Here is a 57,671-nt window from a genome sequence, read left to right as displayed (position 1 = left end):
CTAGGAGTTGCTCTTTGCATTGTTCAATACAATCGTAGTTATCTGTATACATTAATCATATAATATATTGATTTATAATGATAGTTTAGCGTTATTCATATTGAATAAAAACCCTGAATACCGTAAGATTCTCTCATCCAAATCTTTTTCATGTTGAATCTATCAAAACCATTTGATTGCATGTTACAAGTGGGGAGAGGCGTATAAACAAAAAACACTGAAAAAAGACTAAAAATGCCTCTTATAAACCGTCTTAAGTGCCAAGGGACACACAAATATTGGGAGCTGGCAAATTGTGTGATGGTAGCGGCTTGTTACTCCATAAGCGTAAAGATGGAAGTGCTCAACGAATTTTATATCATATTTCGGGGCTTTATTGTTATACCACTCATAAGCGCCGCCGTGAAGTGGGCTTGGGGGCTGGTTTCTTTAAAAAAAAGCACATGAATTAGCGATACAAATATATTCCGTTTAAGGCGTTCTGTTTTACATGAAGAACGTAAATCCATTAAAAACGTGAGAAACAAAAGCGTGAGGCAATGCGTAATCTCTATTATTTAACAGACATTGCTTTAGATACTTTTGAAAGTCGTAAAGCAGAATTAAAAATGATGGTAAAAATGAGATTTTGTTTTTATATTTACGCCTTCATATTCTCCCCCAATTAGGCTGTATACTGGTTTCAGAGATTTAAGTCTTCCAACCTACCATATGTTTCCAAACTCTCCTCAAAATTTCTTTTTTCAAATAAAAGCTGTTACAAAAATAAAAAATATGAATTCGCAAAAATACTTTGATTACCTAAACTTCAAATGAAATAGCACTTAAGAATTTATTATAACTCTTATCAGAAAAGAGGAGAGGATAAAATGCCCATAATGTACAAGCATTTTGTCCTCTCACATCAATAATTAACTCCTTTTAAAAACCAATTTTAAAGTTAGCTATGCGCAAAAATATCCACTTCCGCCCATCCTAAAAGGTCAAGCTTAGCTCTCATAGGCAAAAATTGAAAACACGCCTTGGCAACACTTTCCCGCTCTTCACGTCTTAAACGTTCTTCAAATATAACTTTTAAACGATGCAAATATAACACATCCGACGCAGCATATTCAATTTGTGCCTGTGATAACGTTTCTGCCGCCCAATCCGAAGATTGTTGCTGTTTAGAAATATTCACATTCAGCAATTCATTACAAATTTCTTTCAAGCCATGACGATCCGTATAAGTACGCGTGAGTTTCGAAGCAATCTTTGTACAAAAAATAGCCTCTGGCATAACACCAAATGTATGCGCTAAAATCGCAAGATCAAAACGCCCAAAATGGAATATTTTGATGACTGCGTTATCTCCAAGAAGCTTGACCAAATTAGGTGCACTCTTTTGTCCTTTAGAAATCTGTATAACGTCAGCAGTACCATCTCCAGAAGAAAGCTGAACAACACATAAACGATCACGATGTGGTTGTAACCCTAAAGTTTCGGTATCAATCGCAATGGCATCAGTTTTATAATTGTCTAAGTTTGGTAAATCACCTTGATGAACACGAATCTCAGCCATTTACCCTCCTACTTGCTAAAGCTGCAAGAATACGCGCCCAAGACCGCTGCCCCTTATGAAACGATTTTAAATTATACTTTTCATTAGGAGAATGAATACGGTCATCAGCCAGTCCAAAACCAACCAAAAGAGTCTCCATACCAAGAATTGACCGAAAATCTGCTACAATTGGGATCGAGCCCCCCATGGCTGTCAAGACAGCAGGCACTTCCCACTCTTGTGATAAGGCATCCTTCGCCTCCTTGATAAAAGATGAATCATCAGAAATCTGAAGTGCCGGAGAAGAACCATGATTCTTAAATTCAACCTTACAATCAGCAGGAATTGAGCTACGTACATAATCACGCAACGCTTGGCGTATTTTCTCTGGATCTTGCTTATGCACCAAACGACACGATACTTTTGCACTCGCTTGAGAAGCAATAACCGTTTTCATCCCTTCCCCTTCATAGCCGCCACTAATACCATTAATTTCCATGGTAGGACGTGCCCATACAAGCTCTAAAATGCTCCGCCCTTTTTCACCAACAGGAGTAGAAAGACCTATAGGACCAAGAAAATTTTCAGCAGTACAATTAAGCGCATTCCATGATTTTAAAATATGGGGAGGTGTTTCTTCTACGCCATCATAAAAACCAGGAAGCGTCACCTTATTATTTTCATCGTGAAGTCCTGCTAAAATTTTCGTTAAAATACGAATGGGATTAGCTGCTACTCCTCCAAAATAACCAGAATGCAAATCACGATTCGCTGCTGTAATAATCATCTCTTCTGCCATAATTCCCCGAAGAGAAAGAGCAATAGATGGTGTATCCGCATCCCACATTGACGTGTCACAAACCAATGCATAATCTGCCTTAAGTTCATCTTTATTTTCTTTTAAAAAAGGAATAAGGGAAGGAGAAGCACATTCTTCCTCACCTTCACATAAAACAGTAACTTTAACAGGAAGATGCCCTGTTTCTTTCTTAAATGCACGACATGCTTCAATAAAAGTCATCAACTGACCTTTGTCATCTGAAGCTCCACGAGCACAAATAACTTTCTCTCCATCTCTCTCTTTTAAAGAAGGTGTAAATGGATCATCCTCCCATAAACTCAAAGGATCAACAGGTTGAACATCATAATGTCCGTAAAACAACACATGCAAACAATCATCCGAAGGTCCTGGATGATGCCCAACAACCATTGGATGACCCGGTGTATCACGGCGTGAAGCCTCAAAACCGATGCTTTTTAAATCCTCTACTAACCAATCAGCTGCTTTACGACATGCATCCTTGTAAGCCGAGTCTGTAGAAATCGATTGAAAACGTAAAAGAGAAAAAAGGCGTTCAAGGCTCTTTTCTATATTTCCATCAAGATGTGTTAGTACTTTATTCAGCATAAAAAAACCTCTCAAGCCTTGTGTAATTATATTATAGATACGACGACTTTAAGCCTCTTGTAAGATTTTGCAAGACACCTTATTCATTTTTGGCATTGTGAGCAGTAAAAACTTGAACGTCCAGCCTGTAAAATACGCACAATAGGCGTTCCACATTCCAAACATTGCTTACCTTCTCGTCCATAAACTGAAAAAGCATGTTGAAAATAACCAAGTGAACCATCTATATGCATATAATCACGTAAAGAAGAGCCACCAGACAAAATGGCTTCAGAAATCACATTGCGTATATTTTGTGCTAAAGAATCTGCAAATTCACATGCACGTGCCGTTTTTGATGCCAATGTAAATGCACCACGTTGTGGCGACAAACGACTCCGCCAAAGTGCTTCACAAACATAAATATTCCCAAGACCTGCAACAATAGACTGATCAAGTAAAACGCTCTTGAGAGACATTTTTTTATTAACAAAAGCCTTTTGTAAATAACGACCAGAAAACGAATTACTCATAGGTTCAAGCCCTAGCTTATTTAAAAGTGGATGTTCATAAAGCTTGTCCGTATTGACTAAAAGCATAAATCCAAAGCGACGCACATCATTATAAATAAGATGATAAACTTCACCATCCCTTGTTTGAATATCCATGACAAAATGATCATGCTTAATCAATTTACTTGTCGTTGAAAAAACTGTTCTTAAAAGATCATTCTCTATACGCCATGAACCAGACATTCCTAAATGGCTTAAAATCGTTTCATCCTGAGAAAGATGAAATAATAAATATTTCGCACGCCGACCAAGTTCTATAATTGTTCTGCCAATAAGGCGCTCAGAAAAAGCCTCAGGAAAAGGAAAGCGCAAATCTCTACGATTAAGTCTGACAGATACTATCTTTGCATCAGTTACAACAGGCTCAAGTCCACGACGAACTGTCTCTACTTCAGGAAGTTCAGGCATCTCTCTTCTTTAATAATTATACACGTTCCAATTGTATCACCAATAAATTGACTCCTTTTCCCCCCTCAAAGAACGAAGGTTTCCTCTACATCTGCTCTATAAGAAACAAATTTTTGATGAGTGGATTTCTCTTGGCGTCCTACTCATATGAGTCACTTAACTAAAGGCTTTATAGCCAAGCCCTGCCTTGAATATTCACCAGACACTCTAAAATACTTAACGTATCAATGAGGCTTACATCCCACTCCACATCGAATGCGGCATAACAGGATTAAGCCCATTCACCCTTACGAAACACAGGAACTCTTACACCATCTTGGGTAATGCCATCTATATCAATTTCGCCAGAACCAATCATCCAGTCAATATGAATGACACTTTTATTACCACCACGTGCTGCAATCTCTTCTGACGTCAAAGATGCCCCATCTAAAAAGCATTTGGAGTAACATTGCCCTAAAGCAATATGACATGCAGCATTTTCATCAAATAAGGTATTATAAAAAAGGAGGTCACTCTTAGAAATTGGTGAAGAATGGGGCACAAGAGCAACTTCGCCCAATCGGCTTGCACCCTCATCACTTTGCAAAACCTGTTGCAAAACTTCCTGACCCGTTGATGCACGAGACTCAACAATACGCCCTGCTTCAAAACGTACTTCAATATTATCAACCAGTGTTCCTTGATAGGAAAGTGGTTTCGTCGAACGAACAAAACCTTCAACCTTATGAGCATGAGGAGTCGTGAAAACTTCTTCTGTCGGAATATTCGGATTGCAAATAACACCATTTTGAGCAACGGATGCACCACCATGCCATTCATGATCATCTGCCAAACCAACAGTTAAATCAGTCCCTGGACCTGTAAAGTGTAAGGCAAAGAAACGCTGCTCATTAAGCCAAGATGATCGTTTCTTTAAATTCTCGTTATGGACAACCCACGCATGTACTGGATCTTCTTCTGTAACACGTGAAGCAGAAAAAATTGCATCGGCTAATTTTTTAATCGCCTCATTCAGTGGTAAAGAAGGAAACATTGCCTCAGCCCATCCTGCTGTTGGATAAGCAACAATTGACCAATTTATAGAAAAATTCGATATTTTTTTGAGAGCAGGCTGGTAAGCTAGTGAAGTCGCCTTATTCAAACGCGCAACCTTATCAAAATCTTGATTGGAAAGGAGCAAAGGATTATCACCAACAATTGCTAAACGCGCTGCCCCATTTTCAAAAGCCTTCGCCATTCCCTCATAAAGCCAAGAAGGGGCACAATCAAAACTAGCTGTATGGGCATTTTCAAAACGTGTAAGCGATAACATATCATCACTAAAAATTGGTGTAATGACACTAGCACCAACCTTATAAGCATGATATGCAATACGCCGAACAAAAGGTAATGCTGAAACTGGAGCAGTCAAAACAAGATCCTGCCCCTCTTGTAAATTCAACCCCACTTTTACTGTAATTTCTGCAAGACGATTAAGCATTTCAGGCGAAATTGTCTCATGAATATCAAAGTACATTACCAATACCCTTCTTTAAATAAAATGCGTTCTTTACGTCGTCATATTATAAATCGTTTTTTAGATCCTTTGAGTTTACTTTCTCTACGTATATTGATGCGTGTCATTATCGCTAAAGGATCACTTAATTTATAAACCGCAATGGGGGTATAACCCTTCTTTTGTCGTGAAAACTTACCAGTTTCTGTGTCGTTTTTCTAACATTGCAACAATTGCATTTAACTGATCTGATGAAGGCAAAGTCATAATCGTTTTATTTTCCTCTTTCCTAGCTAGATGTTGAGGTGCGTAGGCAGGAATAGGAACTTTATCAAGCTGTACCATAGCAAAATGCGCAGGATGTGCCGTTTTGGACTGTGCTACTTCTATCGAAGGAGATGCACTTTTCTCTACCTTTACTCCCCTACTTTCTGTGCCTTCATCTATAAAGCTTGGCGCATGACCAGAACGTTCTTGAGCAAAAGCATAAGCAACATCATAAGGGCGATTATTTGTAGGAACTTGAAGTTCCCCATTACGTGATCGTTTTTCATAAAAAGCATTTCCCCCTGCAACCTGAACATAATGCATGTTTTTATACGGAAAAGACAAACCAGCGGTATGAAAAAACTTAGCGTGTTTAACTTTCTTATCTCGTTCACCCCGTAAAACAGCATCAGCCGCCTCTCTTACACGAGCAACAGATGCTTTCTCCGTCATAGGACGCGTTAAAACACCAGGAGCAAACTGCTTATATTGACCAACAACACCACAAATCGTCTTAGGATAGGCGGTTGAATTAACACGATTCATAACAACCGTCCCAACGGCAATCATTCCTTCACGGCTTGTGCGATTTGATTCAAAATACATCGCTCGCATAAGACATTGACGCTCTGTCAATGGATAAGTAACTGTTTTTGTCTTATTGTTATTTACTTTTCCAGTATCTAAACGATTTGAAGCACACCCCACAACAACTAACGGCGCTACACAACAGGTAACAAAAACATTCCAACGATTTTTTTTCATCTTATGCAACACATTCCTATAATCTCTGAGCTATTCAAATTTTGAAATGAGCTTTAAATGTATCTCTTAATAAAGTACATAGCCGATTGTTACCACTCAGTAAAATTTTAATACAAGAGGTAATAAAAAAATATCTATGCAAAATAAAAAATAAAAAACTCTTAATTTACAGATCAATATTGTTATTCTTCATGGTCCAATATAGGCCATAATAACCCACACGTTTCAATTACAATAAAGCAACACTATCACTTCTTCTACATCCGAAAAAATTTGGATACCAAAACTCTTTGCATCGATATTGAAAAAAATAATACAGATATCCCCTTTAATATAAAAACATAAAATTTTAACAAAATGATCTGGAAGAAAATTCCCCTAGAAAACTCCCCTCCGGCCATAATACGAGTGATGATATCATCCAATATACAAATATGTCAAACCAAGAGTTAGCAATCTGCCATGCTTCTCTGAAAAAACTCTTTGTTGCTTCTTTGTACTTTTCCATAATATGGCTATCTTATTCTTTCTATAGCCGCACTGTAAGAAAATACTCATAGTATCTACAAACTTATCTTATACATATAAGAAAAATTTTAATCTATTTTCTTCTCACCTACCCCAACTTTATAAGTAAGGTCATCGCGAGGACGATCAGAAGACATATGGTAACCCGTTATGATATAATGCAGCATTTCAGCAATATTCGTAACATGATCACCAATTCGTTCAATATTCTTTAAACAAAACAGCAAGTGTGTACAAACCGTAATATTGCGCATATCTTCCATCATATATGTCAAAAGTTCACGAAAAAGAGAAGTATACAAAGCATCAATCTTCTCATCACGCTCACGCACAGCGTCAACACGCTCTAATAGGCGACTCGTATAAGCATTTAAGACTTCTTTTAATTGATTGAGTGCTAAAGCTGTAATTGTTTCAAGCCCATGATAAACAGAAGCAGATTGACGTATTTCTGAAAGTGCAACTGTCCTTTTAGCAATGTTTTTAGCCATATCCCCAATCCGCTCAAGATCAGAAGAAATACGAATGGCTCCAATAATTTCACGCAAATCAACAGCCATCGGTTGGCGTTTGCAAATAATAGCAACCGCTTTTTCATCAATGTCACGTTCTGCTTCATCTAAAAACACATCATCGGCAATCACTGTCGTTGCAAGTTGAAGATCACTACACACAACCGATGCGACAGAACGTTCAATCATCCTTTCTGCATGGCTCCCCATTTCTGTAATCCTTGCTTTTAAATATTTTAGTTCTGCATCATAAGAACGGACAGTATGGTTCATAGACATATCTTACACTCCTCAATTCACCTATCCAAAACGCCCCGTAATATAATCTTGCGTCCGTTGCTCTTTTGGTGAGGTAAAGATCATTTCAGTCGCACCAACTTCTACCAAATGCCCTAAATGAAACATAGCCGTATATTGAGAAACACGTGCAGCCTGTTGCATAGAATGCGTTACGATAACAATTGTATAATTTTGCCGTAATGCATCGATAAGCTCTTCAATCCGTGCCGTCGCAATGGGATCAAGAGCTGAACAGGGCTCATCCATCAAAATAACTTCAGGACTAACCGCAATAGCACGTGCAATACACAAACGCTGTTGTTGTCCCCCTGATAAACTTGTTCCAAGATCATGAAGACGGTCTTTTACTTCTTCAAATAAACCTGCCTGCCTCAAACTCTTTTCAACTATATCATGCAATTCAGAGCGCGTTTTAACTAAACCATGAATGCGTGGACCATACGCAACATTTTCAAATATAGATTTTGGAAAAGGACTAGGCTTTTGAAAAACCATTCCAACACGAGCGCGCAATTCTACAACATCAATCCTCTGGTCATAAATATTTTCCCCATCTAAAGTAATAAGACCGGTTGTTCTAGCGCCTTCAATCGTATCATTCATACGGTTAAAACAACGCAAAAAAGTCGACTTTCCGCATCCTGATGGACCAATCAAAGCTGTTACTTGATGTTCAGGAATATCAAGTGTAATACCGTGGAGTGCTTCTTTGTCTCCATAAGAAACCTTCACATCCTGACCTCGCATTTTAATCTTCATTACAAAAATTCACCTTACAAAAATCTTATCAAAACTGTTATTTTATTAAAATTACTGGCGGCGTTCAAATCGTCGACGTAAAAAAACCGCAGAAATATTCATGATTGCAAGAAAAATCATTAATACAATAATAGCACCTGACGTCTTTTCAACAAAAGCGCGCTCTGCTTCACCCGCCCACATAAAAATTTGAACAGGCAAAGCCGTTGCTGGATCCATGGGGGTTGTAGGAATATTAACAACAAAAGCAACCATTCCAATCAGAAGCAAAGGCGCTGTTTCACCCAAAGCCTGTGCGACTCCAATAATTGTGCCTGTCAAAATACCAGGCGCAGCTAAAGGAACAACATGATGAAAAATCATTTGTGTTTTTGATGCTCCCAGTCCTAAAGCTGCTGCACGAATAGAGAGAGGAACAGCACGCAGAGCAGAACGTGTTGCAATAATAATCGTGGGAAGAGTCATGAGCGCTAAAACAAGACCACCAACAAAAGAGGCTGAACGTGGTAATCCTAAAAAATTAACAAAAAAAGAGAGTCCTAAAAGACCAAACACAATTGAAGGAACAGCTGCAAGATTATTGATATTAACCTCTATAAAATCTGTAAATTTATTTTTGCGTGCATATTCTTCCAAATAAAGAGCCGTTGCTATGCCTATCGGAAGTGAAACTAATAAAACGATGCCTATCATATAAAGAGAACCAATAATCGCAACACCTAATCCCGCAGTCTCAGGACGACTTGAAGCGCCAAATGTAAAAAAACCAATATTAAATGTTTTATAAAGCGTACCATCATGCGCTAAACGCTTTATCCATTCTACTTGTCGATTAGAAACTTTACGGTTTTTTTCTGCTACACGCAGATCAATCTGTCCCTTATAAGCAGAATCAATATCCGCAGATGCCAAAACCTTAACTTTTTGCATTGTGCCAATCAGTTTTGGATTCTTTGTTACCATTTCACGCAGCTGAACGCGGACACCATTTGAAAACATACGGTTAACTTCTCGAAGAGAGGCGCGGTCATTTTGATCTATATTAAGTTTCTTTGCTAAAGCATTGCGTACAAGAAGTGGATAATTCGCCGTCATGAGCACTCGCGGTTTTGTTTTATGTTGACCACTTGGATCAATGATCTTTTCATCCAAATAAATCAATAATGTCATTTCACTTTGAAAAAAAGCTGTATAACCCTGACTAATGATAGACCATAAAAGCGTAAATAAAAAAAACAAACCAATAAAAATAGCAATCAAACCATAGGCACGAAAACGACGTTCAGCCCAATACCGACGCTTGAGGCTAATATTGCGACGAGGAAAAAAATCTTCATTCATTCATATTGTTCCCGATATTTACGCACAATATAAAGAGCCAGAATATTCATCAAAAGTGTCATAACAAAGAGCGTCATCCCTAAGGCAAAAGCCACCAGAGTTTGTGGAGAATTAAACTCAAAATCACCGGTCAATTGATTAACAATCTTAACAGTCATCGTAGTCATTGCTTCGAAAGGATTGAGTGTTAAGTTTGCTGCAACACCTGCCGCCAAAACCACAATCATTGTTTCTCCAATTGCACGCGATGCCGTTAACAAAATGGCCCCCATAATCCCTGGAAGCGCTGCTGGTATAACAACTTTTTTAATTGTTTCAGATTGCGTTGCGCCTAAACCATAAGAACCTTCACGTAAAATGCGTGGAACAGCCGTAATAACATCATCCGATAAAGAGGAAACAAAAGGTATCAACATAATTCCCATCACAACTCCAGCGGTCAAAACACTTTGTGCCATAATAAACCCAACCCCATCTGAGAGAGAAACAGAGAGATCACGTAAAAATGGTCCTACAACCTTCAAAGCAAAAAAACCATAAACAATGGTTGGAATGCCAGCAAGAACTTCTAATAATGGTTTTACAATTGCTCGCAATCGCGCAGAAGCATACTCAGCCATATAAAGAGCTGAAAATAGCCCTATAGGTACAGCAAAAAGCATGGCGACAAATGCAATATAAAGCGTACCAGCAAGAAGCGGTATTAAACCAAATTGTCCTACTTCATCGCTTGAGCCGCTCGCGGAAAAACGCGGATCCCAAACTGTTCCTAAAAAGAAATTTGAAAATGATACAGACTGAAAAAAGCTTACTGTCTGAAAAAGCATAGAAAGCGCAATGGCTATTGTTGTCAAGACTGCAACAATAGATGCACAAATTAATCCAATAATAATAAAAGATTCAACCTTATTGCGCGCACGCTGATGAGGCGCAATTTGCACCATTCCACAGATAAAACCCAAAGACGCAATAACAAAAAGGAAACCATAACCTATAAACTTAAGCTTTTCAGAAAAGAATACCCACGACTGTGCTATTTTGAACACATCATCCGATGCTTCACTAGGTAAAATCAATCCCTTCGCGAATAACTGTGCCTGCACTTCCTTATAGGAAGCGGTAGAAAGATTCCCCTCAAAGCGATGAATCATTTTGACGAGACTTCGAAGTATCTCCCAAAGTAGATCATGATTTACAGACTTTGTTCCATGCGCACTATACGCCCCAAGCTCTCGAGAGGCATTATATTCTAAATAAATTGTACTCCCAGCATCCCAAACAATTAAAAAAATAAAAGCTGGAATAACAGTAATCAAAAATGTCCCCCAGCCATAATAATACGCACGAGAATGCATCTTATGTTGTTTGTATTCAAGAATGCGTGCTCGCATATAAGAAATACAAAAGCCACAAAATCCAAAAATCAATAATAACAAAATAATGAAGGAAATGCGCATTTTATCTTTCAGTTTTTATAAAAAATAGCACCTAAATTTCCTATCCCAGAAATCCAACCAATTATTCCCTGCAAATTATTTCAATGTCATTACTCGACCAGTAGAAAAATCAGAACGCTGTGCTTGACGCTCCTTTTCAGGAGAAACAATCAAACCATATTCAGCCAAAGGACCATCTGGACCAATCATTTGATCAGAAAGAAAAAAGTCAACATACTCTCGCAAACCTGAAACAATATCTAAATGTGCTTTCTTAATATAGAAAAAAAGCGGTCGAGAAACTGGATATTGTCCACTAGAAATCGTCTCAACTGTTGGCGCAAAACCGTTAATATCGGCAACCTTTAGCCTATCAGCATTATTTTGATAAAAAGACAAACCAAAAATACCAACCCCTGTTTTATTAGAAGTTAGACGCGCAAATGTTTCAGAATAATCACCATCAATATCAACCGCTTTTCCATCCTTACGTACTGCAATACAAGCAGTGTGTATCTCCTTATCATCCATTCCTAAAGACTTCATCACCTCAACTGCCCCACTCTCTTTACACCCCTCAGTAAGTAATTTTTCCTCAAAAACTTCACGCGTCCCATGCTTCTCTCCAGGAATATACGCTGCTATCGTCCAATCAGGAAGAGCACTATTAACTGCACTCCATTTCAAAACATTATTCGGTTGCAACTTTCCGTCTATAATAATTCGAGCAGCAAGAGCTTTATAAACATCTACTGGCTTTAATTTCCAATCAGGACCCTTAACATCTGTTGCAAAAACAATACCATCATACCCAATACGTATTTCCTCAACATCTTTTACACCAGCATCAAAACAAGACTGTAATTCACTCGGTTTCATTGCTCGCGAAGCATTGACAATATCAACGGTGTTCTCCCCAATCCCACGGCAGAATTCCTTAATACCAGCTCCTGTTCCACCCGATTCGATAACAGGAACCTTAAAATGGGGATAAATTTCTCCAAATGTCTCAGCAACAATCTTTTGATAAGGTAAAACTGTAGATGAACCAGTAATCTGTATTTGATCGCGCGCATTGCCTCCATTTGCTGACAGCAGTAGCGCAAAAATCAATCCCACTCCAATTGATAATACTCTGCTCATCTATAAACTCCCTAAAAATTGAGGACAAAGCCTCTTAATTTATATCATACGGTCATTCTAGTTCACATTTGCAACATAACAAATATAAAAAACAACATGGATCATTTTTTTAAAACCATGTTTTTGTCCTCTGTCAAATAAATTAATTTGAACGCTTGAACTCAATAACATCCCAAAACAAATGAGCAACATCTGTACCGCAGAAGCGTTTAATTTCACGAATTCCTGTAGGAGACGTCACATTAATTTCTGTTATATAATCTCCGATCACATCAATCCCCACAAAAAGAAGACCACGTTCCTTTAAGGCTGGAGCAATGCGTTCACAAATCTCATAATCACGTTTTGTTAACTCAACATTTTCCGCGCGACCTCCAACATGCATATTAGAGCGCACATCTGTTTTTGTCGGAATTCGATTAATAGCTCCAACGGGTGTACCATCAAGCAAAATAATCCTTTTATCTCCTTTTCGTACTGCCTCTAAATAGCGCTGAACAATAAAAGGTTCATGATAAATTTCTGCAAACATTTCCAACAATGATGCTAAATTGCGATCATCTTGTTTTAAATAAAAAACACCAGCGCCCCCATTTCCATAAAGTGGTTTAACAATAATATCGCCAAATGTCTCTCTAAAAGCTGTTATTTCTTCAATATCTTTGGTAATTAATGTTTCTGGCATCAGATCAGAAAATTCAGTAACAAAAATTTTTTCTGGGCTATTGCGTACCCATGCTGGATCATTCACAACGAGTGTTTTAGGATGAATACGTTCTAACAAATGAGTCGTCGTGATATAATTGAGATCAAAAGGTGGATCTTGGCGTAAAAGAACCACATCCATATCTGTTAATTCCGTGCGAACAGGCTTTTCTAATTGATAGTGGCTTCCCTCTTTATCATGCACAATCAATGGCTCTAGTCGTGTAATCACACAACCATCACACAGAGATAAACGATCTGGTGTATAATGGAAGAGAGAATGTCCACGTTCTTGTGCTGCTAAAGCGAGTGCAAATGTCGTATCTCCTTGAATCCGAACTGTTGAAATATGATCCATCTGAATGGCAATTTTCATAAATAAATCCTCCCTATCCTAAAAGCAGACTGGTCTATGCACCATAAACTTAGTAAACAATAAAAGAACTATGACAAGAGAAAATTTATGACACAAGAAACAGATACAAAATTAAACAACAAAGAAATCGAACGCTATGCACGCCACATCATTTTGCCTGAGATTGGTGGTGCAGGGCAACAAAAGCTAAAAAAAGCACGTGTTCTTGTTGTGGGCGCTGGTGGTCTTGGTGCTCCTGTCTTAACCTATTTGGCTGCCGCAGGTGTTGGAACCCTTGGAATTGTCGATAACGACATCGTTTCACTTTCCAATTTACAACGCCAAGTTATTCATAAAACAAATGCAATAAACAAAAGAAAAACAGACAGTGCTGAAACCACTATAAAAGCAATAAATCCCCATGTTGTAGTTGAAAAACACACCCTACGCTTAGATAAAAGTAATGTGGATAAACTGCTCAATGCTTACCACATCATTGTTGATGGAAGTGATAATTTTACGACACGCTATCTTCTTGCTGATCACGCTGCCCAATGCAAAAAACCTTTAATAAGTGGTGCTGTAGAACGTTTTAATGGCTCATTAACCGTCCTTATGCCGTATAAAGACAATAATCCTCACTATCGCGATTTATTTCCCACGCCTCCGGCTCACGGAACTATCCCAACATGCGCTGAAACTGGAATCATCGGTGTTTTACCTGGCGTTATTGGAACCCTACAAGCAATGGAAGTTATTAAAATGATCACAAATATTGGTGAACCCTTAGTGGGAAAAATTCTTCTCTACAATGGATTATTAGCGCAATTTAATATTATTACTTATAAACGCTCAAATTATAAGGAAAATGCCATAGTTATTAAGAAGCTTGGGGAATCATGATTATGTCTCCTCCCGCATTAATTTTTAGCACTCTCGCAATATGTATTGAAATACTGATGTTTTATCGTAAGTCATCGAAACACTGTAACCAATGGAAACTATTAAATTTATCACAAATATGGAAGACCTTTTGTGAAAACAATAATTCTCTATAATAGCTTATCAGCATAATTTCATGTCATCGTCTATAAATGAACAAAGACTCGTGCAAACTTAGCTGCCATCAGTATTCTTGTGTAAAAAATTTTCGAAGTAGATAAAAATATAATCAGCAGAACTCTATTTTACTATTTACACATAAAAATTGCTTCACATGAAAGTGCTTACTTCAAACCATAACCTGTAAATAAATAATCTAAATCATAGTTTAGTTATCGATACTATAAAAGATCAATGATCTGTCCCTACACCTCTAACCTCAAGAGAAAACGTCTATTCATCAAGCATCATAAAACGCAGCTTAGGATTATTGCACGTATAAGAATAATCAATTGTCTCTGTCCATAAGAAAAATACATGGGTATTGATGTGTACAGAAAGATTAAGATAAACCTCATGGAGAGCTTTAATTACATAATTATTGCATTCAGAAGAAGAAAGCTGCGGCTCATGAATTTATAATCCTTCAGCAATAATTTCACAGACAAGCATATGTAGAAAAAGTGAAGAAAACGAATCTTGAAAATCAATCTGCAGATGACAGCGTAAAGAGTGCATTTTTATAAAAGATCTCTTTAAAACAAGCGAGTAAATATATAACATTAAATGTGTTCTGTTTTGAATGAGGGACGTTCCCCCTAACAAAACATCGATAAGAGCTCCTTTGATAAAACCGTGAAACTAAAATTACAAAAAATCAGACTTCTTTCTAAAATTAACATCTATGGTATAAGTTAATTTGGCTCGTTCGCTTTATTATTATCCATTGGTAAAGGAACAGGATGATCGGATAAACTGCGTAAATAAAGCAAAAGATCGGCACGATCTTGATCATTTTTAATTCCACGAAAAGACATAATAGTCCCAGGAAAAGCTTCACGTGGAGAATGTAAATAACGATCCAAAGTGATAAAATCCCATTTTTGATCAGAATGAGAACGCAATGCCCGTGAATAAGCAAAACCTGCTGCTGATGCCAAAGGGCGATTAACAATCTCCCAGAGAACTGGACCAACACGCCCTGCTTCATTGCGTCCAGAAGTATGGCATATGGCACATTGGCGAAAAAGTTTACGGCCATTTTCAAAATTGCCTTGTCGAAGACGGCTATTTAGTGATAGAGAAACATCAGGTGCTTTTTGTTTTTCTTGAAATGTATCATTCTTGGCAACTGTATGATAATATTGGACTGATGTAGGATGATCGTAAACTATATTGCTGAGTGTAGAAATCCCCACAATAATGACCAGCACACATAAACAAGCACAAATAAAATAAATAAATCTCGGGCGATTCATAAAAACTCAAATGTTCACGGTTTCATTACCATTTTTAGTTTAAGCTTTTTCTTTATAACACACAACATCATAAATGCATCACAGATGACATTTGGAATCTTACAATGGCTCTTGAACCAATTATTCTTATTCCTGCTCGTATAGGCTCAACCCGTCTTCCTCAAAAAGCTCTCGCTGAAATTGGCGGAAAGCCGATGATTGTACATGTCGCAGAACAAGCCAAAAAAGCTGCAATAGGGCGTACGATCGTTGCAACAGATCATAATGATATTGCTAAAGCTGTTGCAGATTATGGGCATGAATGTATCATAACACAAGGTGATCATAAGTCTGGATCTGATCGTATTTATGAAGCTTTAATGCGTATTGATCCTGAACAACGTTACAATACCATTTTAAATATACAAGGTGACTTACCAACAATAATGCCTCGTGAAATCATTCATGCGCTACGCCCTTTAGAAAATAGCTTTACTGACATTGCAACCTTGGGTGCTCGAATCATTGAAGAAAATGAAAAAAGAGATCCCAATGTGGTCAAAATCATTGGTACACCTCTTTCTCAAAATCGCCTTCGTGCTCTTTATTTTACGCGCACCACAGCACCTTATGGAGATGGTCCTCTTTATCATCATATTGGAATATACGCTTATCGGCGCGAAGCACTTGAGAAATTTATATCATTCAAACCCTCTACACTCGAGCAACGCGAAAAACTTGAACAATTACGTGCATTAGAACATAATATGCGCATCGATGTGGAGATAGTTGATACAATTCCCTTAGGCGTAGACACACAACGTGATCTCGATAGAGTTCGTAAGATTTTAGCATGAAAATACTTAAAAAAACCAATAAAATTTCTTTCCAAGGAGAATACGGCGCTAATTCCCATATTGCTTGCTCCAATATGTTCCCCAATATGGATGCTGTTCCCTCTGCTACTTTTGAAGACGCCCTTAATTTAGTGGAAAGTGGGAAAGTTGATCTTGCTATGATCCCTATTGAAAATACTCTTGCAGGACGTGTTGCAGATATTCATCATCTTTTACCGCAATCATCTCTTTATATTATTGATGAATATTTTTTACCTATCCATTTTCAATTAATGGTTTTGCCCGGCGTTACATATGACGAAATTAAAACCGTTCACAGCCATACGCATGCCCTTGCACAATGTCGAAAAATCATACGAAACAACGGTTGGAAACCTGTTGTTTCTACAGACACTGCTGGAGCTGCAAAATTTATTAAAAAAAATGCTAAACGTTCACAGGCTGCCTTAGCTCCTCTGATCGCAGCAGAACTCTATGGACTTGATATTCTTGAAAGGGATGTTGAAGATAACCCTCATAATATTACCCGTTTTGTCATCCTTTCACGCTCCAAACGACATGTTCTCAAGCCTAAAAATGGCGAAAAAATCATCACCAGTCTTCTTTTTCGAGTGCGTAATGTCCCGGCTGCTCTCTATAAAGCTATGGGAGGATTTGCAACGAATGGTATCAATATGACAAAATTAGAAAGCTATCAAATTGGTGGAAATTTCAATGCAACACAATTCTTTGTTGATATTGAAGGACATCCTGAAGATCCGATGATGAAACTTGCCTTAGAAGAATTATCTTTCTTTTCTGCAGAATTGCGTATTATAGGTACTTATCCCGCACAAAACGATCGAACATCGTATATATATAAAAGCAATTAAGCTGCCATCATTTTTTGCTGATATCAAAGAGCATCGTAAAAATTTCATGATGCAACACATCTCGGAAGAGCTTGTTTTTTCTACTCAACACCCTTCATAAACACTGAAGAAGAAAATTTAGCTCTCAAAACAATTCAAATTATTATACATAATAGAGCATTCAAATCTCTTAGACTGATATCATTCTGAACATGGTTTAAAGCTAGAAAATGCACCTTAGCCCTGCTTTTAGCATTAAGTTTGAAATTTCATTTTTATAAAACTGATTTATGATTCATCTCACTTTAGAAAAAAGGAAAGGATAATGAAAAAAATCTTCGCGCAAGGATTATTAGCCGCAAATATTCTCGCCTACTCTAGTGTTGCATTTGCTGGCTTTGGTGAGAGAAAATGGAATTTTGCGCTGGATGAAAGTGTTGTGATCACCCCATCCGATATTGTCCATCAAGGAGTTGAATACTCTTGTAGTATCTTTAAACCTAATAAAGTATCCTTCACTTTATTGTACTCTACCCCTTCTGATCTAAACAAATTGAGAATTGTTGTTGATGATGAAAAGAAAATAACCCATGATAAAGAAAAGAAGATCTTTACACTAAAAAATATAAAATCTCTTCATATAATTTTTCCTTCGTCAGGACATTATATTTTTAAAAATATTACGAAGAAAAAAGTTGTTGGAACAAATTGTGATACAGGAGATTATGATTAATAATATTTCTATAACATCTAAATTTGAGTAAAGTTATTCTTTTTTTCAGGTATTTTTTTTCAAAATACGGCATGATAAGCTGTTAAAACTGATCACTGAAGAGGTATTTTTATACTAATATGGAAAACCTTAAGCTGCTTAGAACATTAGATATTGAAGGACTTTTGCAAAAGCTAAAAGACTAAACTTAAATTGTTCTGGATTTTCTACTATCAGAGCTATTTTTTTAATAAGAATATGACTTCTATCTCCGTAACCGCTTCATTTTAAGTGCTATGAAGCACATCGTACCCAAATCACTTAGATAAACAGAAAAGAAAAATTTGCTCTATAGATGCATTCCTCGCTGCATTTTAAATCATACTCATTCAGCTCTTTGTAAAAATTCATCTCGCTTTTCCCTCCTTGTTAAAGAATATAATTATTTGGAACTATAAAATGTCGCTTATATCGAATAAGAATCATTTTTATGCTTATAAAACCAGTACCTCCCCCTTATTTCTATAGCGTTGAATGTTGCATCTTCTCTTGTATGAGCACAGTCACTTAAAAATATATGAAATCTTTTCTCAAATGATGAAAATTCATATATTGATCCATCTTGTGATAAACATCGATGTTTTTTAATTAAAAGAACAAGCACGCAAAGAGCGATAACATCTACTCAGTATTTATATTCGTATATGTTAAAAGAAAAAATATTACGTATTTGATATTCTCATTCACTATAGAAATCAGGTGGTGGTCTTATAAGATATTTAAGATATTGACTTATCATTATAAGACTTTGATTTTTTTATACTGAATTACAACCACGAATAAAGTAAGATCCTCCCATCTTAAATCTTCATATTGAATCAATTAAAATCGTTTCCTTGAAAGTTACAAATGGGAGTGGTGTGTGAGTAAAAACGATTAAAAAAGGAATAAAAATGCTTCTTATAAAGCCTCTCAAGTGTAAGGGATCGCAACATTTAGAATTGTTAATAGTATGAGGGCTCAAATTTATACTTTTATTAAGCATAAAGAGGGTAGTGCACAATGGATTTATACCTCAAGGGAAGTATGTATACTATTTACGAGTGGAGTTTGAAATATAGTTAAGAGTACTGAGAAATAGCTCTTTAAAAAGCATGTGAATGGACAACTTTAAGTTATTCTGTTTGGGATGTTCTGTTTTGTGTGAGAGGAGCAACACCATTAAAGCAATATTTGCTAATTATTTAAATAGCACTCTTCCCCCTAACTTTCGAATGTTAGCCAATTACATGCTCTATCTACTTTATTTGCTTCTTTGACTGTTGTAAATTTTTGATGATTCAATTTCGTAGTTTTAGAACAGACATATCTATCCTAAAACTCTTACATGTTTCAGCGAATGAGAATAATTATACATTCAGATTATCTTAAGCGAAAAATATTTTCATACCAAATAAATATGAAGAGCTACTGCTATGAAAACTGATAAATCCATAATCTCTTTGTTGTTTATATGTCAATAAATTAAACGCAAAGGAAAATTCTTCATCGTTCTTAGGATATTTTTCGTTTCTGAGCTTGATTTTTCATTCCAAATCGACAATATGAACTTGGGAGGTTGGTGGTGGACGAACAGCTCGCCAACTGGGTCAGGTCTGGAAAGAAGCAGCCCCAACGAGTTCTGGTACGGGTCATCGTGCCAACCTCCTATTTTTCTGAAGAAATTATTTTTTATGCTGTCTTTTAGCGAGGTACTTTTAATCTTCAGAGCGGCATTTGTATGCAGCAAATAAAGGGGTTTTGTTATTTTTTAACAAATTGTCCCATAAATAATTTGATTAAGAAAAAATCCTTTTATATGAGACTACAGTATTGATCTATGCTTTTGTATTATCAAAATGTACGCATAAAGAACTTCGAAGTTGGAAATATTCATGGAAAATGTACCGGTAGAAACAGCCTATCGTGTTCTTGCTCGTAAATATCGACCCCAAAACTTCTCTGACCTTATTGGTCAGGAAGCTATGGTGCGTACTCTCACCAACGCCTTTGAAAAAGGTCGTATTGCACAAGCGTGGATGTTAACAGGGATTCGTGGCGTAGGTAAAACCACAACAGCACGTATTTTGGCACGTGCGCTTAATTATAAAACAAAAGATATTGACCAACCGACAACCGTATTGGACTCTCTTGGTGAACATTGCACACAAATTATCGAAGGACGCCATATTGATGTTATAGAAATGGATGCCGCTTCTCATACGGGCATTGATGATATTCGTGAAATTATTGAACAAATACGCTATCGTCCTGTTTCTGCACGTTATAAGGTTTATATTATCGATGAAGTACATATGCTCTCAACACAAGCCTTTAATGGTTTATTGAAAACTCTTGAAGAACCACCGTCCCATGTGAAATTTATTTTTGCCACAACAGAAATTCGCAAAGTTCCTATTACAATCCTTTCGCGTTGCCAACGTTTTGATTTGCGGCGTATTGAATCAAAAGCTTTGAGTGCACATTTGCGCCAAATTGCGAAATATGAAAAGGTAGAAGTAGAAGATCAAGCACTCTCTATGATTGCCCGTGCTGCAGAAGGATCTGCACGTGATGCATTATCCATTTTTGATCAAGCGATTGCCCATAGCAATGGCAATGTTAATGCCATTGCGGTGCGTACAATGTTAGGATTAGCGGATCAAGCACGTATTATTGATCTTTTTGAATTTATCATGAAGGGCGATGTTGTTAATGCATTACATGAATTACGCAGTCAATATGAGGCAGGTGCTGATCCTCTTACTATATTGACAGAACTAGCCGACTTTAATCATTTGGTCACACGTTTACGTTTTACACCAGAAATAGTGGAAGATTTCTCACTGACTGAAGAACAACGTTTAAGAAGTTTAGACTTTTCAAAAAAACTTTCCGTTCCTATTTTATCCCGAAACTGGCAAATGTTACTCAAAGGTTTACAGGAAGTTAATCAAACTGCACGTCCGCTTCAAGCTGCTGAAATGCTTTTAATTCGTCTTGCTCACACGGCTGACTTACCAACTCTTGATGAAGCTTTAAAAAAGCTTACGCAAGAAAAAACACCTCTCACACTGGTTAAAAACTCTTCTCATCAAGAATCTACAAATGCAAATAATATAACAAAAGAAACAATGGTCGAAGCCCATGCTTCCTCGAGCGTTTCAAATACATTACCAGATCAATCAGATTTAAAAACATCCTTGAAAAATCAATTAGATCATTCCTTACAACCGGAAAATTTGGTTAAAAATCAAACCCCTGACAAAATCAACGTCCAAGAAGTAACAGAAACTCTTGAAAATTCTCAATCTATTGATCTTTCTGAAAAGAGTGCAAATTTATCGCGTTCTGTCACGCAAACAACAGAAAAGATTACTCAACCTAAAACTCTAGTGATTAATTCTTTGCACGATATTGTTCAATTAGCCGAACAGCATAATGATGCCCCTTTCAAACTTCTTATTAAAGAATTTGTTCATCCTGTTTCTTTTGAAGCTGGGCATATTACCTTAAGACTTTCTGAAAATACCCCACAATTTCTTGCTCATGATATAGAAAAAAAGATATCTCAATGGACTGAAAAACGCTGGACAATAACTTTTGTTAATGAAGGAGGTGGCCCAACCTTACAGGAGGAAAGTATAGCGATTCAAAAGACTCTTTTTTCCAATGCAGAAACAGATCCTGATATCGCGAAAATCCTCAACCATTTCCCAGAAGCAAAAATTGTCGATATTCGACTCAATAAAGAAGAAAATGATCTTGATTTACTCCCCAATACCTTTAAAAATGCTGATATTTTTAAAAATAAAAATGATATCAATGATGAATAAGGATACCTATTCCTATGCGTGAAATGATGAGTATGATGAAAAAAGCCAAAGAAATGCAAGAAAAAATGCAGAAGATTCAGGAAGAAATAGCTAATCTGCAAGCTACCGGCACTGCAGGTGGAGGTCTCGTCAATATCACTTTAAATGGCAAAAATATTATAACAGCAATTCAAATTGATCCTTCATTACTCAAACCTGAGGAAGCTGAAATTCTCGAAGATCTCATTATGGCAGCTTATAATGAAGCAAGAACAAAAATCGAAATCGCAATAGAAGAAAAAACCAAAAGTATAACGGCAGGGATACCGCTCCCTTCAGGTTTCAAGCTTCCATTTTAATGAAACGGATTTTTTCCGTGGGACAAAAATATGTCTAAATACATTGCAGGACCTGAGATTGAACGTCTCATTCAGATTTTATCACGTATACCAGGTCTTGGTCCACGTTCAGCGCGTCGTGCTGCGCTTCATCTTATCAAAAAAAAGGAAACATTGCTGGAGCCTTTAGGAGCAGCTATACAAGCAGCTATAGAAAAAGTCGGCATTTGTTCTGTTTGTGGAAATGTCGATACCATTGATCCTTGTTCAATTTGTACAGATTTGCGCCGCGATGATACAACAATCATCGTTGTTGAGGATATTGCTGATCTGTGGGCTCTTGAACGCGCAAAAACTTTAGCCGCACGTTACCATGTATTAGGTGGACGACTCTCCCCCTTAGATGGAATAGGTCCTGACGAACTCAACATTGCCACCTTAATACAACGTGTTGTACAAAATCCTATTACGGAAATTATTCTTGCTGTCAATGCGACTGTCGAAGGTCAAACAACTGCTCACTATATCACCGATCAGCTCTCTAACTTCTCCGTTAAAATTACGCGACTTGCTCATGGTGTTCCTGTAGGAGGCGAGCTTGATTATCTTGATGATGGAACTTTAGCAGCAGCTGTACAAGCACGAACCAATCTTTAAAACTTTTTCCTCTTCACCTTTAGCTCTTTAATGACGGGGGAATATTAAAATGTCAAAGAAAAAACTCTCATTTTTGAACGACCTTGGTCCAGGTATTCTATTATGCCTGCTCATATCTGCCTTAGCTTATGGTTTAGAAGTAATAGAAAAACAGTTTTTCGCAGAAGCGTGGCTTGAAAACCTTTTTTTGGCAATTCTTTTAGGATCAATTACTCGTAGCTGTTTTAATCTGCCCAAATATTTCCAAAAAGGTATAGTCTTTTGTGCAAAAACGCTTCTTGAAATTGCTATTGTTCTTTTAGGGGCAAGCATTAGCATCCATGCTGTTCTTTCAGCCGGTTGGAATTTGCTTGCAAGCATCGTATTCGTTATATTTATAACGATCCTCATTAGTTTTGTTATAGGCAGACTTTTTGGACTTTCTGCAAATTTAGCAATGCTGGTCGCTTGTGGTAATGCCATTTGTGGCAATTCAGCTATCGTTGCAACTGCCCCGGTCATCCATGCTAAACATGAAGATGTAGCGGCAGCAATTGCTTTTACCGCTCTTTTAGGGGTTCTTATTATTTTATTTCTCCCTTTTTCACACCCACTTTTGAATTTATCATTTAACCAATACGGTGTGCTTGCTGGCATGGTTGTTTATGCTGTACCACAGGTCTTAGCAGCAACAGCGCCAATATCTTTCGTGAGCGTTCAAATTGCAACAATTGTCAAATTGGTGCGGGTTTTAATGTTGGGCCCTGTTATTTTTATCCTAGCCATCATCTATCGTCGATCAGCACAAACACATTTTCGTCTACACACTCTCGTCCCATGGTTTATCATCGGTTTTATTATCATGATGCTTATTCGTTCAAGCGGACTTATTCCTGAAACGGCTATAAACCCGATCAGACTTATTGCTCAACTGTTCACGGTCATTTCAATGGCAGCTTTAGGATTAGGTGTTGATATCCGCTCATTAAAAAAAGCAGGATGGCGCGTTATTTTAGCTTCAACTTTCTCCATACTCCTTCTTGGCGCTTGTAGCCTTATCATGATAGGATTGATTGATCTGAACCATATAACATTTTGAAATATGCATTTATTATTATTTTTCAATGGAGCATGCAATCAATCCAAAGGTTCACTAATATTAAAATCAGTTCTTTCATACAACCAGAAAAAGTTCTAAAAAACTGCTCATTATTCTATACAAAAAAATTGAAAGAGCTGATATTTAAGTGAAAACTGTCAAATTTGCTTTTTCAATTAGCTTTTCAGTCCATAATGATTTGCAACGGCGTAGTATTAAAATACGCAACTCATGCAAAACAATGCCATTTCTTTCATCTGCTCTCATTACGCTGAAGTTTTTATATAAAGACTGATAGAATATGCTCTTATTGGGAAAAAATGTGGGGTCATGGCTTTCCCCCTTTTAACTTACTTTTACTTACTATGGAATACAAATGGCATCATCATACTATTTGATAGCTCAAAATGTTTGTGACAATCCTTACATTTAAAAGATTCGTGAAAGGAGTTTTTATTCTTTTCTTCAACAGTTTTGATTCTCACCCTAATTCCGCTTGTAATATACAAGCTAATAACTTTAATTGTCTCACCATAAGTAGATTTGAAATAAGAGAATCTTACAATATTCAAGGTACTCATTCAAAAAGTGACAACAAATAGGGATTAAATCAACATCTCGTTCTATCCCATAAAAAGATATTGTTGCTTATTGGCACTAGTAACTTTCTTACAAATGAAATATACGACAATAAAAAGATTAAAAATACAGCAGGACTTTTGTTTATCGTTTTATTCAACTAAAATATTTTTATGCTTATCCTTGCTATAGATACTGCTTCAATTTATTGCGCTGTTGCGCTCATTCGTCATAAATCTGTTATTGCGCGTATCAATGAGCGCATGAACAAAGGACATGCTGAAAAACTTATTGAGCAGATTACACAAATAATGACACAAGCCAATATGACGCTTGATCAAGTTGAGCGTATTGCTGTCAATATTGGACCTGGATCATTTACTGGTGTACGTGTCGGTGTTGCAACAGCACGCGCTTTGGCATTAGCACTTGAAATACCTGCTGTTGGAGTGAGTGCTCTTGAAGCGTTAGCAGCACAAGTAATAAACAGTAAAAGTACAGCATCAGCAATTACTGTTGTCATTGAAGCAGGAAGAGAGATGTTCTACCATCAAAATTTTCATAATGATCTCACACCTTTGGGAGCGCCGGGATTAAAAACAATTGAAAATATCCTCGAAGATTTGCCCAAAAAAACCCGACTGACTGGCCCAGCGGCTGATGTCGTTGTGGAGCATATTAAAAGCCATAAAATAAACGAAAAAATTGTCCTAGAAAAAATCCCCTGCGAAGCGGCTGATATTGTAAACTATGCTTATCTTGCCGCAAACAAACAATCAAAAAATTCGCCTCGCCCACTCTATCTACGCAGCGCTGATGCAAAACAACAAACCAATTTTGCTTTACCACAAAAAAAATAATGCTCAAATTTTCATTGACAAAAAAGAATTTTGGAATTGCTCCGCTACAAGTTAATGATAGTGTTCCTCTTCATCAAATTCATCAACATTGTTTTACTCCGTCTTGGGGAAAACAAGCTTTTGATAATTTCTTAACAGATCACTCTATCTTCGGATACAAAGTTTTTCTCATTGATCGCTCTGATCAAATTTTAGGCTTTTGCCTATGCCGCCTCATCCTTGATGAAGCAGAAATCATCACAATTGCTGTTCACCCTCATTATCGTCAACAAGGAATTGGTACCTTTCTTATCGAAAGCACAGTGCACCATCTTCACGACAAAGGCGCTATAAAATTATTCTTGGAAGTAGAAGCCACAAACCTTTCTGCTTTGAACCTTTATCAACGCTTTGAATTTCAAAAAATTTCTGAACGTCTTGCCTACTACCCGTCAAAAGATGGTCGTGGTGATGCAATTATCATGCAAAAAACTTTTAAGTAAATAGATTGAGATTTGTGTAAAAAACATTTACACATGCACCATGAATAAAGAAAATCCTAAAAATACGCCTCCTGTTGCTCCGAAAAAGGTTTTTATCAAAACCTATGGATGTCAAATGAATGTTTATGATAGCCAACGGATGACTGATAGTCTCAGTTCGCAAGGCTATGTGACAACACAAATTCCCAATGATGCCGATCTTATTCTTGTTAATACCTGTCATATTCGTGAAAAAGCAGCAGAAAAACTTTATTCTGATCTCGGTCGTTTGCGCGTTATGCGTCAAGAGCGCACACCTGATAAACCCCTGATGGTTGGTGTAACGGGTTGTGTTGCACAAGCTGAGGGAAGTGAAATCTTGCGCCGTGCTCCAACAGTGGATCTTGTTATTGGTCCGCAAATGTATCATCGCTTGCCAGAATTGTTAGAGAAAGCCAAACAAGGAAAAAAAATTATCGAAACAGACTATGCTGTTGAAGATAAATTTGCTCATTTGCCGCCCCATAATAAACATGCAGTAAGAAAACGAGGTGTTAGCGCATTTTTAACAGTACAGGAAGGTTGCGATAAATTTTGCACTTTTTGTGTTGTGCCCTATACACGCGGTGCCGAAATATCACGATCCGTTGAGCAAATTACTGAAGAAGCCCTTCAACTCATCGAAGCGGGTGTCAAAGAAATTACGCTGCTTGGACAAAATGTCAATGGTTGGCATGGGCAAAGTGCTGATGGCAAAACTTGGCGTCTTGGCGATCTTCTTTATCATCTTGCAAAACTCGATGGTTTAAAGCGTTTGCGTTACACAACCAGTCACCCACGTGATATGGATGATAGCCTTATTGCCGCGCATCGAGATCTTGATATGTTAATGCCTTACCTCCATCTTCCTGTTCAATCAGGTTCAGATCGCATCTTAAAAGCTATGAACCGCCAACACAAAAGCTCTCATTATCTTCATCTTATTGAAAAAATTCGGACCGCACGGCCAGATATTGCCTTTTCAGGCGATTTCATTGTAGGGTTTCCAGGAGAAACAGATGAAGACTTTGAAGAAACCATTAAACTTATTCAACAAGTACAGTACAGTTCAGCTTATTCTTTTAAATATTCCCCCCGTCCTGGAACAGTGGGAGCCACAATGAAAAATCATGTTGATGAATCTGTAAAAGATGCCCGCCTTCAACATTTACAAGTCCTTCTCCTTGAGCAACAAAATGCGTTTTTGCGTTCTAAAATTGGTCAAAAAACTAACGTTCTCATCGAAAAACCTGGACGTCACTCAGGGCAAATGGTAGGACGTTCCCCTTGGCTTTTACCTGTTGTCGTAGATACAGAAGCCTCTATAGGTAGCGTAATAGAAATTCATATTAAAAATGCAAGCTCAAACAGTTTTGTTGGTGAAGTGACAAATAGATAAACATACTTCTAAAACCTTGTTCACAATAAATATTTTGGAAAACTCTTTTATTTTAAAAGAAAATGATTACATCTAAAACGTGCACTTTTTTAAAAAAATGTCTTTTATAGAATTTACTTAACAAAACGTGCAATATTTATGTAGATATGGAGAATAGGCTGAAAGCTTCAACCGAAAAAATAAAGCGTATTAAAGAAAAAGTAAATATGTCCCTTGAAAAGGCTGATACCTTGAAACAAACAAGCGCTTCAGATCCGAGCCAAGTTGTTTTGATTTTCGAAAATAATAAATATGCAAAAGCAGTTTTTGGTAAATTTGACGAAAATCTCGCTTATATCGAAAAAAAACTTGAACTTAGTATTCATCCGCGTGGTAATGAAGTCTTAATCCGTGGAAATATTTCTGTTATAAAACGTGCGCAATATGTATTACAGCAACTTTATGAACGTACCAAAACACACCAAGAGCTCACTTTATCAGATATAAAAGGAGCGCTTGCTATGGCAAATATACCAAAGAAGCAGAAAGAAGACACAATAACACACAAATCTGCAACGAAACGTATACCAGCACGGTTGAGTACCCATAAAAAAATAATTCATGCAAGAACTCCAATACAAGATGCTTACATACGCGCTATGGAGCATACTGAACTTGTGTTTGGTGTAGGACCAGCAGGAACAGGCAAAACGTATCTTGCTGTTGCTCATGCTGCAATGCTTCTAGAACGTGGTATCATTGAGCGAATTATTCTCTCACGTCCGGCTGTTGAAGCTGGAGAACATCTTGGTTTTCTTCCCGGTGATCTCAAAGAAAAAGTCGACCCATATTTACGACCACTTTATGATGCTCTTTATGATATGATGCCCGCTGAAAAAATAGAACGCATTTTAGCTTCTGGTGTCATAGAAATTGCTCCTCTTGCCTTTATGCGCGGACGAACACTTGCCCATGCTGCTGTTATTCTTGATGAGGCACAAAATACTACGCCCATGCAAATGAAAATGTTCCTCACACGTCTTGGAGAAGGAACACGTATGATTGTTACCGGTGACGTAAGCCAAATTGATTTGCCTACAGGGCAAAAATCAGGTCTCATTGAAGCAATTCGCATTCTTTCAAATGTAGAAAATATTGCAATTGTACATTTTGATGAAAAAGATGTTATACGCCATCCACTTGTTGCTGCTATCGTTCGTGCTTATGATCGCGATTCCGAAATACAAAATAAAAAAAAATCATTCGCATGCGGTGCATTAAAAAATGAATTTGATTCATCATGATTATTATTGATATAATGGTTAAAAGCGGAGGGTGGAATGATGAGAAAATGCTTTATAATATCACTGAAAAAGCATTAATGACGACTATGCATCATGTTTCATTGGCAAATGTTGTAAGCGAGATTAGCCTGCTTTTTACGGATGATAAACATATGGCACAAATCAATGCACAATGGCGCAACAAAAACAAATCTACTAATGTATTATCCTTTCCTGCTTTTCCACTTAAAGCTGGAAATCCTCCTGGTCCCATGCTCGGTGATATTATTATTGCGCGAGAGACTGTTGTTCTCGAAGCAGAAAAACAAGGAAAAACATTTCAAGACCATTTAACGCATATGATTGTTCATGGTATCTTGCATCTGCTTGGCTATGACCATGAAACTGATAATGAAGCATATCAAATGGAAAAGCTCGAAAGAGAAATTCTGCAAAAGCTTTCCATAAAAGATCCTTACGCTGAATTGTCTGTAAATGATAAAATTTAACTTTTAAAATCAATATTACGAGCATACCATTTAAAGCCTCTCATTCACCTAATTATAAAAAGAAAGTTTAGAAGATTTCAAAACCATGACAAACAAAACAAATGCACAAAATAATAGTCAAACATCTTCTAATAATGAAAAAAAAACCTCTCAACAGACGAATCATACAGAAAAATATTCTCTGATGAATCATTTGTTTTCATTCTTACGGGGTCGTAATTGTGTGTCTACATCACTGCGCGATGATCTTACCGTTGCACTCACGACTGACAATGAAAAAGACACTGCCCTCTTCTCACCTGAAGAACGTACTATGTTGCATAATATTTTACGCTTACGTGAAGCACGCGTGGATGATGTTATGATACCACGTTCTGAAATCGAAGCACTGGAAATAAACACTTCACTTGGAGAAACCCTTAAATGTTTCGCAAAAATTGGTCATTCTCGCTTACCTGTTTATGCTGAAACTTTAGATGATCCGCGCGGCATGATTCACATCCGCGATATTCTTAACTATATGACACGCTTTATTGTCAACCCAACAAAAACCGAACAGAAATCCGATTTGCTTCAATTAAACCATACAGACTTACATACCCCAATCGGTGAATTGGATCTGATCCGAACTGTTCTCTTTGTTCCAAGTTCCATGCTTGCAAGCAAATTATTAACACGAATGCAAACTACACGAACTCAAATGGCTTTAGTTATTGATGAACATGGGGGAACAGATGGTCTCGTTTCAATGGAGGATATTGTTGAATTGGTCGTTGGTGATATCGAAGATGAACATGATAATGTCGACAATGCTATCGTACGTGAACCAAACAATAAATGGCTCGTTGATGCAAGAACTGAACTAGAAGATGTGGAGAAAGCTCTTGGTCCTGATTTTATCGTAGGGGAATATGGTGATGATGTTGATACGATTGGTGGTTTGATCGTCTCCATTCTTGATCGCATTCCTGCCAAAGGTGAAATTGTCGAAGCTGTACCTGGTTATAGATTTCGTATTTTAGAAGCTGATAAACGCCGGATTAAGCGATTGCGTATTTTTCGCATTCCAAAAAATGAGAATCTTGAGAATAATGTCATCCCTAAAGAATAGTCCAGCGTTTTTAAACAATTTCATCGTTTTTTTGTCCTCTGTTACCGGTTGGAAGCGCCAAGCATGGATATTTCTGTGTGGTGCTCTTACTTCTTTTGCACTTCCACCCTTTTATTTGACACCTCTTTGCTTTTTAACTTTCCCTCTCTTTATTGTTTTACTTGACTCAATACGGGCCGCAAAAAACAATAAAAAACATTTTTTTATTTACGCTTTAAGCTGTGGAACCTTTGGTTTTAGTTATTTTATTTGCGGACTTTGGTGGCTATGCAATGCTTTGTTAACAGATCCAGATTCTTTTGGTTGGGCAGTCCCATTAGCCATTTTAGTTCCTCCACTCTACCTTTCTCTTTATTGGTTTTTTTCTGGTTTCATTGTTGGTTTATTATGGACAAAAGGAATAGCACGCTTTTTTGTTTTAGCCTTTGCATTAGGATTGTCCGAGTGGTTGCGTGCGTTTTTATTCACAGGATTTCCATGGAATGCTCTTGGCTATACAGCCATGCCAACCCCAATGTTCATGCAATCTGATGCAATCGTGGGACTTTATGGAATGAATATTCTTGCTGTCTTAGCCTACAGTTTGCCAACTGTTTTATTAACAGATGAAAAAAAGAAAGTGGCACTTTCTCTTTGCTTATCACTTATATTCATTCACAGTGGTTTTGGGTTTTATCGTCTTCATACTATAGAAAACACAGCTGAAAATCAAAAAAGTTCTTATTGGGTGCGCATTGTTCAACCTTCCATCCAACAAAATATAAAATTGCGTGATAATACACGAGAAGCTATGTTGGAAGCGCATATGAATCTAAGTGCAATGCCAACAACCGACCAAAATTCAGAACCCGATTTTATCGTATGGCCCGAAGCTTCCGTTCCTTACCTTCTCTATGATAACTCATCTATCACAATGCGCATTGCCTCTCTTTTAAAACCTAAACAATGGGCTATTATCGGAGCAATACGAGCCAGCAATGATCTACCTCATTCCCAAACACAATATTTTAATACAATTGCAGTCATTAATGCTCAAGGTAATATTTTAAATACTTCCGATAAACTTCATTTGGTTCCTTTTGGTGAATATCTTCCTTATCAGGATTTATTGAAAAAAATTGGATTGCGTACCCTTGCCGATAATATTGGTGGATATAGTGCTGCAAGTGTGCGCAAAATTGTTACAATGCCAAACGGATTTTCTTATCTACCCTTGATTTGTTATGAAGCAATATTTCCCCATGAAATAACTTTTAAAGGCTCCTCGCCTCAAGCAATTATTAATATTACAAATGATGCATGGTTTGGTGTAACACCTGGACCCTATCAACATCTTCAACAAGCACAACTTCGTGCCGTTGAACTGGGAATCCCCCTCATACGAGCAGCCAATAATGGAATATCAGCTGTTATTGATTCTTATGGACGAATCGTTGTAGCTCTTCAACAAAATGCTGTGGGCATTATTGATTCACAAGTTCCATCATCCATTACCCCTATAGGAAGCAATGAATACAGAACTTTCTCTACTTTTATCTTATTCATCCTTATGCTATTGTGTCGTGTTGGTTTTGGTTCTACAAAACAGCTTAAATGATTCAAGTGCCCTTTGTACGGTATTATGTTGCGTTTACCAGTAATATTGGGAAAAAATATTACATATTATTTTAATTATATGATAAATCAGCTGCGCATAAATATGATGTTGGTTTAGAAGAAAAGTGCTGGAAATAAAGAGTTGCATTATGACCGAAACTAGAAAAAAACCTGACCCTATAGATATCTATGTTGGAACTCGTATCCGTTTACGTCGTAATATTTTAGGACTCACTCAAGAGAAACTAGGTGAAAAATTAGGAATTACTTTTCAGCAAATCCAAAAATATGAAAAAGGAACAAACCGTATTGGTGCCAGTCGTCTTCAAGCGATAGCGGAAATTATGGATGTTCCTGTTTCTTATTTTTTTGATAAAGGTATTACCTCCCAACAAGTAGAGGGTTTTGCTGAAAGTGATCACAATTTTATAGACTTTTGTTCTAGCAGCGAAGGGATTCAGCTCATGCGCGCTTTTACAAATATATCTGATGCTAAAGTGCGTCGAAAAATTATTGATTTGGCAAAAGCACTTTCTGAGGAAGATTTGACAAATAAGCTATAAATTAAAATTATATCTTTTCTCTTTTATTCATATAAATTTTCATTGACGATTTGCTGTAGAATTAGCAAATCGTGACAACTTTAGTAAGAAATTAATTAAATCGTTGATTTTCTTTTTTGAAGGAGTTCCTATGCCGCATCAAGATTATCTTTTTACGAGCGAATCGGTATCGGAAGGACATCCTGATAAAATTTGTGATCGTATTTCCGATGAAATCGTTGATATGATCTATAAAGAAGCTGAAAAGACTGGTACTGATCCATGGTTAATACGCGTTGCCTGTGAAACTCTCGTCAGTGTCAACCGTGTTGTTATCGCTGGTGAAGTGCGTGTTCCCGATACGCTATTAAAAAAAGATAAAAATAAAGAATTTATCTATGATGAAACTGGCTTTCCACTCATTAATCCTACGCGTTTTCGTACAGCAGCGCGCCGTGCTATTCGTACCATTGGCTATGAACAAACAGGATTCCATTGGAAAACTGTTAAAATTGATGTTCTTTTGCGCCCTCAATCAGCTGACATAGCAAGAGGGGTTGATAATGCTACGGATCGGCATGGTGAAGAAGGAGCAGGTGATCAAGGCATCATGTTTGGATATGCTTGCCGTGAAACACCTGATTTCATGCCTGCGCCAATTTATTATGCGCATAAAATTCTCAAACTTCTTGCCGCAGCCCGTCATAAAGGAGAGGGAGAAGCTGGAAAATTAGGACCAGATGCTAAAAGCCAAATAACCATACGCTATAAAAATGGAAAACCGATAGAGGTCACATCCATTGTTCTTTCAACGCAGCACCTCGATGAAAGCTGGGATTCCAACAAGGTACGTACAGTGGTTGAACCTTACATTCGTCAAGCTTTACATGACATTCCCATTGCAGATCAATGCAGTTGGTATATTAATCCAACAGGAAAATTTGTCATTGGTGGTCCTCAAAGCGATGCCGGATTAACAGGACGCAAAATTATTGTGGATACTTATGGAGGTGCAGCACCCCATGGAGGCGGTGCTTTTTCAGGAAAAGATACAACAAAAGTTGATCGTTCTGCAGCTTATGCGGCACGCTATCTGGCTAAAAATATTGTTGCTGCTCATTTAGCAGAGCGATGCACCATTCAACTCTCTTATGCAATTGGTATTGCACAACCTTTATCTATTTATCTCAATCTTCACGGAACAGGAAAAGTCGATGAAAAAGTTATTGAAGCAGCCATTCGCAAAATAATGGACCTTTCACCTACCGGTATTCGAAAACATCTTGACCTCAATAAACCTATTTATGCGAAAACAGCTGCCTATGGTCATTTTGGGCGAAAACCAAAACACGATGGTTCGTTTTCATGGGAAAAAACTGATCTCGTGAAAACGCTTCAAACAATGATCCAAATCCCATGATTAAATATAATACACGCAAGAGTGAAGCATTTTTTGGACGCCGACAAGGAAAACAACTTCGAAACAGTCAGCTTACACGTATAAAAATGCTTCTCCCCAATTTAAATATTGATTTAAATGTCCCTCCTCCCTCAAACCTTACATCCTTATTTTCAAGCAAAGTAAGAGAAATTCGACTTGAAATCGGCTTTGGTGGAGGTGAACATTTACTTCATGAAATGGAATATTTTCCAAAAACCGGTTTTATCGGCGTCGAGCCCTTTATCAATGGCATGGCAAAAATATTGTTGTCCCTTGAACAGCATCAAAACTATCAAAATCATCTTCGCCTCTATAATGATGATGCTACACGCCTCCTTGATTGGCTCCCTGATAACTCGCTTGATGGAATAGACCTCTTTTATCCTGATCCTTGGCCGAAAAAGAAACACTGGAAACGACGTTTCATCAACATAAAAAATCTTAACCGTTTTGCTCGTGTTCTTAAAATAGGGAAAATTTTTCGCTTTGCTAGCGATATAGACAGTTATGTAAACTGGACTTTGTACCATTGTGCACAACATGATCACTTTGAATGGAAAGCAGAAAGCCCTCAAGACTGGAAACTCCCTTATCCACTATGGAAAGGAACCCGCTATGAAGCAAAAGCTTTACGCGAAGGACGGACGCCAGCTTATCTTACCTTTATCAAGAAATAAATGATCAAGCGCTTTTCTCATAAACAACTTGAAAAATTTTGAATTTAAGAGTATCAATAGCTAAATTCTTGGTCTTATGATGAAGGGTGGGCCGTTGGACCCGCTCTTTTTTAATATCATAAAACTGATGAAAATAACTTGGATAAAATGTATGAACGAAGCTGAAAAAATAAGCAATCTTGACGAACCACGCCTGTTTGAAGAAGATGGTATCGAAGCACAGGTTGCTGCTCTTGTCATACCACTACTTAAACCTTTAGGTTTTCGTTTGGTTCGTGTGAAACTTCTTGGTCAAAATGGTTTAACACTTCAAATTATGGTTGAACGTGCCGATGGTTCTATGACCGTAGAAGATTGTGAAACTGTTAGTCGAACTGTTTCCCCCCTTCTTGATGTACAAAATGTTATTGAACGCAAATATCATTTAGAAATCTCATCACCTGGAATTGATCGTCCATTGGTAAGGAAATCTGACTTTTTTCATTGGCAAGGGCATCTTGCAAAAATTGAAACCAAAATAACAATTGATGGGCGCCGAAAATTTCGCGGGACACTTACAAATATCACGCAAGATGGATTTATTTTAAACACTGATAAAGCTGCTTATGGAGAAGCCATGTATACCCCTATTTCCTTTTGTGATATCATAAATGCGCATTTAGTGCTTACCGATGAGCTTATTCGCGATGCATTGAAAAAAAATAAAGAGTTAAGTCAACAATTCATTGCTGAAGAGAAAGCTAACGACTCTATACAGACGCTCAATTTCAAAAAATAATATCACTGGGAAATACCCATCGTGTGGCACAAAGAAGGAGAAAATTGATGGCTACAAGCGCTAACAGGCTTGAGATTCTGCAAATTGCAGATGCTGTTGCACGTGAAAAGTCAATCGACCGTGAAATTGTCATTTCTGCGATGGCTGATGCTATTCAAAAAGCAGCACGTTCTCGTTATGGTCAAGAAACAAATATCCGTGCTGAAATCAATTCTAAAACAGGTGAAATTAAATTACAGCGCCTGCTTAAAATCGTTGATGTCGTTGAAGACTATACAACGGAAATTACTTTGTCTGATGCTCTTAAACATCAAGCAGAAGCAAAAATTGGTGATTTTTTTGCTGATCTTTTACCTCCTATGGATTTTGGACGTATCGCAGCACAATCTGCTAAACAGGTTATTGTACAAAAAGTACGCGACGCAGAACGTGAACAGCAATATGAAGAATTCAAAAATAAAGTTGGTGAAATTATTTCTGGTACAGTTAAGCGGGTGGAATACGGTAATGTTATCGTTGATCTCGGGCGTGGTGAAGCTATTGTGCGCCGTGATGAATTAATTCCTCGTGAATCATTCCGCTATGGAGATCGTATTCGTGCTTTTGTCAATGATGTACACCGTGAAACGCGTGGTCCGCAAATTTTCCTTTCACGCACACATCCCCAATTTATGGTAAAACTTTTCACTATGGAAGTGCCAGAAATTTATGATGGTATTATAGAAATCAAATCTGTTGCTCGTGATCCAGGTTCACGGGCTAAAATCGCCGTTGTTTCACGCGATGGTTCCATTGATCCTGTTGGAGCATGCGTTGGAATGCGAGGAAGTCGTGTACAAGCTGTTGTTGCTGAATTACAAGGCGAAAAAATTGATATTATTCCTTGGTCACCTGATGCGGCAACATTTGTCGTTAATGCACTGCAACCTGCTGAAGTTTCTAAAATCATCCTTGATGAAGATGCTGAACGGATTGAAGTTATTGTGCCAGATGATCAACTTAGCCTTGCTATTGGACGACGTGGACAAAATGTTCGCTTGGCTTCGCAACTAACAGGATGGAACATTGATATTTTAACGGAAAAGGAAGAATCTGAAAATCGTCAAAAAGAATTTACTGAACGGAGTAAATTGTTTATGGAAGCCTTAGAGGTTGACGAAATGATCGGGCAAGTTATGGCATCGGAGGGTTTTTCTTCTATTGAAGAAATCGCCTATATTGATCTTGAAGAAATCGCTTCTATTGATGGTTTTGACCATGATACCGCCGCTGAAATCCAAAGTCGTGCCCGCGAATATCTTGATCATCAAGAAAAAGAACTTGATGAAAAACGTAAAAAACTCGGAGTTTCTGACGAATTGCGAACACTTCCTGGAATGACAAGTGCTATGTTGGTTGCTGTAGGTGAGGATGGTGTAAAAACAATAGAAGACTTTGCTGGCTATGCCGTTGATGATTTAGCTGGTTGGAGAGAACGCAAAGAAGGTCAAACACAGAATTTTTCTGGTATTTTAACCCCTTTTGACATTACACGCGCGGATGCAGAAGCTATGGTTTTAGCCGCACGTGTACAAGCAGGCTGGATAGACCAAGTTGATCTTGTTACAGAAAATCCTGTAGAAGATGAAAATTCTGCAGAAAATGAAAAAACAGATGATTTGGATGTGGATACACTTTAAATGAATGAACGGACTTGCATTGTGACCAGAAAAAATGCTTCAGCACAAACGCTGATCCGTTTTGTTATTGGTCCCAATAATCAAATTGTTCCTGATCTTAAAGCGAATTTACCAGGGCGTGGCGTTTGGATTTCTGCCCATCATGCTGTTATTGAGAAAGCAATCAAACAGAAAGCTTTTCATAGAAATTTTAAAACAGATGTTGAGGTTGCACCAAATCTTGTGCATGTTGTTGATACGCTTTTACTAAAAGCCGCTCTTTCAAGCCTTTCCATGGCACGAAAAGCGGGAGCAATTGTTATGGGAGCAACAAAGGTTGATGCTGCTATCCGCTCTGGTAAAGTTATTCTTGTACTTCATGCTAAAGAAACAACAGAAGATGGGAAACGAAAAATTGCACAGGCCATCCATTCAATACAACAACAAACAAATCGGACTATAAAAACCATATCTTTATTTACAAGTGATGAAATGCGAGTGGCTTTTGGCTCTAATCCTGTAATGCATGCGGCCTTACTGGACACAAAAGCTGCTGAGGGATTTCTCAAAACGACATATAAATTGATCAGCTATCGTGACGACAAGCATAGTAAGCCTAGTGAGATGACGGCACAAGCCGTGAAGGAAATACAATGAGTGAAAATAACAACGACAAAACAACAGTCAAGAAGACACTAACTCTCAAGCGGTCTGTCTTGGAAACGAGCACGGTCAAACAAAATTTTAGCCATGGCCGTACGAAGGCTGTCGTTGTCGAAACCAAACGGCGTAAAATTACGCGACCTGATGAAAAAGCTGAAACCCCACAGCCCATTACAAAGCCACATGTGGCCCCCCAGCGCTCTAAGCCGCGTTTTGAGGGAAAAAAGCCTCAAGAATCTGTGACCAAAAGCAATCTTTCATCGACTGAAATGGAAGCGAGACTTCGCGCATTAGAAGAAGCACATATCCAAGAAAGAATAACGCGAGAACAAGCCGAAGAAGACGCAAGACGCGCTAAAGAGCGTGAAGAAATTTTACAGCAAGAAATTAAAGAAAAAGAAATACATCTCCAACAAGAAGAAGAAATATCGCCAGTACAGGCTCCCCCTGTTCCTCCTCTCATTGAACAGACAGATATTCCTATTGCGCCTAAAAACACAACTGTGGTTGAAAAACGCAAAATAGATGAAAATAAAGAGGAAGAACGGCATAGTCGACGTGCTAATCCTGCTAAATCAGAAATACGTGTACCAAAAGTTGTCAAAGGAGCTGATGAGCGGCGACGCGGAAAGCTAACTCTGAATAGTGCACTGGATGAAGAAGGAAGCGCACGTGGACGCTCAATGGCTGCAATGCGGCGTAGACAGGAAAAGTTTAAGCGTGCACAAAATCAAGAACCAAGAGAAAAAATTTCTCGCGAAGTTGTTCTTCCTGAAACGATTACCATTCAAGAGCTCGCACAACGTATGACTGAGCGTTCTGTTGATGTGATTAAATTCTTGATGAAACAAGGACAAATGATGAAACCTGGCGATGTTATTGATGCAGATGTTGCCGAACTCATCGCTGTTGAATTTGGCCATACTGTTAAACGTGTTTTAGAATCTGACGTAGAGGAAGGTATCTTTAATATAACAGATAATCCTCAAAACATGCAGCAGCGCCCTCCTGTTGTAACCATTATGGGCCATGTTGACCACGGAAAAACTTCTCTTTTGGATGCTATTCGTAAAGCAAATGTTGTTTCTGGCGAAGCGGGAGGTATTACGCAGCATATTGGTGCCTATCAAGTAGAACAAAACGGTCAAAAAATTACCTTTATTGATACACCAGGACATGCTGCATTTACGGCTATGCGCGCACGTGGAGCTCGTGTTACCGATATTGCTGTTCTCGTTGTAGCCGCTGATGATAGTGTTATGCCCCAAACGATTGAATCAATCAATCATGCGAAAGCCGCTGGTGTACCTATCATTGTTGCTATCAACAAAATTGATAAACCAGCTGCGAATGCACAAAAAGTTCGTACAGAACTTTTACAACATGAAGTGTTTGTTGAAACTATGGGCGGAGAAACTTTGGACGTTGAAGTTTCTGCTAAAACTGGTCAAAATCTTGATAAACTTCTCGAAGCTATCCTTCTTCAAGCTGAAATGCTTGATCTGAAAGCAGATTCTCAACGAACTGCAGAGGGCGTTATCATTGAAGCCAAATTGGATCGCGGACGTGGATCTGTTGCAACAGTTCTTGTTCAAAAAGGTACATTACACCCTTCTGATATTATAGTTGCCGGAAATGAATGGGGTCGTGTACGTGCTTTGATTGATGACCATGGCCGCCATGTCAAAGAAGCCGTTCCCTCTACACCGATTGAAATTTTAGGCATGCAAGGAACGCCACAAGCCGGAGACCGTTTTGCTGTTGTCACACATGAAGCAAAAGCACGTGAAATTTCTGAATACCGTCAACGATTAGCACGTGATAAAGCTGTTGCGCGGCAAACTGGTTCGCGTGGTTCTCTTGAGCAGATGATGACAAAATTGCAAACGACTGGTGTTAAGGAATTTTCTCTTATTATAAAAGGGGATGTGCAAGGATCAATTGAAGCAATCGCTTCAGCATTGGAAAAACTCGGAAACGATGAGGTTCGTGCGCGTATTGTACATTCTGGTGCTGGAGGGATCACCGAAAGTGATATTTCTCTTGCGGAAGCTTCTAACTCTGCTGTAATTGGCTTTAATGTTCGAGCCAATAAGCAAGCACGTGATTTTGCTAAAACACAAGGAATTGAAATTCGTTATTACAACATCATTTATGATCTTGTTGACGATATCAAGGCTGCCATGTCTGGATTACTCTCACCAGAACAGCGTGAAACTTTCCTTGGTAATGCTGAAATTCTAGAAGTCTTTAACATTACAAAAATTGGAAAAGTTGCAGGATGTCGTGTTACAGAAGGTAAAATAGAACGAGGAGCCGGTGTTCGCCTTATCCGCGATAATATCGTTATTCACGAAGGAAAGCTGAAAACACTCAAGCGCTTTAAGGATGAAGTCAATGAAGTGCAAAGTGGTCAAGAATGTGGAATCGCCTTTGAAAATTATGAAGACATGCGCGCAGGAGACATCATTGAGATCTTCCGTATCGAACATATTAATCGCACATTATAAAATAATTCAATAACTTTACTCTGTTGTAAAATGAAGAAGGTTATTAGGTTTTATACACAATATCTTTTTTTCCTTATCTAAATGGTCAAAAAAAGAGATCTTGTAGCAAGGATAAAACTTTGATGAAAAATGCAAAGCCATCACAACGGCAACTTAGAGTAGCAGAGCAAGTACGTCATGCAATAGCGCATATATTACAGCGTGATATTTTGCTTGATGATATCTTGAAAGATATTGTTATTTCTGTCTCTGAAGTACGCATGTCACCAGATTTAAAAATTGCTACTTGCTTTGTATCACCTCTCAGCACTCTTAAAAATGTTTCTCATACCGATGTTGTTGATACCCTCAATAAACATAGTCGTTTTCTCCGTGGAGAAATCAGTCATGCGTTGCGACAAATGAAATATATGCCTGAACTGCGTTTCCGACTTGATAATAGTTTTGATAATTTTTCAAAAATTGATGCCCTCCTTCGCTCGCCTGAAGTTGCTCGCGATCTTCACCATAGTGATAAAGATGAGGATTAAAGATATGGCACGGCAACACAAAAAAAAAGGGCGTCCTGTTTCTGGCTGGGTCATATTTGATAAACCAAAAGGAATGAAATCAACAGAAGCTGTCTCACAAATCAAATGGCTCTTTCATGCACAAAAAGCAGGACATGCAGGAACACTTGATCCTCTTGCTTCTGGTCTCCTTCCCATTGCATTGGGCGAAGCAACCAAAACCGTCCCTTACGTGATGCAAGGCAAAAAAACTTACCGTTTTCATATCGCTTGGGGAGAAGAGCGTTCAACAGATGATCTAGAGGGCGAAATAACGAAAACTTCTCTCAAACGTCCAACACAAGAAGAAATACTTGCTCTTCTTCCTCAATATACAGGTGTTATTTTGCAAACGCCTCCGCAATTTTCAGCAATAAAAATTGCTGGAAATCGTGCCTATGATTTAGCGCGTGAAGGGGAAGTTGTTGAAATTCCGCCCCGTGAAGTGGAAATAGAAACTTTCAAATTATTAGAAATGCCTACCAAAGAGCACTCTGTCTTTGAAATAACCTGCGGAAAAGGAACTTATGTGCGCTCTTTAGCACGCGATATGGGACGTGATCTAGGTTGCTATGGGCATATTGCTGATTTAAGGCGTATTTCTGTCGCACCTTTTGATGAAGAAGATCTCATTACATGGGACGAACTAAAAGCGGCCGTTCCGCCAAATAAAAACACTACAGATAAAAATAATCGTTCTTTTGAAAAAAACTTCACAACACTCGATGAGCTCTTAATTGAAACAAGCGCTGCATTGGATTGCCTCCCTCACTATATCCTTAATGAAACTCAAGCACAGAGAATTATAAAGGGTCATTCTATCCTCTTAAGTCATCACAAAGTACCTCTTGACGAAGATGAGATTTTTGTCCTCTATAAAGAACAACTTCTTGCCATTGGCACCCTCGACAAAAGTTTATTTAAACCGAAGCGGATTTTCACAATTTAATCGATTCTTTTCCGCACCTACCTTTTGCGGAAAGATATTTTTCTCTATCAATTAAGAAAAATATGGTGCTTTTCATTGTCTATATTTACCGTATTCATATCAAAATTTAAGTCAGTGCTATAAGCTAACACCACCACACACTTTTTCCTCTTAATGTCGCAACAATCCTTGCGTTTGAAAGGATTCATAAGAGGCTTTTTATTTCTTATTCAATCGTTTTCTACTCACACTTTAACCCTCATTTGTAATGTGCAAGCGAAGATTTGGGCTGATTTACTCTAAATAGATTTGAAACGAGAAAAGCTTAAGATTTTTAGGACTATCACTCAACATGAAAAACGACAAATAATCATTATAAATCAATTTATTAATCATTTAAACAGCAATTTTTTGTTATGATTATGCTAACAAATCGATCGAAATAATATTAACGTATTTAATATTTTACAAAAACTGTTTTAACCCTAAGGGAGATGATCAGAGGAGGCTTTTAAAAGCATCTCATTGGCTTGGGGTATTGTTTGGCGTTCAATCATACGATGCACTCTTATGCCGTTAGGAGCACAATTTAAATGACGCAAACGCTTATTGACTTCTGCATCCGCTTTTGTACGACGATGATTATGGCGTAAATAATCTACCCATGTTGGCATATGATAAGCCTCTGTCCAATACTCAGGTCTTTCAAGATCTCGTAAAAGAACCCACTGACGCGCACCATCACGTAACCGAATATGGCGTCGACGCGTCATCACTTTGAGAAACTCTTCGAGATCATTTTCATGAATTTGATAATCAATCATTATCATGATCGGGCCACTCCTTGCTTTGAGGTCGAGTAATAGTTCCGGCTCTCTAAAATGATCAAGAGGATTTAAATCTATCTGAGGAATTTCTTGAATTCTAAATTTTACCCCCACAAGAGCACCAAAAATCAAGAATAGAGAACAAATACTCAAAGCAATTGTTGGAGAATAACCATCAGCTAAACCTCCCCAGATTGCACTTCCAATAGCCATCCCCCCATAAGACGCCGTTTGATAAAGTGCTAAAGAACGTGCAACAACCCAGCGTGGTGTAGAGAGTTGTACAGATGTATTAAACAATGATAATGCCAAAACCCAACATAAACCTGCAGGAAATAAAGCAATATGGCTTATAATTAGTGAACGGCTGATTCCCAATAAAAAGCAAGAAAAGGCGAAACCAATAAATGCACTTGCAATAATTGTTTCTGAACGAAAATGATGCCGTACAACTGCATTAATAATACCTGCGGTCATGGCTCCTAACCCAAAACAACCGAGCAATGTACCATAAAGAAGGGCACTTCCTCCAAGAACTTTATGCGCAACAATTGGCAAAAGTGCTAAAATAGAAATTGCTCCTATACCAAACAGGAACGCTCGGACCATAATACTCAGGAGATTAGGTGACATCGCAACATAACGCAAACCATCTGAGACAGCTCCTAACAGCCTTTCTCGTGGCAATGAGTTTTTTTTATAATTCGACTTCCAGAAAAATAACGCACCGATAAGAGGAATATAGCTTATAGCATTAAACAAAAAGGCAGCAGATGCCCCCAAAGTTGCAATGATGGCACCGCCAATAGCAGGACCAACACTCCGCATCAAATTAAAGCCTACACTATTCAAACTAACAGCAGCAGGAATATTTTCCCTGCTCACAATATCTCCTATCGTTGCTTGCCAAGAAGGATTATAAAAAGCTGTGCCACATCCAATCAAAAACGTAAAACATAACAAAAGCCAAGGTGTTAGAAATCCCATATAGGCTAGAACAGATAAACTCATGGATATGACCATCATCATAATCTGCGCACACAACATAATTTGACGCCGATTAAAATTATCCGCTAATGCCCCTGCCATCAAAGAAAACATAACAAGTGGTAATGTTGTGGCACTTTGAACAAGCCCAACCATGGAATGGGAAGAACTGATCAACGCCATTAACCACCCTGCTCCAACAGCCTGTATCAGCCCCCCTAAATTAGAAATAAGAGTAGATGACCATAGATTTCGAAATACCGAATTACGAAAAAGTTTTAATGTTGAAATGCTCTGCATCTTTTTCCTCCAAATCGGTATTTATCATCTTTGTTAGCACACACACGCTCATAATCTTTGTATCAAAAGGATGCATAATTCTTTAAAAAACTTCTCATAAAACTCTATTTAAATCAATATTTCAAAACAAAAGCTTTTATTTAAAGAAAGACTTCAAAATGCTGTAAAGGACTAGTATTTTAACCTTCTTTCCTATATAAGGACGAAAATGGGTAAGAGTCTTTGACTCTTCTTGTTTCCTCACAGACCCCTGCTGAACGACATCTCGGCTATGGGTGACTTTATGTTTCTTCGTTTTTGGAAAGGATAATACGATGTCGATTACAGCTGAACGTAAACAAGCTCTTGTCGCAGAATACGCAAATAAAGTTGGTGATACAGGATCACCAGAAGTACAGATTGCTGTACTTTCTGAACGTATTTCTAATTTAACAAACCACTTTAAATCTCACAAAAAGGATAATCATTCTCGTCGTGGTCTTTTGAAGATGGTGTCTCAACGCCGGCGCCTTCTTGATTATCTTAAAGGAGTTGACCAAAATCGTTATCAGACACTTATCAAGAAGTTAGGTTTGCGTCGCTAAAAGAAAAATGGTGGTGGTGTTTAAAAAAACCACCCATTTTTTCAACGTGTTGCTTTTAATTAAAAAATTTAAAAACTGACAAGTTATTATGGGATAGGACTGCTCATCATTTCGCATTTAAGGCAGTTTACTTCTCTCTTCTCGCAACAAAGATAAAAAGTATGTTGTCCACCCCAGAGCTTGGAAATATGCTACGCAAAACCAGAATGTGAGCAATCAAAGATTTAAACACTGGTCATTAAGGATAAAAAATGTTCAAAACGCACAAGATAGAAATTGAATGGGCTGGGCGTCCTCTCACCCTTGAAACAGGGAAAATAGCACGTCAAGCTGATGGTGCAGTGATTGCTACCTATGGAGAAACTATTGTCTTAGCAACCGTTGTATCAGCCAAAAGTCCAAAACCAGACCAGGATTTTTTTCCACTCACTGTTAATTATCAAGAAAAATCCTATGCTGTTGGTAGAATACCTGGGGGCTATTTAAAACGTGAAAGTCGACCAAGTGAAAATGAAACTTTGGTTTCACGTTTGATTGATCGCCCAATTCGTCCCCTTTTCGTTGAGGGATATAAAAATGATACGCAAGTGATTGTTTCCGTTATACAGCATGATCTCGAAAATAATCCCGATATCCTTGCGATGATTGCATCTTCTGCTGCATTGACCCTGTCAGGTGTTCCTTTCATGGGGCCTATAGCTGGTGCCCGCGTTGGCTATTGTAATGGACAATATGTTCTCAATCCTCATATCGATGAAATGCCTGAATCAAAACTTGATCTTGTTGTTGCTGGAACAGAAAGTGCTGTTTTGATGGTTGAATCAGAAGCACAAGAATTACCGGAAGATATCATGTTGGGTGCTGTGATGTTTGGTCACAAAGGCCTTCAACCTGTCCTTGATGCCATTATAAAGCTTGCTGAAGTTGCTGCAAAAGATCCTCGTGATTTTGTTCCTGAAGATCTTTCTGAACTTGAAAAAGCAATGCAGAAAATGGCAGAACAGGATATACGAAAGGCTTACACAATTACTGATAAGCAAGAACGTTATGCTGCAATTGATGCACTAAAGACAGAAATCCTCAATAAATTTATGCCCGAAACAGAAGAAGACTGTAAGTTTAGTGCAGATCAAATTGCAACCGTATTTAAACAGTTGCAAGCAAAAATTGTTCGCGGGAATATTCTTGATACCCAAAAGCGGATTGATGGACGCAATCTTTCTACCGTGCGCCCTATCCAATCAGAAGTAAGTATTTTACCTCGCACACATGGATCAGCACTCTTTACCCGCGGAGAAACACAAGCTATTGTCGTTGCAACACTAGGAACTGGTGAAGATGAACAATATGTTGATTCCTTAACGGGAATGTATAAGGAAACATTCCTTCTCCATTACAATTTCCCACCATTTTCAGTGGGTGAAACGGGACGCCTTGGTTCTCCTGGTCGTCGTGAAATTGGACATGGCAAATTGGCATGGCGAGCAATTCACCCCATGTTGCCAACGAAAGAATCTTTTCCTTATACTATTCGTGCTGTCTCAGAAATCACTGAATCCAATGGATCTTCTTCTATGGCAACGGTTTGTGGGACCTCACTTGCTCTCATGGATGCCGGCGTTCCTTTAGCACGCCCTGTTGCTGGTATTGCTATGGGCTTGATTAAAGAAGGAGAACGCTTTGCTGTTCTATCTGATATTTTAGGGGATGAAGATCATCTTGGAGATATGGACTTTAAAGTCGCAGGAACAGAAAATGGTATTACTGCCTTGCAAATGGATATCAAAATTGATGGTATTACCGAAGAGATTATGAAAATCGCGCTTGAACAAGCCAAAGGTGGACGAATCCATATCCTCAATGAGATGGCGAAAGCTTTAACCAGTGCACGTGCTGAGCTGAGTGAATTTTCTCCACGAATCGAAGTTATGAATATTTCTGTCGATAAAATTCGTGATGTTATCGGCTCTGGTGGTAAAGTTATTCGGGAAATCGTGGAACAAACTGGAGCAAAAATTAATATTGAAGATGATGGTACCATTAAAATTGCTTCTGCTGATGCTAAAGCCATTGAAGCAGCAAAACGTTGGATCCATTCTATTGTCGATGAGCCTGAAGTTGGTGCTATCTACCAAGGAACAGTTGTAAAAACTGCAGAATTTGGTGCATTTATAAACTTCTTTGGTTCTCGTGATGGACTCGTTCATATCTCTCAGCTTGCATCAGAACGCGTCACCAAAACAACCGATATTGTGAAGGAAGGTGACAAAGTTTGGGTTAAATTAATGGGCTTTGATGAGCGTGGAAAAGTTCGGTTATCAATGAAGGTTGTTGATCAAAAAACCGGAAAGGAAATCACCGGTGATAAAGTGATGAATGAAGAAAAGTGCGTGGATGAAAAAAAACAACCTGAAAATAAGCGCCGCCGCAAGAAAAAAGAAGAGTAAGTTTTTCCTCTTATCGTATCATGAAATGCCATCCCAACATTGGAGTGGCATTTTTCTTTGAAAGAGTCATATGTGTTATTATTTTTGCCTTTTGAAAATCATGAACTCCCGTATCCTGATCTAAACCAATGTTGGTTAAGTTTCGGTTTAACAGAAATCCCAGCTCCAGAATGGGCACAGAATTTAAAAGTTATTACGCCTTGGCGACCAGATTTTTTAAAATTTGTCGATACTCAATTTCACTGCTCTCCTCAAATAGATAAAACCTTCAGCTATGATGGTGCATTTTTACATTTGAGCAAATATCGTGGTTTTAACCAAAATTGTTTTCTTGATTTATTAGAATGCGTTAAACCCAATGGATGGATTGTAATCAGTGGGAATAAAACTGCTGGTGCTGCTTCAATGATGAAGTGGATCAAAACAATTGTTCCCATCACCAACAAATTGTCTAAAAATCACGGTCTTGTATTTTGGTTGCAAGTTCCTCAACAAATTGAGAGATATAACATTGCACAATTGCGCTCACCACCGCTCACTTTTGGTACATTTCAAACCACTTCTGGTATGTTCTCACACGGACGTATTGATCCAGGATCCGCTGCACTTGCTTCTTATATGCCCAAAGTTATTTCTGGAAAAACGGCTGATTTTGGTGCTGGATGGGGCTATCTTTCTCACGTTGCGCTTGAAAGAAGTGAAAAACTCACCGCTCTCGACCTTTATGAAGCAGACTACAACGCTTTGATCACGGCAAAACAGCACCTTAAATCCATAACAGCTCCTTTTTCAATTCATTTTTATTGGCACGACCTTGTGCATGAACCTATCACAAATCTGTATGACACAATCATTTCAAACCCACCGTTTCACACGCAACAAACGACAGATATTTCATTAGGAAAAAATTTTATTATAAATGCTGCAAAGTGCCTAAAACCAAGCGGCAGCCTGCTTTTTGTTGCAAACCGCCACCTGCCTTATGAAACATTATTAAAAAATATTTTCCGCACAGTGTTGATACATGAACAAGCCCATGGTTTCAAAATTATCGAAGCGCGCAGATAAAGAAAAAAAGCGATAACTCTAAAGAATAAAACGTGAAAGATCGATATCAGCAGCAAGCTCGCCAATAGATTTTCTCACATAAGCGGCATCAATTGTAAAGGATGTTCCAGCTTTATCAGGTGCCGTGAAAGAAATTTCATCCAAAACGCGCTCCATCACTGTTTGCAAACGACGTGCCCCTATATTTTCAATCCTTGCATTTAAATCTACAGCAATATCTGCTAAAGCATCAATTGCATCATCGGTAATTTCCAAATGAACCTCTTCTGTTGCCATAAGAGCAATATATTGTTTAATCAAACTAGCTTCTGGTTCCGTTAGAATACGCCGTAAATCTTCTCTTGTTAAAGGGTTTAGCTCCACACGGATGGGCAAACGTCCTTGAAGTTCCGGTAATAAATCAGATGGCTTAGAAACATGAAATGCACCTGAGGCAATAAAAAGAATATGATCTGTTTTGATTTGCCCATATTTTGTACTAACCGTTGTTCCTTCAACCAAAGGCAAAAGATCACGTTGAACGCCCTCACGCGAAACGGCAGCACTGGCTCCACCATCCCTAGTTGCAATTTTATCAATCTCGTCAATAAAAACAATCCCGTCATTTTCAGCAACACGAAGCGCTTCTTGAATAATTTGATCCTGATCAAGGAGTTTTTCAGATTCATCATCAATAAGCGGCTTAAAAGCATCCCTTACTGTCGTCTTACGAACTTTTGTACGACTACCCATTTTGCCCAAAATATCTGATAAATTCATAATACCCATTTGTGCCCCAGGCATACCAGGAATATCAAAGGTTGAAGCACTATTGCTATTATTATCGGCGACTTCAATTTCAATCTCTTTCTCATCCAATTCACCTTCACGCAATTTTTTGCGAAAACTATCACGGGTAGCGGGACTGGCTGTTTTACCAACAAGGGCGTCTAAAACGCGCTCTTCAGCATTCACGTGAGCCTTTTCTTTTATTTCATCCCGTTTCTTTTCACGCACAAGAGAAATGGCAATTTCAACAAGATCTCGAATAATTTGCTCAACATCACGTCCCACATAACCAACTTCAGTAAATTTAGTCGCTTCTACTTTAACAAAGGGTGCTCCAGAAAGTTTTGCTAATCGACGTGCAATACCAGTTTTACCAACACCTGTTGGCCCTATCATTAAAATATTTTTTGGCATAACTTCTTCACGCATCGGCTCATCAAGCTGTTGTCTACGCCACCGATTGCGCAGTGCGATAGCTACAGAGCGTTTAGCATCATTTTGGCCAATAATAAAGCGATCAAGTTCAGAAACAGTTTCACGAGGGGAAAATACAACACACATTTAAATAGCTTTCTCTAAAGAAGATAATTCTGCATCCAATGTTTCAATCGTAAAATGATCATTGGTGTAAACACAAATTTTAGCGGCAATAGCCATAGCTTTACGAGCAATAGTTTCTGCATCCAAATCCAAGTCCATGAGTGCACGCGCTGCTGAAAGAGCAAAATTTCCTCCAGAGCCAATTGCCATAACCCCATCTTCTGGTTCTAAAACATCACCAAGCCCTGTTAGAGCCAAAGTTACTTTCTTATCAGCCACGAGCATCATTGCTTCGAGACGACGCAAATAGCGGTCTGTTCGCCAATCTTTTGCAAGTTCTACACATGCACGCATAAGCTGATCAGGGTATTGCTCAAGCTTTGTTTCCAATCTTTCCAGTAATGTGAAAGCATCTGCCGTAGCACCTGCAAAACCAGCAATAACCACTCCGTTCTTTCCAAGACGACGCACTTTACGTGCATTACCTTTCATAATTGTCTGCCCAAGAGAGACCTGACCATCACCGGCCATCACGACTTTTCCACCTTTTCGTACCGTAATAATTGTTGTACCATACATTATGTCTGGCTTATGTTCTGTCATAAGGAGACTCCTTAATATTAACTTTACTTTTTAATATTGGTTTCTTTTCATACAATGTAAAACTCAACTACTATTGTCCTATTTAAGAACATATACAGCAAAACACAATGATTCAGCATAACTCAATTTGTTGAAAATGGAAAAATGATATCATTGTTGTCAATGTAAATTACTGCTAAATAGCTTTATATAAACAGTTTGTGCCTTTTAGAGGAAAATTATGAAAAAAATAGCCATAGGGACCTTAGGTGGAACAATTGCAATGACTGCTGATCGTTTTGGTCACATGCAACCGACTTTAACTTCAGATAACCTCATAAAAAGTGTTCCTGATTTAAATAACGTTGCTGATATTCATGCACAAACATTAATGCAAATACCAAGTGGATCTTTATCGTTTCAAATTCTTTTTGAAATAATCGAGTGGGCAAAACAACAAATAAATGCTGGTGCAGAAGGTATTGTTTTAACACAAGGGACTGATACTCTGGAAGAAACAGCTTTTTTTCTTTCTCTTTATTGGAAGGAAGCTGAACCACTCATCATAACCGGCGCTATGCGCATGCCTCATGAAGCAGGCGCAGACGGCCCCGCCAATATTTTAGCAGCCACTCGTGTCGCAGCAGCCCCACAAAGTCGTAACAGGGGCGTTCTTGTTGTCATAAATGATACAATTCATTCACCTTATTGGCTCTATAAAAGCCATACCGTCAAAGTCGAAACATTTCAATCAGGTCTTGCAGGTATTTTAGGAACTATTTTAGAGGGAAAACTTATTTATTTCAATGATCAAAAGCTTTTTCCGACAACGTTTGATCTTCCCCAAAACCACGATCATCAAATTGCACTCCTCTATTCCTCTTTATCATCTGATGCACAATTAATGAAACTATGCCTTGAAAGTGGGTATTATGCTGGAGTTGTTATTGCTGGTTTTGGTGCAGGACACTGTAGTTTTCAAGAAGCAGACCTTGTACAACAATATGCACAAAAAATACCAATCATTATTGCTAGTCGTTGTTGTAATGGCTCAACAACTCGTATAACTTATGGCTATAAAGGCTCAGAAATCGATATGATTGCTTCTGGTGCTCTCATGTCTGGTTATTTATCAGCCGTAAAAGCGCGTCTACTTTTATGGGCTTTTTTAGCGCAAGGGCACTCATTAGCACAAATTCGTGCAAACTGGAATGACTGGACTATAAGTTAATGAAAAATGATCTATTATCTTAAAGAAGAGAGCATGCAAAACAAAATTTATTTGAAAATCAAGCCGCTCATCTTGTCCACTTTTAATCGATTGCTGCGGCAAAAAATTCTCGACCAATACAAATGATTGATACGATTATACAAAAAATTAATCAGGAAGATAATCTGGTCAAATGCGTTTCTGACCGATATTCACCCTATCGTGTTTTTACTGCACAAGAATGGTCAGAGTTTCGTGCAGACACACCTCTTACTTTGACTTTTGATGAAATTAAGCGTTTGCGCTCTATTGATGATCCTATCGATCTTAAAGAAGTCCAACGCATTTATCTTTCTTTATCGCGTCTGTTATCATGCCATGTTGAAGCAGTACAGGAACTTTTTCACAAACGTCAGCAGTTTCTCCATCAAGAAGAGAGTAGAAAAACGCCCTTTATTATTGGAATTGCTGGTTCTGTAGCAGTAGGAAAATCAACCACGGCTCGCATTCTTCAAGAACTGTTGAAACGATGGACATCTAGTCTTAAAGTTGATCTGATCACAACGGATGGTTTTCTCTATCCTAATGCAATCTTACAGCAAAAAAATCGTATGAATCGTAAAGGATTTCCTGATTCCTATGACATTAAAAAATTGCTGTGCTTTCTTTCGGCTATAAAAGCAGGTATCGGAAATGTCCGTGCCCCGCTTTACTCACATATGACCTATGATGTTCTAGAAAATCAGACAATTACCATTGACCGTCCTGATATTTTAATTGTTGAAGGTATTAATGTATTACAGGTCAGTGATCTTCCTAAAGACGGGAAAGCTATTCCTTTCGTATCAGATTTTTTTGATTTTTCAATCTATGTCGATGCCGAAACAGAAGTCATTCGTCACTGGTATTTAGAGCGCTTTAAACGTTTGCGTAAAACAGCTTTTCAAAATCCTGAATCCTATTTTCATCGTTATGCCCTGCTCAGTGAAAAAGAAGCCTCAAAAATCGCTGAGGATCTTTGGCAAACAATTAATTTAAAAAATTTACAAGAAAATATATTGCCAACACGACCACGATCCAATCTCATTCTACGAAAAGGAAAAAATCATTTGGTCGAGTATGTCGCACTTAGACGACTATAAGGATCTCATAACTATGCAGCATTATCACATTCATTTTACCTCAACGCGTATCGATAACAGTTGCCCTATCATCTTGGTAAACCAAAGAACTCTTGCCAACTTATCACTTGATGCGTCAACAACAGCATGGATAAAAGTTAATGACTTTACTGGTAAAGCAGGACAAATACTCTTTGTTCCTCACGAAACGGGGCATTTAAAAAAAGTTTTATTTGGAATTGGAAATGGGAACGATCCCTTTATCACAGGACTGCTTGCTCAAAAACTTCCTGCTGGTCAATGGCATTTAGAAGGTACAACCTCTGATGAAATAAATGCCTATCTTGGATTAGCATTCGGTAGCTATCAATTTAATCGCTATCGTCAAAATTCTTCTTTCAAATCATTGTCTATCCATGTCAATGAGGACGTTGATCTTAATGAACTCCAACGAATTTATGAGGCTGTCTTTTTTGTCCGTGATCTCATCAATATTCCAGCCAGTGATATGACCCCTGATGCTCTCGAAAAAGAAGCACGAAAACTGGGAAAAACCTACGGTGCTCATGTCCAAAGTATTTGTGGAGATGATCTCTTAACCCATAACTTTCCGATGATTCATGCCGTAGGACGAGCAGGCAGTACTGCACCGCGACTGATTGAGTTACACTGGGGGCAAGAACATCATCCTAAAATAACGTTGGTAGGCAAAGGGGTAACTTTTGATACGGGAGGACTCGATATTAAATCAGCCAATAACATGTTGCTTATGAAAAAAGATATGGGGGGTGGAGCAAACGTTTTGGGATTGGCTAAACTTATCATGGATGCCAAATTGCCTTTCCGTCTACGTGTTTTGATTCCAGCTGTAGAAAATGCAATTTCTGCGAATGCTTACCGACCAGGTGATATTCTCAAAAGTCGTAAAGGCTTAAGTGTTGAAGTAGGTAATACAGATGCTGAAGGGCGACTTGTCCTTGCCGATGCGCTCGCCTATGGTGATGAAGCAAGCCCACAATTCATGCTTTGTATGGCTACTTTAACAGGGGCAGCGCGTATAGCATTAGGACCAGATCTCCCCGCATTTTATTGCAATGATTCAATATGGGCACAACAAATCTCTGAATCTGCTCACGCTGTTTTTGATCCTCTTTGGCAAATGCCCCTTTGGAAACCTTACCAAGAGATGTTATCATCACCAATTGCTGATCTTAACAATGTAACTGGAAATAGCTTTGCTGGCTCTATAACGGCTGCTTTATTTCTTAATTCTTTTGTTGAAAAAGCTGAACATTTTGCGCATTTTGACCTTTATGGATGGGTTCCAAAAGAAAAACCAGGATACCCTATTGGTGGATCAGCACAAACTATTCGTGCCCTTTATAATATTTTTAAAAATGAAGTTTGACACACAATATCCACAAAGATAGACAATTTTACATCTTAAAGAATAATTGCAATCGTCTTAAACTGTGTTCTTAGTTTTGTTTGAGGATAAAAACCTTACCAATAGAGTTTTCATGAGTTTGTTTAAAAGTAAGAAGTAACAAAATGGAAGCAAAAAGATGATCTCTAAAGACCCAAGGCTTTATGCATTCAGAGATGATCTAGCGGATCAACGTCTTGAAACAGAAATTACAGCCCAGCGCTTTGTTCAAGGTGAAAAAAAACGTGTTAATACAGCGGTCGCTGGGCTTTTTAAAGAAAATAGTAAAAAAAGTGAAAGACAAACTGAATGCTTATTGGGAGAAGAACTTCTCATTTTTGAACAAGGGGAAACGATGTCGTGGGGGCAATCCCTTAAAGATGGTTATGTTGGTTATATTGATACTACAGCCCTTTGTACATCAACTATAAAACAAACGCATGTAGTTTCAGTACCACGTACATTTAAATATTTACACGCTGACTTACGTGGACCAATAGTGTCTCCTTTATCTATGGGCAGCAAAGTCAGTGTTGTTGATGAAATTGAAGTCCGTGACACAATGTATTCTATTCTTGAAAATGGAACAGCAATCATTACGAGCCATCTCAGCCCCATTGGACGCGTATATGAAGATTATGTCACTGTTGCAGAAACCTTTATCCGTACACCTTATCTTTGGGGTGGTGTCAGCGGTTTTGGAATTGATTGTTCGGGACTCATTCAGCTCTCTATGATGATGACCGATCAAATAGTTTTACGTGACACCGATATGCAGCAAGAAACTATAGGCAGTCCTCTTACAGATACTGATAAACTTCAACGAGGCGATTTAATTTTTTGGAAAGATCATGTTGCTATTATGGTTGATCATGAAAATATTATTCACGCAAATGGTTTTTCCATGGACGTTATGATCGAGCCATTAGAAGAGGCAATTACGCGTATCGCTAAAAAAAATCAATATCCCATCGCAAAACGTCGTCCAATGCAAAAAACTTAATACATGCCTCCTATAAAAAATAATATCTTTCTCATATTATTTATATTTCTCATTTATATACTTATTTAGGGAGATTTTTTCTTTATCTCTCATACTATATAAGGTACAGGAATGTAACTCCCTAAGAAGTCTACTTTTCATGTTTTTCTTCTATATTTAATAATTCATTAACTATATGTTTTATTTGTTTTAAAATTGTTTTTAAAATTACATACCACTCTTTTTATTCGTACGTTATTGAACATTTTTTTGATTGAGAAATCATATAACATCAAGAAAAATAAAAGAAAATTTATGGTTATAAAAAAATATGTTATTATATAATCATGTATTACAATAATAATTTAAGCTTTTGGTCATGTAAAACGATCTCTAACAACAAATACAAAGCGTTCTTTTTTGAAATTTTTCCCATTATCGATATCTCATGAAATAAATACTCCTGATATCTCTCAGTGCATCCAAACTCATCTCACAATGATACGCGTGAAAAGGTATCATTATACACTTTGCCAATTCTCAATGTTACGATGACCCTTGGCTACTGGAGAGTGTTCTTTCAGCACGTATTTTATTTCTTTCTTAAATAATTTTATCCACATGACTTTCCCCGCTTGGAACGTACAAAAGAATGGTTTTGGTTAATTTAATATAAAACAGATTTGAAATGAAAAAAAATTACGACTCTGGACTTTTACATTCAACATAAAAATTATAAATTATCATTTTAAATCAATATATTGAATTATATTTAAACAATATTTTCTTCTTATAACACATTAAAGAAGATGATTTTTCAATACCTGAACCAATGGTTTATCAGCATCAGGCATAGGGTATTTATCAAGATCATTAACAAAAACCCATTCTAAATTTTGCCCCTCTCGTCCTTGCGCAACTCCCTCATAATGATAACAAAGATACAACGGCATCAAGAGGTGAAATGTTGCATAGCTATGGCTTGCAAACGTTAAAGGTAATAAATTATTTGCCTGAACATACACACCAAGCTCTTCTTCTAGTTCACGAATCAATGAAATTTCTGGAGTTTCACCTTGCTCAACCTTTCCACCAGGAAACTCCCATAAACCAGCCAGCGATTTTCCTTCAGGACGCTTGGTAAGCAAAACACGATTATTTTGATCTAACAGTGCACATGCAACAACAAGAAGAAGGGAACTTTTTATACACATATCACTCTCCAATGAGAATATAAAGATAACTGTCTCTTTCTAGTATATTCCCTTACCTCAAAAAGAACTCACATATCTCATTCTCTTAAAAAATAATCGGCAGTTAAATATAGAGAGTACATCCATTCATTAACTTCTGTAATCACTATTGATCATAACGTACTCTTTTGTTAAATCGCAAGACCAAACCGTCGCCGTGCTCTTACCCAAACCGATATCAACACGAATTGTGATGTGCTTACCTTGCATATAAGTACCTATTGTCTCTTCACAATACTCAGGATCTCGTACGCCATTCACGGCCACACGATGCTCACCAAACCAAATCGTCAATAGATCACGATCGACTTCAACACCGGCCTTCCCAACTGCCATAACGACCCGCCCCCAATTCGCATCTTCACCAGCAATAGCCGTTTTTACGAGCGGTGAATTTGCAATTGATAAAGCAATAGTTTTAGCTGCATTGTCTGTTGTAGCCCCCATCACATTAACCTCAATTAAATGACGAGCACCTTCGCCATCACAAACAACTTGTAGTGCAAGTTCATGCAAAAGTGCACTCAATTGTTTCACAAAAACTCCATAACGCTGATCAGATTTACTTGTAAGACATGGGAAATGTCCTTTTCCTGTCGCAAACAACATAAGCGTATCTGAAGTTGAAGTATCGCTATCAACAGTAATTGAATTGAAAGAACCCTCAACTGCCTCTGATAACATGGATTGGAGTACATCCGAAGAAATAGTAGCGTCACTAACCACAAACGACAGCATTGTCGCCATATCGGGTGCAATCATACCAGCACCTTTTGCAATTCCATGAATGGTAACACTCTCTCCCCCACAGTCAAAAGTGCGCGTCGCAAGTTTTGGAAATGTGTCCGTTGTCATTATCGCTTTTGCAGCTTCCAACCAATTTCCCTCTTCTGCTGTCTCTGCCATACTTGGTAAAAGATTGACAATACCCGATGCATCCATTGGCTCACCAATAACCCCCGTAGAAGCTATAAAAATTTCATCTCCTCTAACCTTTAAAGCGTTTGCTGCTGCACAGATGATTTCATTGGTTGTGTGCTTTCCTTTGCTTCCTGTAAAAGCATTTGCATTTCCAGAGTTCACAACAACACCCCTCGCAACCCCATGAGGAAGCGATGCACGACAATGCTCTACAGGAGCAGATGGACATTTTGAACGGGTAAAAACACCGGCCACACTCACTGGCTTATCGAATATGATGAAAAGAAGATCTGTACGATCTTTATATTTAATCCCAGCTTCAGCTGTTGCTATCCGTACCCCAGATAAGGGAGAAAGCTCCTGGATCTTTTGAGGCGACAAAGGAGAAATTTTCAAAACCACAATATGCTCTCTGTAAAAATAAATGAAATGATTGCAGATCAATAACCCCTCATAGAAAACTGCTAGGCTTTTTGAACAAAACTAACCTAGCAAATTATCTATTAAAGAGGCTATCCACTTATTTTTCCTAGCTATTCTGTATCTTCTTCATCTGATGTCTCATCGGGAAGTAGCGTCCCATTTTGATGAAGCGATTCCATGATTTTTGTAACATTAGGATCAGGGTATTTCACATCCATCTTGCTACGCAAATCAACAATCAGTTCTTGATAGCGCTTTTTTATCAGCTGTGTCCGCAACATCTCTTTAACATCATCAAATGCAGGAGGTTGTTTCAAACGACGATCTTCTAATTTAATAATATGCCAACCAAAAGGACTTTCAACGGGTTGTTTAGTGTATTCGCCAATTTTCAAACCAAATGCAGCATCTTCAAAAGGCTTGACCATTTGACCATGGCTAAAATAACCAAGATCACCCCCAACGGCAG

General features: G+C 38.0%; 49 protein-coding genes, 1 other RNA gene and 1 pseudogene (1 of these 51 only partly in view). 33 read left to right on the top strand and 18 right to left on the bottom strand.

Annotated elements, in window-relative coordinates; all coding sequences use genetic code 11:
- Positions 1–234 precede the first annotated feature (234 nt).
- Positions 235–691, top strand: a pseudogene (locus U736_RS12655) (integrase); the annotation flags it as partial.
- A gap of 249 nt (positions 692–940) precedes the next feature.
- Here U736_RS12655 and U736_RS0101875 read toward each other — a convergent pair.
- The 11 genes from U736_RS0101875 to gshB all read right to left on the bottom strand — a co-directional run bounded on the left by U736_RS0101875 (position 941) and on the right by gshB (position 13,537).
- Positions 941–1,561, bottom strand: a complete 621-nt coding sequence (locus U736_RS0101875; protein ID WP_012754660.1) for a ribonuclease D — start codon at positions 1,559–1,561, stop codon at positions 941–943.
- Positions 1,554–2,948: a M20/M25/M40 family metallo-hydrolase gene (locus tag U736_RS0101870; RefSeq protein WP_012754659.1), complete on the bottom strand. Its 1,395-nt coding sequence runs from the start codon at positions 2,946–2,948 to the stop codon at positions 1,554–1,556. The genes U736_RS0101875 and U736_RS0101870 overlap by 8 nt, the downstream gene beginning before the upstream one ends.
- An 83-nt stretch (positions 2,949–3,031) precedes the next feature.
- On the bottom strand, positions 3,032–3,907 hold the full coding sequence (mutM, locus tag U736_RS0101865; protein WP_012754658.1) for a bifunctional DNA-formamidopyrimidine glycosylase/DNA-(apurinic or apyrimidinic site) lyase: 876 nt from the start codon (positions 3,905–3,907) through the stop codon (positions 3,032–3,034).
- A 271-nt stretch (positions 3,908–4,178) separates the two neighbouring features.
- Positions 4,179–5,426 (bottom strand): aminopeptidase, encoded by a 1,248-nt coding sequence (locus U736_RS0101860; protein WP_026500216.1) that lies wholly within the window; start codon positions 5,424–5,426, stop codon positions 4,179–4,181.
- A 174-nt stretch (positions 5,427–5,600) separates the two neighbouring features.
- Positions 5,601–6,437: a cell wall hydrolase gene (locus U736_RS0101850; protein WP_012754656.1), complete on the bottom strand. Its 837-nt coding sequence runs from the start codon at positions 6,435–6,437 to the stop codon at positions 5,601–5,603.
- Between the two features lie 596 nt (positions 6,438–7,033).
- On the bottom strand, positions 7,034–7,756 hold the full coding sequence (phoU, locus tag U736_RS0101845) for a phosphate signaling complex protein PhoU (RefSeq protein ID WP_012754655.1): 723 nt from the start codon (positions 7,754–7,756) through the stop codon (positions 7,034–7,036).
- A 21-nt stretch (positions 7,757–7,777) separates the two neighbouring features.
- A complete protein-coding gene (gene pstB / locus U736_RS0101840; protein WP_012754654.1) occupies positions 7,778–8,536 on the bottom strand; it encodes a phosphate ABC transporter ATP-binding protein PstB in 759 nt (252 codons plus the stop codon).
- Between the two features lie 51 nt (positions 8,537–8,587).
- Entirely contained in the window at positions 8,588–9,877 is a 1,290-nt protein-coding gene (gene pstA / locus U736_RS0101835; RefSeq protein WP_026500215.1) for a phosphate ABC transporter permease PstA, read from the bottom strand.
- Positions 9,874–11,334 (bottom strand): phosphate ABC transporter permease subunit PstC, encoded by a 1,461-nt coding sequence (gene pstC, locus U736_RS0101830; RefSeq protein WP_026500214.1) that lies wholly within the window; start codon positions 11,332–11,334, stop codon positions 9,874–9,876. The genes pstA and pstC overlap by 4 nt, the downstream gene beginning before the upstream one ends.
- Positions 11,335–11,409: 75 nt before the next feature.
- Positions 11,410–12,456, bottom strand: a complete 1,047-nt coding sequence (locus tag U736_RS0101825) for a PstS family phosphate ABC transporter substrate-binding protein (RefSeq protein WP_026500213.1) — start codon at positions 12,454–12,456, stop codon at positions 11,410–11,412.
- Between the two features lie 142 nt (positions 12,457–12,598).
- A complete protein-coding gene (gene gshB / locus U736_RS0101820) occupies positions 12,599–13,537 on the bottom strand; it encodes a glutathione synthase (RefSeq protein WP_026500212.1) in 939 nt (312 codons plus the stop codon).
- Between the two features lie 87 nt (positions 13,538–13,624).
- Here gshB and U736_RS0101815 point away from each other — a divergent pair, with 87 nt between their 5' ends.
- Positions 13,625–14,419, top strand: a complete 795-nt coding sequence (locus tag U736_RS0101815) for a molybdopterin-synthase adenylyltransferase MoeB (RefSeq protein ID WP_012754649.1) — start codon at positions 13,625–13,627, stop codon at positions 14,417–14,419.
- Between the two features lie 893 nt (positions 14,420–15,312).
- On the opposite strand, the gene U736_RS0101805 is transcribed toward U736_RS0101815, so the two are convergent.
- Positions 15,313–15,876, bottom strand: a complete 564-nt coding sequence (locus U736_RS0101805) for a c-type cytochrome (RefSeq protein ID WP_026500211.1) — start codon at positions 15,874–15,876, stop codon at positions 15,313–15,315.
- A 104-nt stretch (positions 15,877–15,980) separates the two neighbouring features.
- Between U736_RS0101805 and U736_RS0101800 the strand changes: the two genes are divergently transcribed.
- The 24 genes from U736_RS0101800 to truB all read left to right on the top strand — a co-directional run bounded on the left by U736_RS0101800 (position 15,981) and on the right by truB (position 41,784).
- On the top strand, positions 15,981–16,712 hold the full coding sequence (locus U736_RS0101800; protein ID WP_012754647.1) for a 3-deoxy-manno-octulosonate cytidylyltransferase: 732 nt from the start codon (positions 15,981–15,983) through the stop codon (positions 16,710–16,712).
- Positions 16,709–17,584 (top strand): prephenate dehydratase, encoded by an 876-nt coding sequence (locus U736_RS0101795; RefSeq protein WP_026500210.1) that lies wholly within the window; start codon positions 16,709–16,711, stop codon positions 17,582–17,584. Before U736_RS0101800 ends, U736_RS0101795 begins: the two co-directional genes overlap by 4 nt.
- A gap of 304 nt (positions 17,585–17,888) precedes the next feature.
- Positions 17,889–18,296, top strand: a complete 408-nt coding sequence (locus tag U736_RS0101790) for a hypothetical protein (protein ID WP_026500209.1) — start codon at positions 17,889–17,891, stop codon at positions 18,294–18,296.
- 1,592 nt (positions 18,297–19,888) lie between these two features.
- An RNA gene (ffs, locus tag U736_RS11655) (signal recognition particle sRNA small type) lies at positions 19,889–19,986 on the top strand.
- A 223-nt stretch (positions 19,987–20,209) separates the two neighbouring features.
- Complete coding sequence (locus U736_RS0101785; protein ID WP_012754644.1) at positions 20,210–22,150, top strand: DNA polymerase III subunit gamma/tau; 1,941 nt, start codon at positions 20,210–20,212, stop codon at positions 22,148–22,150.
- A gap of 14 nt (positions 22,151–22,164) precedes the next feature.
- Positions 22,165–22,488 (top strand): YbaB/EbfC family nucleoid-associated protein, encoded by a 324-nt coding sequence (locus tag U736_RS0101780; RefSeq protein WP_012754643.1) that lies wholly within the window; start codon positions 22,165–22,167, stop codon positions 22,486–22,488.
- Positions 22,489–22,518: 30 nt separating this feature from the next.
- On the top strand, positions 22,519–23,124 hold the full coding sequence (gene recR / locus U736_RS0101775) for a recombination mediator RecR (protein ID WP_012754642.1): 606 nt from the start codon (positions 22,519–22,521) through the stop codon (positions 23,122–23,124).
- Positions 23,125–23,173: 49 nt separating this feature from the next.
- Positions 23,174–24,202, top strand: coding sequence for a YeiH family protein (locus U736_RS0101770; RefSeq protein ID WP_026500208.1), 1,029 nt, complete (start codon positions 23,174–23,176; stop codon positions 24,200–24,202).
- A 752-nt stretch (positions 24,203–24,954) separates the two neighbouring features.
- Positions 24,955–25,641: a tRNA (adenosine(37)-N6)-threonylcarbamoyltransferase complex dimerization subunit type 1 TsaB gene (gene tsaB / locus U736_RS0101765; protein ID WP_012754640.1), complete on the top strand. Its 687-nt coding sequence runs from the start codon at positions 24,955–24,957 to the stop codon at positions 25,639–25,641.
- Positions 25,641–26,123, top strand: a complete 483-nt coding sequence (gene rimI, locus U736_RS0101760; protein WP_012754639.1) for a ribosomal protein S18-alanine N-acetyltransferase — start codon at positions 25,641–25,643, stop codon at positions 26,121–26,123. Before tsaB ends, rimI begins: the two co-directional genes overlap by 1 nt.
- A 40-nt stretch (positions 26,124–26,163) precedes the next feature.
- The gene (gene miaB / locus U736_RS0101755; protein ID WP_012754638.1) at positions 26,164–27,540 is read left to right on the top strand and encodes a tRNA (N6-isopentenyl adenosine(37)-C2)-methylthiotransferase MiaB; all 1,377 of its coding nucleotides are present in this window, start codon (positions 26,164–26,166) and stop codon (positions 27,538–27,540) included.
- 158 nt (positions 27,541–27,698) lie between these two features.
- Complete coding sequence (locus tag U736_RS0101750; protein ID WP_026500207.1) at positions 27,699–28,823, top strand: PhoH family protein; 1,125 nt, start codon at positions 27,699–27,701, stop codon at positions 28,821–28,823.
- Positions 28,820–29,311 (top strand): rRNA maturation RNase YbeY, encoded by a 492-nt coding sequence (gene ybeY, locus U736_RS0101745; protein ID WP_012754637.1) that lies wholly within the window; start codon positions 28,820–28,822, stop codon positions 29,309–29,311. Before U736_RS0101750 ends, ybeY begins: the two co-directional genes overlap by 4 nt.
- Before the next feature lie 85 nt (positions 29,312–29,396).
- Positions 29,397–30,422 carry a hemolysin family protein gene (locus tag U736_RS0101740; protein WP_012754636.1) on the top strand — a complete coding sequence of 342 codons (1,026 nt, stop codon included), beginning with the start codon at positions 29,397–29,399 and terminating at the stop codon, positions 30,420–30,422.
- A complete protein-coding gene (lnt, locus tag U736_RS0101735; RefSeq protein WP_012754635.1) occupies positions 30,385–32,019 on the top strand; it encodes an apolipoprotein N-acyltransferase in 1,635 nt (544 codons plus the stop codon). Before U736_RS0101740 ends, lnt begins: the two co-directional genes overlap by 38 nt.
- Positions 32,020–32,167: 148 nt before the next feature.
- A complete protein-coding gene (locus U736_RS0101730; protein WP_012754634.1) occupies positions 32,168–32,581 on the top strand; it encodes a helix-turn-helix domain-containing protein in 414 nt (137 codons plus the stop codon).
- A gap of 130 nt (positions 32,582–32,711) precedes the next feature.
- The gene (gene metK, locus U736_RS0101725; protein WP_012754633.1) at positions 32,712–33,980 is read left to right on the top strand and encodes a methionine adenosyltransferase; all 1,269 of its coding nucleotides are present in this window, start codon (positions 32,712–32,714) and stop codon (positions 33,978–33,980) included.
- A complete protein-coding gene (locus tag U736_RS0101720) occupies positions 33,977–34,678 on the top strand; it encodes a tRNA (guanine(46)-N(7))-methyltransferase TrmB (protein WP_012754632.1) in 702 nt (233 codons plus the stop codon). The genes metK and U736_RS0101720 overlap by 4 nt, the downstream gene beginning before the upstream one ends.
- Before the next feature lie 127 nt (positions 34,679–34,805).
- Positions 34,806–35,456 (top strand): ribosome maturation factor RimP, encoded by a 651-nt coding sequence (gene rimP, locus U736_RS0101715; RefSeq protein WP_012754631.1) that lies wholly within the window; start codon positions 34,806–34,808, stop codon positions 35,454–35,456.
- 47 nt (positions 35,457–35,503) lie between these two features.
- A complete protein-coding gene (gene nusA, locus U736_RS0101710) occupies positions 35,504–37,135 on the top strand; it encodes a transcription termination factor NusA (protein ID WP_012754630.1) in 1,632 nt (543 codons plus the stop codon).
- Complete coding sequence (locus tag U736_RS0101705) at positions 37,136–37,771, top strand: RNA-binding protein (RefSeq protein ID WP_012754629.1); 636 nt, start codon at positions 37,136–37,138, stop codon at positions 37,769–37,771.
- Positions 37,768–40,287 (top strand): translation initiation factor IF-2, encoded by a 2,520-nt coding sequence (gene infB, locus U736_RS0101700; protein ID WP_012754628.1) that lies wholly within the window; start codon positions 37,768–37,770, stop codon positions 40,285–40,287. Before U736_RS0101705 ends, infB begins: the two co-directional genes overlap by 4 nt.
- Before the next feature lie 122 nt (positions 40,288–40,409).
- Positions 40,410–40,817: a 30S ribosome-binding factor RbfA gene (rbfA, locus tag U736_RS0101695; protein WP_012754627.1), complete on the top strand. Its 408-nt coding sequence runs from the start codon at positions 40,410–40,412 to the stop codon at positions 40,815–40,817.
- Positions 40,818–40,821: 4 nt separating this feature from the next.
- Positions 40,822–41,784, top strand: coding sequence for a tRNA pseudouridine(55) synthase TruB (truB, locus tag U736_RS0101690; protein WP_012754626.1), 963 nt, complete (start codon positions 40,822–40,824; stop codon positions 41,782–41,784).
- 464 nt (positions 41,785–42,248) lie between these two features.
- Here the strand turns inward: truB and U736_RS0101685 are convergent, their stop codons facing one another.
- The gene (locus tag U736_RS0101685) at positions 42,249–43,877 is read right to left on the bottom strand and encodes an MFS transporter (protein WP_012754625.1); all 1,629 of its coding nucleotides are present in this window, start codon (positions 43,875–43,877) and stop codon (positions 42,249–42,251) included.
- A gap of 314 nt (positions 43,878–44,191) precedes the next feature.
- Between U736_RS0101685 and rpsO the strand changes: the two genes are divergently transcribed.
- The 3 genes from rpsO to U736_RS0101670 all read left to right on the top strand — a co-directional run bounded on the left by rpsO (position 44,192) and on the right by U736_RS0101670 (position 47,976).
- Entirely contained in the window at positions 44,192–44,461 is a 270-nt protein-coding gene (gene rpsO, locus U736_RS0101680; protein ID WP_005774142.1) for a 30S ribosomal protein S15, read from the top strand.
- 251 nt (positions 44,462–44,712) lie between these two features.
- The gene (gene pnp, locus U736_RS0101675) at positions 44,713–46,908 is read left to right on the top strand and encodes a polyribonucleotide nucleotidyltransferase (RefSeq protein WP_026500205.1); all 2,196 of its coding nucleotides are present in this window, start codon (positions 44,713–44,715) and stop codon (positions 46,906–46,908) included.
- A 72-nt stretch (positions 46,909–46,980) separates the two neighbouring features.
- The gene (locus tag U736_RS0101670) at positions 46,981–47,976 is read left to right on the top strand and encodes a class I SAM-dependent methyltransferase (RefSeq protein ID WP_026500204.1); all 996 of its coding nucleotides are present in this window, start codon (positions 46,981–46,983) and stop codon (positions 47,974–47,976) included.
- Between the two features lie 18 nt (positions 47,977–47,994).
- Here the strand turns inward: U736_RS0101670 and hslU are convergent, their stop codons facing one another.
- Positions 47,995–49,305, bottom strand: a complete 1,311-nt coding sequence (hslU, locus tag U736_RS0101665; protein ID WP_012754622.1) for an ATP-dependent protease ATPase subunit HslU — start codon at positions 49,303–49,305, stop codon at positions 47,995–47,997.
- Positions 49,306–49,887, bottom strand: a complete 582-nt coding sequence (gene hslV / locus U736_RS0101660) for an ATP-dependent protease subunit HslV (RefSeq protein ID WP_012754621.1) — start codon at positions 49,885–49,887, stop codon at positions 49,306–49,308. It lies immediately after the preceding gene.
- Between the two features lie 220 nt (positions 49,888–50,107).
- Between hslV and U736_RS0101655 the strand changes: the two genes are divergently transcribed.
- From U736_RS0101655 to U736_RS0101640, 4 genes are all read left to right on the top strand, one after another.
- Positions 50,108–51,097: an asparaginase gene (locus tag U736_RS0101655; RefSeq protein ID WP_012754620.1), complete on the top strand. Its 990-nt coding sequence runs from the start codon at positions 50,108–50,110 to the stop codon at positions 51,095–51,097.
- Between the two features lie 122 nt (positions 51,098–51,219).
- Positions 51,220–52,218 carry a type I pantothenate kinase gene (gene coaA, locus U736_RS0101650; RefSeq protein ID WP_012754619.1) on the top strand — a complete coding sequence of 333 codons (999 nt, stop codon included), beginning with the start codon at positions 51,220–51,222 and terminating at the stop codon, positions 52,216–52,218.
- 13 nt (positions 52,219–52,231) lie between these two features.
- Complete coding sequence (locus U736_RS0101645; protein ID WP_012754618.1) at positions 52,232–53,605, top strand: leucyl aminopeptidase family protein; 1,374 nt, start codon at positions 52,232–52,234, stop codon at positions 53,603–53,605.
- Between the two features lie 157 nt (positions 53,606–53,762).
- Positions 53,763–54,626, top strand: a complete 864-nt coding sequence (locus tag U736_RS0101640) for a C40 family peptidase (protein WP_012754617.1) — start codon at positions 53,763–53,765, stop codon at positions 54,624–54,626.
- 779 nt (positions 54,627–55,405) lie between these two features.
- On the opposite strand, the gene mutT is transcribed toward U736_RS0101640, so the two are convergent.
- The 3 genes from mutT to U736_RS0101625 form a co-directional block, all read right to left on the bottom strand.
- The gene (gene mutT, locus U736_RS0101635) at positions 55,406–55,819 is read right to left on the bottom strand and encodes an 8-oxo-dGTP diphosphatase MutT (RefSeq protein WP_012754616.1); all 414 of its coding nucleotides are present in this window, start codon (positions 55,817–55,819) and stop codon (positions 55,406–55,408) included.
- 129 nt (positions 55,820–55,948) lie between these two features.
- Positions 55,949–57,181 carry a bifunctional glutamate N-acetyltransferase/amino-acid acetyltransferase ArgJ gene (gene argJ / locus U736_RS0101630; RefSeq protein ID WP_012754615.1) on the bottom strand — a complete coding sequence of 411 codons (1,233 nt, stop codon included), beginning with the start codon at positions 57,179–57,181 and terminating at the stop codon, positions 55,949–55,951.
- Between the two features lie 131 nt (positions 57,182–57,312).
- Positions 57,313–57,671 carry the end of a peptidylprolyl isomerase gene (locus U736_RS0101625; RefSeq protein ID WP_012754614.1) on the bottom strand. Its footprint extends 595 nt past the window's final position, so 359 of the gene's 954 nt are visible here — the last part of the coding sequence; its start codon lies beyond the right edge, outside the window — the gene reads right to left on this strand; its stop codon occupies positions 57,313–57,315.

The sequence above is a fragment of the Bartonella grahamii ATCC 700132 genome (assembly GCF_000518085.1).
GTDB lineage: Bacteria > Pseudomonadota > Alphaproteobacteria > Rhizobiales > Rhizobiaceae > Bartonella > Bartonella grahamii.
This window is presented reverse-complemented; position numbering and strand designations above follow the sequence as displayed.

Coding starts and splice junctions, on each gene's coding strand:
- U736_RS0101875 (WP_012754660.1), bottom strand. CDS start 1,561: ATGGCTGAGATTCGTGTTCATCAAGGTGATTTACCAAACTTAGACAAT.
- U736_RS0101870 (WP_012754659.1), bottom strand. CDS start 2,948: ATGCTGAATAAAGTACTAACACATCTTGATGGAAATATAGAAAAGAGC.
- mutM (WP_012754658.1), bottom strand. CDS start 3,907: ATGCCTGAACTTCCTGAAGTAGAGACAGTTCGTCGTGGACTTGAGCCT.
- U736_RS0101860 (WP_026500216.1), bottom strand. CDS start 5,426: ATGTACTTTGATATTCATGAGACAATTTCGCCTGAAATGCTTAATCGT.
- U736_RS0101850 (WP_012754656.1), bottom strand. CDS start 6,437: ATGAAAAAAAATCGTTGGAATGTTTTTGTTACCTGTTGTGTAGCGCCG.
- phoU (WP_012754655.1), bottom strand. CDS start 7,756: ATGTCTATGAACCATACTGTCCGTTCTTATGATGCAGAACTAAAATAT.
- pstB (WP_012754654.1), bottom strand. CDS start 8,536: ATGAAGATTAAAATGCGAGGTCAGGATGTGAAGGTTTCTTATGGAGAC.
- pstA (WP_026500215.1), bottom strand. CDS start 9,877: ATGAATGAAGATTTTTTTCCTCGTCGCAATATTAGCCTCAAGCGTCGG.
- pstC (WP_026500214.1), bottom strand. CDS start 11,334: ATGCGCATTTCCTTCATTATTTTGTTATTATTGATTTTTGGATTTTGT.
- U736_RS0101825 (WP_026500213.1), bottom strand. CDS start 12,456: ATGAGCAGAGTATTATCAATTGGAGTGGGATTGATTTTTGCGCTACTG.
- gshB (WP_026500212.1), bottom strand. CDS start 13,537: ATGAAAATTGCCATTCAGATGGATCATATTTCAACAGTTCGGATTCAA.
- U736_RS0101815 (WP_012754649.1), top strand. CDS start 13,625: ATGACACAAGAAACAGATACAAAATTAAACAACAAAGAAATCGAACGC.
- U736_RS0101805 (WP_026500211.1), bottom strand. CDS start 15,876: ATGAATCGCCCGAGATTTATTTATTTTATTTGTGCTTGTTTATGTGTG.
- U736_RS0101800 (WP_012754647.1), top strand. CDS start 15,981: ATGGCTCTTGAACCAATTATTCTTATTCCTGCTCGTATAGGCTCAACC.
- U736_RS0101795 (WP_026500210.1), top strand. CDS start 16,709: ATGAAAATACTTAAAAAAACCAATAAAATTTCTTTCCAAGGAGAATAC.
- U736_RS0101790 (WP_026500209.1), top strand. CDS start 17,889: ATGAAAAAAATCTTCGCGCAAGGATTATTAGCCGCAAATATTCTCGCC.
- U736_RS0101785 (WP_012754644.1), top strand. CDS start 20,210: ATGGAAAATGTACCGGTAGAAACAGCCTATCGTGTTCTTGCTCGTAAA.
- U736_RS0101780 (WP_012754643.1), top strand. CDS start 22,165: ATGCGTGAAATGATGAGTATGATGAAAAAAGCCAAAGAAATGCAAGAA.
- recR (WP_012754642.1), top strand. CDS start 22,519: ATGTCTAAATACATTGCAGGACCTGAGATTGAACGTCTCATTCAGATT.
- U736_RS0101770 (WP_026500208.1), top strand. CDS start 23,174: ATGTCAAAGAAAAAACTCTCATTTTTGAACGACCTTGGTCCAGGTATT.
- tsaB (WP_012754640.1), top strand. CDS start 24,955: ATGCTTATCCTTGCTATAGATACTGCTTCAATTTATTGCGCTGTTGCG.
- rimI (WP_012754639.1), top strand. CDS start 25,641: ATGCTCAAATTTTCATTGACAAAAAAGAATTTTGGAATTGCTCCGCTA.
- miaB (WP_012754638.1), top strand. CDS start 26,164: ATGAATAAAGAAAATCCTAAAAATACGCCTCCTGTTGCTCCGAAAAAG.
- ybeY (WP_012754637.1), top strand. CDS start 28,820: ATGATTATTATTGATATAATGGTTAAAAGCGGAGGGTGGAATGATGAG.
- U736_RS0101740 (WP_012754636.1), top strand. CDS start 29,397: ATGACAAACAAAACAAATGCACAAAATAATAGTCAAACATCTTCTAAT.
- lnt (WP_012754635.1), top strand. CDS start 30,385: ATGAGAATCTTGAGAATAATGTCATCCCTAAAGAATAGTCCAGCGTTT.
- U736_RS0101730 (WP_012754634.1), top strand. CDS start 32,168: ATGACCGAAACTAGAAAAAAACCTGACCCTATAGATATCTATGTTGGA.
- metK (WP_012754633.1), top strand. CDS start 32,712: ATGCCGCATCAAGATTATCTTTTTACGAGCGAATCGGTATCGGAAGGA.
- U736_RS0101720 (WP_012754632.1), top strand. CDS start 33,977: ATGATTAAATATAATACACGCAAGAGTGAAGCATTTTTTGGACGCCGA.
- rimP (WP_012754631.1), top strand. CDS start 34,806: ATGAAAATAACTTGGATAAAATGTATGAACGAAGCTGAAAAAATAAGC.
- nusA (WP_012754630.1), top strand. CDS start 35,504: ATGGCTACAAGCGCTAACAGGCTTGAGATTCTGCAAATTGCAGATGCT.
- U736_RS0101705 (WP_012754629.1), top strand. CDS start 37,136: ATGAATGAACGGACTTGCATTGTGACCAGAAAAAATGCTTCAGCACAA.
- infB (WP_012754628.1), top strand. CDS start 37,768: ATGAGTGAAAATAACAACGACAAAACAACAGTCAAGAAGACACTAACT.
- rbfA (WP_012754627.1), top strand. CDS start 40,410: ATGAAAAATGCAAAGCCATCACAACGGCAACTTAGAGTAGCAGAGCAA.
- truB (WP_012754626.1), top strand. CDS start 40,822: ATGGCACGGCAACACAAAAAAAAAGGGCGTCCTGTTTCTGGCTGGGTC.
- U736_RS0101685 (WP_012754625.1), bottom strand. CDS start 43,877: ATGCAGAGCATTTCAACATTAAAACTTTTTCGTAATTCGGTATTTCGA.
- rpsO (WP_005774142.1), top strand. CDS start 44,192: ATGTCGATTACAGCTGAACGTAAACAAGCTCTTGTCGCAGAATACGCA.
- pnp (WP_026500205.1), top strand. CDS start 44,713: ATGTTCAAAACGCACAAGATAGAAATTGAATGGGCTGGGCGTCCTCTC.
- hslU (WP_012754622.1), bottom strand. CDS start 49,305: ATGTGTGTTGTATTTTCCCCTCGTGAAACTGTTTCTGAACTTGATCGC.
- hslV (WP_012754621.1), bottom strand. CDS start 49,887: ATGACAGAACATAAGCCAGACATAATGTATGGTACAACAATTATTACG.
- U736_RS0101655 (WP_012754620.1), top strand. CDS start 50,108: ATGAAAAAAATAGCCATAGGGACCTTAGGTGGAACAATTGCAATGACT.
- coaA (WP_012754619.1), top strand. CDS start 51,220: ATGATTGATACGATTATACAAAAAATTAATCAGGAAGATAATCTGGTC.
- U736_RS0101645 (WP_012754618.1), top strand. CDS start 52,232: ATGCAGCATTATCACATTCATTTTACCTCAACGCGTATCGATAACAGT.
- U736_RS0101640 (WP_012754617.1), top strand. CDS start 53,763: ATGATCTCTAAAGACCCAAGGCTTTATGCATTCAGAGATGATCTAGCG.
- mutT (WP_012754616.1), bottom strand. CDS start 55,819: ATGTGTATAAAAAGTTCCCTTCTTCTTGTTGTTGCATGTGCACTGTTA.